The sequence below is a fragment of the Halobacteriovorax vibrionivorans genome (genome assembly GCF_003346865.1).
Lineage (GTDB): Bacteria > Bdellovibrionota > Bacteriovoracia > Bacteriovoracales > Bacteriovoracaceae > Halobacteriovorax_A > Halobacteriovorax_A vibrionivorans.
Genome location: NZ_QDKL01000002.1, coordinates 1 through 57,671 on the forward strand (window position 1 = coordinate 1; position 57,671 = coordinate 57,671).

Here is a 57,671-nt window from a genome sequence, read left to right on the forward strand (position 1 = left end):
AAACTCAAATTTACAAAGTTTAAATGGCATCTGACTGATTGAAGTAACTTCAATGATTCAGTTACGTCAGATCTTTCAAAAACCGTTTAAAACTTTTTTTGGATTTCTTCTCATCTTGAATTGCTACCGAAGCAGCAAATCTTTATTACTTTATTTGAATGTTAAAGAGCTGTCCGAGACTACATGTTCATGTTCAACATGTAAAGCCTTTTTTTAACAATGTGAAAAAAAGTTATCAGCGTTGTTTTCCAACGTTTGTTTTTTTTCGTTTGTTGTTTGGAACGAGATGCATATTATGAAACCGTACCTGGTCCGTCAATACTTTTTTTAAGTTTTTTTCATTTTTTTTTATCTTAATTTCAATAACAATATTAATTACTTACGATTATTAGAGTGTACTTAATTTAGATAGTAGCTCAACCTACTGACAAACCTGTAACATACTGAAAATTCGAAAAGTCGAGATATGTAAAAAATGCATAAAAAAAGGCCACTCAGTGAGTGGCCTTTTATAATCGGTAGAAATCTAAAATCTTTAACTATTTTTTTAGTGGAAAACCATTTTTTTCGAGAGTTTCAACGATCTTATTACTTGCTTCAGTAATAAATTCTCCAGATAAAGTGCTATTTGGATCCAAGAACTCACTTCTTAATGTTACTGACTTCATATTATCGTGCTTATAAATGTCTGCAATAGTTGTAGAAGTTAATTCTTTAATCTTAAGTTTAGATAAACTCTTTAAGATATCACCTACAGCGACTTCTTCACTTACTTCAACTGTACAGTCAAAAGTAGAACCAGGGAATTTTGCTAGCGGTTGATACTTTACTTTATCTTTTTGTGGACGCGATTCAAAAGCACTCATATTAACAAGAGCAATAGAAACATTACCTTTAATCTTAAATTGTTTTAGCACTAGAGGATGTACAGAGAAGATTACACCATCCATCTTTCCTTGAATTCTTAAGTTATAAAATTCGTAAGGATGAATACCATTCCAATCTTCATCAACGGCATTACTTTTAAACTTAGGGTTACGATCATTTAATTGATAATTAATATTAACACTATCAAGTAAGCGAGTTGTATCGTTTAAGAGATCCATGAACGGTGTTGATTCTTTATCAAAATAAAGTGCCCCATACACACTCTCTTCTTTAACAAAGTCTTTATCATTTGCATGATACGTACGACCAATCTCAAAGAATTTGAATGCACTAGAGTTCTTAGCATTGGCCGCAGCTGCTTCTAAGAAACTTGGGACTAATGACTCTCGCATAAGTGCAGCGTCTTTAGAAAGGGCATTAATAAGCTCTAAACCACCTTTGTGATCATACATTGCTTTCTTTAAAAGTTTTGGACCAATCATAGGATATGTCATGACTTCAAAAGCACTTGCATGATTAACCATAAAGTTCTTCATGCTACGGTGAAGTTTCTGTGCTGGTGAGAGTTTTACTGGAGAGATATCAAGTTTTGGAGAAGTCGGAGCAATATTATCAAAGCCGATAACACGTCCAATTTCTTCCACAAGACATGATCCTGTTTCAATATCTTTCGTAGCTCGATAACTTGGAATATGTGCAATAAACTTGTCAGCACTTCCCTCAATTTGAATATCTAAGCTTGTAAAGATTCTCTTCATTTCATCAAAAGAAACTTCTTTACCAAGTGCCTTATTAATTTTTGTAGCACTTGATTCAATTGATACTGGTTTAATCTCTGAAAGATTAGGGCCATCATATTGAATATCACCAATAACTTTAGCTTCAGGGTTTTCTTTTAGAATATATTCTAGAGTTCTTAGTAGTGTTCTCTCTAGCATTAAAGAATCAAGAGTTTTTTCATAACGAGATGAAGAGTCTGTACGAAGACCTAAACGTGTTGATGTTTTTCTAACTTCAGCAGCTTTCCAATTAGCGACTTCAATGAAAATTTTAGAAGTGTTTTCATCAACTCCACTATTAAGCCCGCCCATAATACCTGCAAGAACAAGAGGCTTATCACTATCACCAATTACAGTATCTCCTGCAACAAGCTTGCGTTTTTCTTCATCAAGAGTTGTAAATTCAGTTTCATCTTTTAGAGAAGTGATTACAACAGTATCACCACTAATCTTTTCACGATCAAAGATATGTAGAGGAATCCCTAGCTCAAGCATAACGTAATTAGAGATATCAACGATATTATTAATAGGACGAAGGCCAACAGCTTGAAGGCGTTTCTTCATCCAAAGAGGAGACTCTCCTACTTTTACATTATCGACACTAAGGCCAAAGTAACCAAGGCAACTTGTTCCTTCTTCAACTTTAATTTTCATTGGAGCTGAATCACTAGAGAATTTAGACTTTAAATCCTTTGACCAAGATTCATTAAATGGGTTTTGTAACTCATTTTCAAAAATCGTTGCAAATTCACGAGCAATACCAAAATGTCCCCAAAGATCTGGTCTGTGAGTTAAAGACTTATTATCTACATCTAAAAGAACATCTTTCTTTTCATTATAAAGCTCAAGCATATTCTTACCAAGCTCTGGGTTATCAAAAACCTTATCAAGCTCAATGATCCCTGCAGAGTCTTCAGCGAAACCAAGCTCTTCTTCAGAACAAAGCATTCCTTCAGATAAAACGCCACGAATCTTCTTTGGCTCAAGAGTTAATCCATTTGGTAATGTAATACCCAATGGAGCATATGCAGTACGCATGCCAACGCGAACGTTTGCAGCACCACAAACAACTTGAAACTTATCCTTTCCATTTGTGAATGTAACAAGATTAAGCTTATCAGCTTCAGGGTGCTTTTCTTTTTCTAATACTTCAACAACAGTAATAGCTTCTAAGTGATCTCCTACAGAGAGAACATCTTCTACTTCTGCTGTAGCCAGAGTAAATTTTGATCCAATTTCATTTGCATCTAAGTCTGGAACTTTTACGAAGTCTTTAATCCAATCGATACTAATTAACATATATATTCCTTAAACCTTTCTAATATTCTTTAAATTGTGAATTAAATCTTAGATCACCTGATTGTAGGTGGCGGATATCATCAATCCCATACTTCATCATTACAAGTCGATCTAAACCAAGACCAAATGCAAATCCATTATATTCTTCAGGATCTATGCCACCTGCTCTTAGAACATTTGGATGAACCATCCCACATGGAAGTAGCTCGACCCAACCAACTTGTTTACAAACAGAGCATCCCTTACCGCTACAGACTTGGCATTTAATATCAAGCTCAAATCCAGGCTCAACAAACGGGAAGTATCCAGGGCGAAGTCTAACTTCGACGTCTTTTTTGAAGATCTCCGTTAGGATTTCTTTCATGAAGTAGATTAGGTTTGAAACAGAAATATCTTTTCCAACCATCATTCCTTCTAATTGTTGGAAGACCATCTCATGAGAAGCATCTGTTCTTTCACAACGAAATACAGTTCCTGGAGCAATAAAGCGGAATGGAGGCTTGCGAGACTGCATCCCTCTGACCTGAATTGTTGACGTGTGAGTTCTAAGAAGGTGCTTATTACCTTCAGGAGATTTCTCATCTTTAAACCAGAAAGTATCTTGCATATCTCGTGCAGGGTGATCTCCTGGGATATTGAGTGCCTCAAAGTTATAGAATTCAGTTTCAATATGTGGGCCATCAAGGACCTCAAAGCCCATTGATAAGAAAATATCTTCTACTTCTTGCTGAACTAGAGTTCTTGGGTGAAATCCACCATGATTATTATTTTTGGCCTTTACAGCATCTGTAAAAGTAATATCGATCTTATTTTTACTAAGTTTTTCATTTATTTGAGCTAATTCAATATCTGAAAGCTTCTTAGCAACTAATTTCTCAATTTCTTGTTTAATTTCATTTGCTTTTGGTCCAATCTCTTTTCTCTCTTCTGGAGTTGCATCCTTTAGTGATTTAAGGATCTCAGAAACGGCACCTTTTTTCCCAAGGTAACTCGACTTAAGAGATAAAACATCTGCTTGTGCACTAAGAGTTTCAATTTCAGCTTGAAACTTTTCATAAGCCTCATTTAGCTTATCAATCATAATTCCCACCTATTCGACTATTTATAAACATTCAATAATAACCTTGGGAGTTTTTCATGCGGTGTGCGAAAAGGCAAGACGTGGGGTGTTTAAAGTGCCAATAAAAATGAGCGAAACCAGTTAAATTGCTGGATGATTTCGGGATGCTGGTAATCAGGATATGTCCACTCTAATTGATGGTAGCTATTTGCTTTAAACTGATAAGTTAGTTCTGCGTAAACGCCGTCTTTTAGATAGATTCGATGAGAGTATGGTTTACCACTACTTAATAGAACTTGATCAAGAGTTATAAGACCAGGATCAAGATTGAACGATCGGCCACTTGTTTGCTGATGACCTTTTTCAAGCTCATCACAATATACCTTAATGCTAACAAGCTCTTCACGAGAAATAGGCTTAGGATAGAAAATAAAAGAGCGTGATAGCTCCTCACCCATCTCCTTACTATAATACTCTTTCATTGGAAAAAAATCGTGCTTAAAAATAATAGGTCGTTCATAACCACTTCCCAAAGTGGCAATGATATCTTCTAAATTACACTTCTTATGATTATAGAGAACGCTAATAAATAGCAATGCATCTGTAGCTGGCCTTAAATCACTCAAGAAATACCTATTTCATCTTTTCTTTAAGAACTTCGTAGTAATTTCTTAGCTCATCTTGAGAAACAGTTGCCGTTCCTACTTTTCCAACAACAACACCAGCACCACAATTGGCAACCCATGCTGCTTCCTCAAGACTGCCCCCTGCTTCTAAACAGGCAACAAGAAGTGAGATCGTCGTATCTCCTGCACCAGAAACATCATAAACTTCGTTTGCAACAGTTGGAATCATATGTAGCTTACCATCACCTTTAGTATCAAGCATTGCCATGCCACGTGCTCCTAGAGTGATGATGATTTTTTCTAGCTGCAACTTATCGACTAGAATATCGGCAATTTCTTCAACCTGCATATCCTGCGAGTAGCCTAATTGATTTACCATTAACTTGGCCTCAACATGATTTGGTTTAAGAAGAGAAACCCCTTTGTAAAATAATGGAGGTGTAGTGCGACTTGGGTCAACAGCGATTAAACTCTTTGATTCTTTAAATTCATTAACAAGTCTTGAAATAAGACTTTCAGTGAGAACCCCTTTAGAGTAATCCTCTAAGATAAGGGCACCATGGTTTTCTTTTAACTCGTTAATTCGCCCAATTAGTCTCTTTTCAACATCTTCACTAATTGGCTTCTTTGATTCGTAATCGATACGACATATTTGTTGGTGATCAGTGACAATTCTTTCTTTAAAAACAGTTGGCCTTTCTTCGCAACGAACAACTCCCCATGTAGAAAGCCCTGCTTCCTCTAGAAGATCCTCAAGAACATTAGCGTTAAGATCATCACCCATTACTCCACAAAGAGTAGACTCTACTCCCAAGGTCTTTAAGTTTTCTGATACGTTTGCTGAAAGACCAAGCTTTTGCCATTCCTTTTGTACTTCAACTAAAGGAACAGGTGCCTCTGGGGAAATTCGATTAACGACTCCAGATGTATACTTATCGATCCCGACATCTCCAACCACTAAGATCGGTTTGATATTACTAAGGTTAGATACAATTGCATCAAAGCGTTGAGGTGAAATTAATTTTGTCATAGTTATTCCATTATTTATTTAAAACTGATTTTGCTATTTCAATTACTCTATCTTCTTCTAATTTTGCCATACAATCATAATAAGGACACTCTATTCCTAGGCATGTATCAGGCTCACCACATACAACATTTGGCGTAATATTTTTAATAAAGCCCTTACCTTTTGCTCCCCAGCGTAAAGAAGATTGACTCTTGATGGGAGAAAAAATTGCAATTAACGCCACTTCAAGAGCTGCGGCCATCTGAATTGCTCCAGAGCTTGGCCCGATAAATAGTTTAGCGTGTTTTAAGATATTTAGAAAGTTAACAATTCCACCTTTCTTTCCATCAAAGTAAAATATGTTTTTTTCTTCATGATCCACCAGCTCATTCTTTATTGGTGCCACATACTTCATATCTGAAGGTATATGAGAAATAATGAAATTAAATCGGTTAGGATAGATGTTGTTAATTCTTTTGATAAAAGTTGCAAAATTCTTCGCAGGCCAACTTAAAATCCCCTCAGATGCACCCGGATGTATGAAGATAAGCTCTTTAGTAGAATCAAGTCCTTGTGCCTCTAATTCTTTATTAAAGTCACTTATATCTGAATCACTTTCTTTAAAATTAAAAAATGGCAGATATTCTTTATCTTGAATTTTTGAATAATTTTCAAGCTCACCAAGTAAGGCCAGGTTATAGAAAACTTCATGTCCTTCAACCTCAGAGCGTACTTGTCTAATCGCTCGATTTAAAGTGAAGTTTGATTGCCATCTCTTTAAATGACCTCCGCGAAAAGGTATCTTTTTGAGCCAGGCAACAAAGTTTGGCGTTTGAGAGCCTCCTGTATACAGATAGACATCTGGCTTATATTCATTAAATATTTGCAGAGACTTTTTTACTTTCTTTGGATAGGAGCTTGCTCGATCTAAAATAAAAACCTTATCAACATAAGGATGGTTCTTAAAAAGCACAGCAGAAGTTTTTGACGTTATAAAGGCAACAGTCGCATTTGGGTCCATTTCTTTTATGGCCTGTGCCATTGGCATTGTAAGTATATTTGATCCAATGGCGTCAGTACGACTGATGAGATATTTCACAGATCTATTCCAACCTCTTTTGCACGAGCATGAACGTCTTGTTTTAGAGTTGAGATAACTTTTGAGATATCCATCTCGCTAGTATCAACAAGTGTTGCATCGTCTGCTTTAACAAGAGGAGCAACTTCTCGACCCATATCTTTTTCATCTCGTTTTTTTACATCTTTTATAAGTTGTTCTAGATCGATATCACTTTGACCTTTCTCTATTAGTTGGTCGTATCTTCTTTGTGCTCTAATATCTATTGAAGCTGTAACAAAGAACTTAATAAAAGCATCTGGAAACACAATTGTACCGATATCTCGGCCTTCCATGACACACACTTTTTCCTTAGCTATTGATCTTTGGAAATCAAGAAGCATAGTTCTTACGACAGGAATTTGTGAAATAATAGAGGCAAGCTTTGATACGTGGTGCTCACGTATTCTTTGACTTAAGTCCTTACCATCGACTTTTACAAGAGCATCAGCTTGTCCGTACTCGAGTTTGATTTCTTTTAAGAATTTTTCTACTGCTTGGTGATCATGAAGATCAACATCGGCATCATGGGCAGCTAAGCCTAACGCTCTAAACATCGCTCCAGTGTCGATATAGAGAATCCCCAATTCCTTGGCCAATAGTTTTGCAACAGTTGATTTACCACTTCCACTTGGGCCATCAATGGCAATAACTGATGAATATGTCATACAACTTCCTTATCCTGTGAATTATAAGGAATGAATATAACAATTTTTGAAAACTATTTGAAGTTGAAAAGATGACTCGATGCAGTCGTTAGTTTTTCGCAAGGCGTGAGTTTTTCATATCTTTACTAGCTAGCTTTAGTTCTTCCTTAGTTGGAACAATATCAAGACCTAAATAGTAATTAATGTCAAAAGTATGATTTTTTACGTGAATTATACTCTCGTGACCGTATTCACGTGATTTTTCTCTTAGCGAGTCAACAGCTGCTAGCAATTTCTTGTAATTCTTCTTTACCTTGTCGTAATAGACATTCTTGATTCCTACTGGACGATTATAACGAAGACTACGACGAACAAAGCCTGGTCCCATGTTATATGCAACAGTTGCATAACGATAAAGACCAAATCTCTTATAAAGACGACTTAAATAATATACGCCTAGCTCCATATTCACATGAGGAACACGTAAGATTTGAATAATATCTTCTTTATTTAGTGATCTTTTAAGAAGCTTATGAAGAAATACTCCTGTCTTTGGCATAATCTGCATTAAACCTTGTGCCTTTACATAACTTTGGGCCTTCGGATTAAAATGACTTTCTGTCCATGCAATTGAAATTACCCAAAGAGGATCAAGTTGTCTTTGTTCAGCAAAGTGTAGAAGCGAAGAAATATATTTCTTAGCTCTTTTATCTATTGGATGTTCCATATGATCGATAAGAGCGTCTTCAAGAGTCTTTTTATCGATTGAAGAAAGGTATCCTAAATGAAGTCTTTTAAAGAATGGGTTTGTATCCTTAAAATTATAAGTATTATAAGGAGTGAAGGCTTTCCCCTCAGAAGAGATTCCTGCAAGTAGACCTAGATCACGAAAATTTTTCGTTGCTGGCGTCCAAAAGAAGTCAAAAGAAATCACGGCCGTCACTGCACACAGACCTAAAATAAACAAAGATCTTACGTTCATGCAGTAAGCACTAAAATGTTCAAGATGTGAGTTATATCGCTCACTCGAAGCTTTCATAACGGGCTTTTTACCCCCGTTGAACGCTCTCGTCTAGTTAAAATAAACTTATAACGCACTACTATAGTAGTATTTACAAAAAATATTCATTTAATTACAGGATATTAAGAGGTTATCCTTTAAATTTCATATATTTCACGCATAATAGATATATAAATTTTTAGGAGTTGAAATGACAGATATTGGATTTAATCGATTAAAGGATGAAGAATCAACATATTTAAAACAGCATAAGGACAACCCTGTCCACTGGTATGCTTGGGGACCAGAGGCCCTAACAAAAGCAAAGGAAGATAATAAACCAATCTTTCTATCAATTGGTTATAGCTCATGTCATTGGTGTCATGTCATGGCAGAAGAGTCATTTTGTGATGAGGAAACAGCAAAGTATCTAAATGAGCATTTCATCAATATTAAAGTTGATCGTGAAGAGCATCCAGATATCGACAATTATTATCAACAAGCATGTCAATTGTTTACAAACGGTGGTGGCTGGCCATTAAGCGCGTTTCTTATGCCTAACTTAAGGCCATATTTTGTTGGAACGTACTTTCCTAAAGAAGCAAAAGGAAAATCAACTGCATTTAAAGATGTTCTAAAAGAACTTGTTAGGGCCTATAACGAAGAGGTTGAAACAGTTACTGAGAATTCGAATAAAGCTTTTGAGGCAATTGAAAAAGGCTTTATCTCACCAGAGAAGGTAGACTTCCAGGGGCACTTCCCTCACCCAAATTCAGTAATGGATGTTCTTGAGCAATTTAAAGATAATGAAAACGGCGGTTTTGGAGAGGCTCCAAAGTTTCCACAACTAGCATTCTATGAATGGGCCATCGAGCAAATGCTTGAGGGTGTCGTTAAGAAAGAACATGGTGAGCATATAATAAAATCCATTGAAAGAATGCTTATGGGTGGTATCTACGACCAAGTTCGAGGTGGAATGCATCGCTATAGTACAGATAATAACTGGACTGTACCTCACTTTGAAAAGATGCTCTATGACCAAGCTGGTCTTTTAAAGCTTCTTGCAAAAACAAGTATGCTCTACCCATCACCTTTAATCTTTGATGGTATCTTTAATACGCTTGAGTACTTAAAAGCAGAAATGCTTAATGAAGAAGAAAACTTTTTCTTCTCTGCCCAAGATGCTGACAGTGAAGGAGTCGAAGGACTATATTTCACATATACTCAACAAGAGTTTGAAGATGCACTAGGACGATTCGATACAGAAGATGAAGCCCTTACTAAGAATATGGAAAAATTAAAAGAATGGTTTGGCGTAACAGAAAAAGGAAACTTTGATTCTGGCTTAAATGTTTTAACTATTAATAACCAAAAGGCCCAAGAAATTTTCACACCTGAGTCTTGGGACTTAATTAGAAATGCTAAAAAAGCATTATTAAATGAAAGAAAACTACGTATTCCTCCTATGACAGATAATAAAGGGATCGCAAGTTGGAACTTTCATATGATCTCTGCACTTTCAGATGTAATGCAATTTACTCAAATTCCAGCAATAAGAAGTGCAGCAAGTACTCTATTTAATCGTATCGTAGAAGGAACATATAAGAAGTTCCTTGAAACAACACCAAAAGGAATGCGACTAAGACATACAACAACACGTCCAGTTGGAGTTTCACTACTAGAAGACTACGTATTCTTTGCTGAAGCACAATTAAGAATTTATGAGCTTAGTGGGAATACTGTATTTAAAGAAAACCTAAAAGATACTTTAGGTTTTATTATAAAAGACTTCTTAGTAGATGGACGTCTAAAGTCACGAGCAATAAGAGATCAAGATGCGGAACTTTATCCAAATCAAGACTTCACAAGTTTTGATCAATCATTCCGCTCACCTGTTAGCACACTTATTCAACTTGTAAGAAGATCAAGTGTACTATTTGGTGAAGTCGATATGCTTGAAGATATCAAAGAGCTTATGGAAAATGTAACTCACGATGTACTAAAAAACCCAGCGGGATCAGGAGAAGGTCTAAGAGCGCTTTCATATCCAGCAAATGCTTATAAGGTAATTAAATGTCCAAAAGCATGGCTCACAAATCAAGAGTTTGCAGGTTTTATCTGCTACTTCCTTCCACGTTTTGTTTTCGACTTCCACGAAGACAAAGGTGAAAGATGGGAAATTTGCGGAACAAATGAATGTGAGATGACTGGTGAAGGACTAGATCACTTCATTGAAACTTTAAAGCCAAACCAACCACAGGCAACAAATGAGTAGTACACACGAAAGGCCATTGGCCGGAAAAACGATTATAGACTTTTCACATCGCCTACCAGGGCCACTTGCAGGGAAATTACTTGCAGGCCTTGGAGCTGATGTAATCAAGATAGAAGATGCAAAGTTTAAGGACCCATTTATCTATGGCCTATTTGCAGAAATGGATAATTCTTTTCCTAAGTGGTACGAAGAATTGAATGCAAATAAAACGATTCTAAGACTAGACTTCAATAATGAGGCTGCACAAGAACAGATTAGAGAAACAATCTTTAAGGCCGATGCCATAATTATGGGTATTCCAAAAAAGATTCAACAAAAGCTTGGTATCACAATTGAAGACATACAAAAGAATGTAAAACAAAGCTTTGCAGCAGTGATTCCACTTGCCTCAAAAGAGGCCATGAGCCACATGCATGACCTTAATGCACTGGCCATGACAGGTCTACTTAGTCTTCATCTGCGAAATATTAATTCTGTTGAAGATGTGGCCCCGCCGTTCTTACCTCTTGCAGGTATTAACTTTGGACAAAAAATGGCATTTGATCTTCTTGGAGCAATGTATAAGTCTAAAGAATCAAATAAAGTTGAAACAATAAACTCATATCTTTATGAATCAACTCAAGAAGTATTTGATGCATTTTGGCCGAAAGATATTAGAGATACAGATCACAAGTTTCTCCATAATGGACTCTACCCTTGTTACAATATCTACCAAACAAAAGATTCACACTTTGTCGTTATGGCATGTGTAGAAGAGAAATTTTGGCAATCATTTAGAGAAGCATTTTCATTTGAAGCAAGTGATGAAGATCGTTTTAAGACTGATGGCTCAATTCATAAAAGGCTTAAAGACCTTTTCGGTGAGATGACTTCCCAACAAGTCAAAGAAAAGCTGGGAAGCCTTGATATCTGTATTAACCTAATAAAGTAATACTTATAGCAAATAATGCCACGATAATGACGCCGGTACCAAACATTCGATAGATTGTTGAGCCGGCCGACTTTCTAAGTCCAATAAAATGTGAAATTCTCGATAATACCAGACCACCTAAAAGAAAGTGAATCGCCATCAGATTAATTGCATTCTTTTGAATAGCAAAATAAGTAAGCATAAGAATAAATGGAACATATTCATTATAATTTCCATGAATTCGAACTGCTTTAGTCATATGCTCATTCTTACCATGGCCAAGACCTACACGATGCTTCCATCTCATTCGAATGACGTAGAAAGTTAGTAATAAGTAAATAAGACCGAGTACACCGCAGTAACGGTAAAAAATTTGTAATTCCATATCAACTCCCTCTAATAAATATATGACGACTAAGACGATGTAGAAGAAATCAGTGAGTCTTCCAAACTCTCATCTCTTAAGCCTTGATAAAAGCGTTTTGTAATATCGGTCGTGAAATCTTTTTCATATTTTGTTTCTAAAACATAGGCCTTAACAGTAATTTTTAAGCCTACTATTTCTTCAAATTTTTCACTCGATGTAATAATCTTAACAGGCTTATTTAGATAAGCAAAACGACTAGTTCTCGTTACTTCATCTAAAATTGGTAAAACCTGATTCAAATCAACATTGTTTTTAAAGTAATAATCACTACAGACCATCATATCTCTTTCACCAGAGTTTGCAGATGAAACATTATCACTTAAGAACAGGTTATTTGGAATTGTAACGACAGAGTCTTCTAGTGTTCGAATTCTCACAGATCTGAGACCAATTCTAATAATATCACCATAATTACCTCGGAAGCTAATACGATCCCCTACCTGAAAAGGACGATCAAAAATGAGAATGATTCCTGCAATAATTGAAGAGACTAAGTCTTTCAAAGAGAAACCTATCGCAACAGCCCCAGAACCCATAATGGCATAAACCATTTCTTTAGAAGGGTTAATAGCAACATAGAGAATCCATAAGCTTCCTACGATATAAGTGATATGAGTCGCAATTGTATTAAATTGAAGAATCGATAAGCGATAAGAAGGTATCTTTATAGCTAAGTATTCAAGTGCCCAGTTTAAGGTCTTTGCAAATAAATAAAGAAATAAAAACCCAAAGAAAATACTCAATATCACTTCAGAACTAATCGAACTAAATAAGCTTGCTACCTTCTCACTAGATTGAATTGTATCCTTAAGCGCTTTATTCATAGATAAAGTTCCTTTTCTTTAAAATCTTCTTTAAATCGTATAACCAATCCTTCCTAATAAGATAGCTATTATCCTCTTTATCCTTATCAATAATGCCTTTATTAAGACCATTTTTTAGAACAAAGTTAACAACCTTTTCACTAAGATCAGTTGTTGCTGATATCTGATCGATATTTAGTCTTTCATGCGAAAGTATTGTAGAGAGAACAAAGAGAGACTCGTCTGTTAAACTCTCTATCTCATGTATTGGCTTCTTACTTGGAAGGTGTAATTCGATACTCTTATCATCGATACTCATTATAGATTTCAACCACGTATTAATCGCGGCCTGAGGATTACCACCAGTTTGTTTTCCTAAAATTCTAAAGTATATATCAAGTGCATTTTCAATGCTTCGATCAGCACCGAAATGGCACATAACTTCAAATAATTCAGGCTGAAAACGTATCTCTAATTCACTTTTTTCATGACGTTTAATAATGAGATTTTTAAGCTCTTCTTTATCCCATGGTCTAATGAAAACGGAGTCTGCAGAAAGTTCATATTTATTATAAATATGCTTGATAAGATTTAAAGAATTAGCATTCCAAATCGTAAGCCAGAATACATTCTTTGAACTACTATTTATAATATTAAAAAGCGCATCAAAGGCCTTAAACCCATTAAGCTTTGACAAGAAGAGATTATGAGCGGAGTTAACAATAACAAATTTCTTCTCATCCTCATCCCCATTACCTACAAATTGTTCGAGTCTTTTATGTAGAATACTCCCTTCAGTAATCTTTTCATGAATATTTATTTTAAAAGAATTTACTGAAGAGTAACGTTTTAGAATCTTATTTAAGATATGATTCTTACCACTTCCCGCACCTCCAGAGAAGGCCAGGTGGTAAGAAGGATTAACACCATTTAACCATTCATCAATGCGATCATAGGCCATTGCGGCAGGATCGGGTTTACGAACGATTTGAACATCTTCTTCATTTTCAAAACAAGCTTTATAATCTTCAGGAATATCAATTTCATTAAAGCTATCTTGTCTAAAGTTTTCAAGGTGCTGCTCAAGAAGTCCTGATAATATATTACGACTCCAATCTCTTGTATTATTCGCAAGTAAAATAACGAGGTAAAGAGAATATAAAAGCGTATAAATATAAAAGACTAGAGGCAGTACATAATGAATTACAAACTTCGGAATATGCTTTGCTCCGATTGAAATGGAAGATGGGATAATCTTTGCAAGTATGATGTCTGCATACTTTTCATAATCCAGTAAAATTTTTGTATAAATAATAAAGAAAATTATACTAATAATATTATGCCCAAGAAAAGTTGAGAATAAATTATACATTACGATATATATTAGTGTTGTTAGTGTGATTATATATCTTAACTTCTTACTATCTTTTACAAAGTCTTTATTACTTCTTTTAAAATAGACTCTAAAGTTTAAATTTAGAAAACTATGTAGGTAGCCAATATTTATATAGAGAATGTAGACGAGTAGAAAGTTTCCAAAAATATGCATGGCCAAAAGATAATCAGCACGATTGAATTTCTCTAAATAGCCATTGAAGATATCAAGACATAAAAAGATAATGATGTAATACGAATTGAAATCAATAAATCGATATAAGCTAGAACGTGCTCGATCCAATTCGTCTAATTCTCTAAGTCGATACTTTCGATATCCTAAAGTGATAATCCTAAGACCAATTATTCCACATACGAAGATAATAAAGGCCTTTAAGGGCGTTGATATAATAAAATGATCAACACGACTGATTATTAATTGCGACTCCTCCTTAAACATAAGAAAGAGTTTCTCTAAAAATTGTTGAACTTGTTTAATGCTAAATGACATGTGTTTATTATAACCAAGCACCTAATTCCTTAATATATGGGTATAATTGCCTATAATATGTAAAATACCGACTATCATAACAACTTAACTTGTTCTTAATTAGGTCTTTATTGTGACATAACCTCAAATATCTGTTATAAAGACAGACTATGATAGTAAAAAGAATCCATTTAAAAGATACTTACGGGATTAGGAAGAAGGTTCTTGGAATTGAGAACGTTGAATCTAGTTATCTATTTGAAGGTGATACTGAGTCGGGAACTTTCCACTTAGGAGCTTTTATAGAAAATAACCTCGTATCTGTAGCCTCTTTTTACTTTAATAGAAACAGTAAGTTTAATATCGATAATCAATATCAACTTCAGGGAATGGCAACTCTTGAAGACTTCAGAAAACAAGGCCTCTCACGAGAGCTTTTAAATGTCGCGTTTCCAATAATAAAACAGAACTTTTGTAATCTTGTATGGTGTAATGCAAGAGTTGAAGCAGCTCCTTTCTACCAGAAGCTTGGTTTTGAAATAAGTGGAGACGAATTTGATGTTGAGAATATAGGAAAACATATTCTCATGTATCGTGAGATCAATTAATCCACAGAGTCACAAAAATTATCAATTCTTGATTTTAACATAACTTCATATTGCTCACTAAAACATTGTTTTTGGTTTTGAAACTTCTTGATTATAAGACAACTCATTTGAGGTCTTTGAGCACAATTTCTAATAGTGTCATTATTAACACATGCGAAATGGCGACGAGAACACAAGTAAATGAGATGAGGGCCTTTATTTAGCCCATTACCAATTGAAGACTCTGTTTGAAAACGACGAAATTCATCCGCTTCGCGCTGTTCTTTGAGTTTTTGACGAGTATAGTCCTCAAGCGGAGTCAGTGTCTCCTGTGCTTTAACATCACTAGAAATAGTAAAGAGCATAGTCATTATGATCGAAAAAATAAGGAAAATAGGCTTTATTTTGTTATCCATTGATTTATTATCCGCTTCTACTTAAAGCTTTTAAGGCCAACTTTTAAAAAATTTACTATAATAATATAATACGATAATATCATAAATATAAAAAATAGCGATAAAGTACGATTGGTGAAATGCAAATGGAAACGAATACAATTTTAACAAAACTTACAGATATTCTTGAATCTTCAATTAAATTAGCCTACCCAGATGCGCAATTTAATAGAAAAGATATTTACGATTCAATAGGCCAAGCTCCAAATATTGAGATGGCCCATTACGCATTCCCAACATTTCGTTTTGCAAAGGCCCTTAAACAAGGACCACCACAAATAGCAGGTGCAATCTTAGATAAAATCCAAGAACAAGAGACATCAAAGCTTATAAAAGATGTTAAAGCACAAGGCCCATACCTAAACTTCACTCTTAGTGCAGATGCATATTTTGAAAACTTAATTAGTGAAGTTAGAAGTGGTAACTTTTTCACAAAGAAGCTTACGTCTAATGAGCCTAAGACTATGATTGAGTACTCTCAGCCAAATACTCATAAAGAGCTCCATGTGGGACATATGAGAAACCTATGTTTAGGTAATGCCTTGGTTAGAATTAAAGAATACTGTGATGTGGATGTTCACCCTGTGACTTATCCAGGAGACTCTGGAACTCACGTTGCAAAATGTCTATGGTACTTAAAATACCACAATCAAGACACGATCCCAGAAACTAATAAGGGAGAATGGCTAGGAAGAATCTATACACTTGCAAATACAAAGCTAGAAGACGAGCTTGGAAGTGATAAAGAAGATGATAATAGAGCTAAGCTTACAGAGATCTTAAAGCAGCTTCATAGTGAAAGCGGTGAATTCTATGATCTTTGGCAAGAAACACGACAGTGGTCTATTGATCTAATGAAAAAAACTTATGAATGGGCAGACGTTGAGTTTGAACGTTGGTTTTTTGAATCAGAAATGGATGCTCCATCACTTAAGATTTGTGAAGACTATTACAAAGATGGAACATTTATTAAAGATGATGGCGCTATTGGAATGGATCTAAGTGATGATAAATTAGGATTTTGCATTCTTATTAAATCAGATGGAACAGGCCTTTATTCTACAAAAGACGTGGCCCTAGCTATTAAGAAGTTTGAAGAATTTGGTGTGGAAAAAAATATCTACATTGTCGACTCACGTCAGGCATTCCACTTTAAACAAGTATTTAAAGTTTTAGAAAAGATTGGTTTTGAGCAAGCTAAAGATTGCTATCACCTACCATATGAGATGGTTGAACTTACAGATGGAGCAATGAGCTCACGTAAGGGTAATATCGTTCCTCTAACTGATCTTATTAATAAAATGGAAGCTAAGATCAAAGAGGACTACTTAAATAAATATCAAGGCGAATGGGATCAAGCAGAGATTGATGAGACAGCAACTAAAATTGCAAATGGTGCCATCAAGTACGGGATGATCAAAATTGATAATAATCGTAAGATTGTTTTTGATATGAATGAATGGCTCAAACTTGATGGAGATACAGGTCCATACCTTCAGTATGTTTATGCTCGTATCAACTCATTACTTGTAAAACAAGGCTTTGATAAATCTAAAGAATTTAACCTTTCCAATGCTGCAAGCCTAGAAAATATTAAAGAATATGAGCTAATGCAAAAGATTTCATTATTTAATGATGTTGCAATTAAGGCCCATGAGCAAAACAAAACAAGTCTTTTAACAACTTACCTATTTGAGCTTGGAAAGTTATTTAATAGCTTCTATGCAGCCTGTCCTATCGCTTCAAGTGAAGAGAGTCTTAAACAAGCAAGACTTGAACTTGCTTATGCAACAAGTGAAATCATTAAGCATGGACTTGCTATCTTAGGAATCAAAGTACCTGACCGAATGTAATTACATTACTTAGAAAAAATCAATAATTGATTATTTGCAGGCATCTTAATATCTTCTTTTAGAAAGACTCCTTTCTTTAAGAAGTTATTACAGATGTCTTCGAAGTTTCTTATTCCACTTTGTGGGTCTCGCTCTTTGAGATGCTTATCAAATTGCTCATTAGACTCCGAAGTGAACTTTCCATGATACTTAAATGGGCCATAAATAAATAGGACAGAATCCTCATCCATGGCGGCCGCTAGATCCTTAATGAAGGTCTTAGCTTCCTTCCAAGACATAATATGCATTGTATTTGCCGTATAATATGCACCATATCCTTTAGGAATTTTATTAAAGCCAGCCTCGTAGACCTCTGGGCCATTTAAGTTCTTAAAGCTTTGCTTATAATAACTTAGGCACTTCTTAAGTGTTTCTTGATTGGCCCTAATTTCAGAAGTTATAAAGTCTACATCACTAAACTTTTCTGCAAAGTAAGCACTGTGCTGACAAGTCAGAGAGCCAACTTCAAAGAACTTAGGCTTTTTGATGCGTTGATTACTGCCCTTTTCCAAATAAGGGGCAATAATATTAAAAATTGGTTCTTTATTTCTTTCACATGCTTCAGAAATTGGTAAATCAGTCATGTTAAACATGATACAATAGATTTCGTGAAAAAAAGACTTAAAATTCGATTATCTGAAAATGATATTATATTTGAAGATGATAACTATATAGCCTTAAATAAAAAGGCCGGCTGGCCTGTACACAAAACTCTCGATCCAATGCGAGATAATTGTACAGACGCCCTTAAAAGCTATCTCAAATTCAGAGAGGATGGAAAGTCACCTTACCTCGTCTTAGTACATAGGCTTGATGTTGAAACAGCAGGTATTCTTCTCTTTGCGAAGTCAAAAGAAGCAAATAAGTATTTACAAGACCTATTTAGCTCTCACCAAGCAGATAAGATTGATAAGAGATATCTTGCAATTTGCAGTGGAAGGCCAAAAACTGATGAAGGCACAATAGAGAATTTTATCAAAGGCCAAAGAGAAGGTCGTAAAGAGAAGATGGTGGTTGTTTCCTCTGGAGGAAAGAAGGCCATTACAAATTATTGGGTAAAGGACTTTAAAAACGACTACTCACTTATTGAGTTTCAGATTCTAACAGGAAGAAAGCATCAAATAAGACTTCATGCAAAGTCTATTGGTCATCCTATCTTTGGTGATCCAATTTATTCAAATTCAAAAGAACAAGATGGACAAAGGCTATGTGCTTATAAGTTGAGCTTCTTTGATAAGTTCTCAAATCAGAAGATTGATTTAGAAATTAGGCCCGTGTTTGATCTTGATAATTTTAGAACAAAAATTAGTGATGAATTTAAGTATATTATTTTTAATAAGCCTTATAACGTCCTTTGCCAATTTGGAAAGGATCATAAAGATCAACTAAGCCTTATTGATTACAATCTTCCAAAAGAGCTCTACCCTGTTGGACGACTTGATAAAGATAGCGAAGGACTTTTAATTTTGACTAATGATGGAAAGTATAAAGACCGTATGGCAAATGCTAAGAGCAAAGTTGAAAAAACATATTTGGTACAAGTTGATGGTGATATCACCAATGAGGCAATTGAAGAGCTAAAAAAAGGCGTTGTGATTAAAGATAATTACAAGACAAAGCCAGCAAAAGTTAAAAAAATTGAATCAAACCTTGTGAAAGTAGAACAAAGAGATCCACCTGTGCGCTTTCGAAAAAATATTCCAACAAGCTGGATTGAAGTGAGAATTTCAGAAGGAAAGAATCGTCAAGTACGCCGAATGTGTGCGGCAGTTGGCTTTCCGACACTTAGGCTTATTCGTACAGCAATTGGAAATATCAAACTAGGCGAACTTAAGCTTGGTCAGTTTGAGTTTTTTGACGGTCAATAAGAGCAAAAATAATTCCTAAAATAGCACCACTTACTAATCCACCACCATGGGCCCAATTGGCCATCTTAAAATTAAAGACATCAAAAAAGCCGAGAAAGAGCCATCCAGTCATCAAAACGATATCTGTCGTTGGCAGCTTAAATTTGAAATTGGGATTTAATCGCGAATAAGGCCAAAGAAACCCAAGTAAACCGTATACAACTCCAGAGAGGCCTCCAAAGAATCCAGGGCTCATTGCAGCTTGGAGAAAATTAGAAATAATCCCTGTAAATAAAAGAAGGAGAATAAGAAAGAAGCTTCCTTTTGTGAATTCAATTAACTTTCCTAATTCCTTCCACCATAAAAGATTAAAGAATACGTGCATGAATCCAAAATGAATAAAGGCCGGAGTAATGATTCGCCAATACTCCCCTGCATTTAAATTATGATACGGGTCTAGCTTAGAAGTTGAAAATGCGAAGAGATAATAGAGATTTTCATTCTTTAGAATCCAACCAAATATGAAGACAATTGCACACAAGGCGAGAATTATAATAGTAGCTGGTCCCATTCTTAGGCTTTGTACATATTGCCAGTCTTTATTAACTTCGATGGGCTTTGCTCCCCCAATATAGACACGATAAACTTCACGTGCTTGAGAGAGATCTTTTAACTCAACGACAAAGAGATGAAAGAAGTCGTTTTCGAACTCTTTTCTTATATGAATACCTTCATTTAATAATTGTTTCTCTATTACACTTACAATTTGTTCATCTCTTAGAGAGCCAATATAGTGAAGTCTTTTTAGGTCGTTATCTTGGTTTGCGTCATTATCTTGATTTGTCATGAACATATTCTGCTACAGGCCTCTATAAAAGTCGAGCAACCAACAAAATATATCGAATAAGAGATAGGTTTAACCATAGAATTTTGATAAGATAGACCTAAATAAGTTGTTTTTTGACTTATTTTACGTTAAGTATGAATCATAACGTAAATTATTAAAAAATGGGAATACCTAAGGGGTATTTAACTACGAGTATGTATAAAGTAAGTAAGAAAACACAATACGCACTTACAGCTCTTAAGCATATGCAAGAGTATGGACACACGTGCGAAGAAAATCTTACTTCGGCCAGAGAAATTTGTGACAAATACGATATGCCATTTGATCCAGTCTCTAAGGTCATGCAGAAGTTAAATAACTCGGGAATTCTCTCTTCCATTAAAGGTATCAAAGGTGGCTACTTTCTAAGTCGTCCCCTAAGTAATCTTAATCTTTTTGAAGTAAGTAATATTATCGAAGGAAAGGTTAAAGAGACAGCATGTGATGCTCTTAAAGGAAAATGTGACAAATACTTAGCTTGCGAATTAATTTCACCAATAGAAAAAATTAACTCTCATGTGAATCACCATTTGATTTCGGTTTCACTTGAGGAGTTACTAATGAATAAAACAGGGGTCACACATGAGTGATACACAGTTAACAAAGTCAGAATATAAATATGGCTTTTTTACAGACATTGAAACACAAGAATTTCCAAAGGGATTAAACGAAGACATCGTTCGTATGATCTCGGCAAAAAAGAAAGAGCCAGAATGGTTACTAGAATACCGTCTTAAAGCATTTCGTCTATGGAAGAAAATGCCAATGCCAAATTGGGCAAAGCTAGAAATTCCAGAGATCGACTTTGAAGACTTATATTACTATGCAGCTCCAAAGTCGACAGAGAGTGCTCCAAAAAGCTTAGATGATCTTGATCCTGAGCTTTTAGCAACTTTTGAAAAGTTAGGGATTCCCCTATCTGAACAAAAGAGGATTTCAGGTGTAGCTGTTGATGCTGTCTTTGACTCAGTTTCAGTTGGAACAACTTACAAAGAAGAGCTTGAAAAAGTTGGTGTTATCTTCTGCTCTATTTCAGAAGCTGTACAAGACTATCCAGAGCTTGTGAAAAAATACTTAGGAACAGTAGTTCCTCCAGCAGATAATTTCTATGCAGCACTTAATGCAGCAGTATTCTCTGATGGTTCATTCGTCTACATCCCAGAGGGTGTAACTTGTCCAATGGATTTATCGACATACTTTAGAATAAACGCTAAGGAGACAGGTCAGTTTGAGAGAACACTTGTTGTTGCTGATAAAGGAAGTTACGTAAACTACCTTGAAGGTTGTACAGCACCTCAACGAGATGAAAATCAATTACACGCGGCCATTGTTGAACTTATTGCACTAGATGATGCTGAGATTAAGTACTCAACTGTTCAAAACTGGTATGCAGGAGATGAGCAAGGAAAAGGTGGAATTTACAACTTCGTTACAAAGCGTGGTAACTGCCTAGGAAAGAACTCTAAGATTTCTTGGACACAAGTAGAAGCAGGTTCTGCAATTACTTGGAAGTACCCTTCTTGTAATCTTATCGGTGATAATTCACAAGGCGCCTTCTACTCTGTAGCTCTGACAAATAACAAAATGCAGGCCGATACTGGAACAAAGATGATCCACATTGGTAAGAATACAAAATCGACTATTATCTCAAAAGGTATCTCTGCTGAGCAATCAGAAAATAACTACCGTGGACTCGTAAAGGTTATGCCTTCTGCTGTCGGTGCAAAGAATTACTCACAATGTGATTCGATGCTAGTTGGTGATAAATGTTCAGCTAATACATTTCCATATATTGATGTAAAAAATAACAGCGCAACAGTAGAGCACGAAGCTTCAACTTCTAAGATCTCAGAAGACCAACTCTTCTACCTACAACAACGTGGGATGGATATGGAGAAATGTATCTCAATGGTTGTAAACGGTTTCTGTAGTGAAGTTTTCAAAGAGCTTCCACTTGAGTTCTCTGTTGAGGCAGTAAAGTTAATTGAGATGAAATTAGAAAATTCAATCGGATAATTTTAAATTATATAAAGGATAAATATGAGCTTACTTACAGTTAAAGATGTTCACGCAAGAGTTGAAGAAAAAGAAATCCTAAAAGGAATTTCTATTGAGGTTAAACCAGGTGAAGTACACGCTATTATGGGGCCAAATGGTTCAGGTAAAAGTACTCTATCAAAGGTAATTGCTGGTCACCCATCATTTGAAGTAACTGATGGAACAATTGATTACAATATCAATGGTAAACAAACAAACCTTCTTGAATTAGAGCCAGATGAAAGAGCAAAGAATGGTATCTTTCTTGGTTTTCAATACCCTATTGAAGTACCTGGAGTTTCAAATATTGATTTCTTACTAGAGTCATTTAATGAAGTTTCAAAAGCACAAGGTGCTGCTGAAATGAAAAAAGAAGAATTTAGAGAATTTCTAAGACCAAAGCTAGAACTACTAGAGATGAGAGAAGAATTTCTCGATCGCCCAGTAAACACTGGTTTTTCTGGTGGAGAGAAAAAGAAGAACGAAATTCTTCAAATGGCCGTACTTAATCCAAAACTTGCACTACTAGATGAAACAGATTCTGGCCTAGATATCGATGCACTTAAGATTGTTGCAAAAGGTGTTAATGCTATTAAATCAAAATATAATGGAATTGTTCTTGTAACTCACTACCAAAGACTTCTTGATTATATTGTTCCTGACTATGTTCATGTACTTAGTGGTGGAAAAATTATTAAGTCAGGTGGAAAAGAACTTGCACTAGAGCTAGAAGAAAAAGGTTACGACTGGCTAGTTAAGTAATACTAATAAGAAAGCGAAAGGTATCGTTATGAATATCCAAGAACTGACAGATCAATATATAAGTGACTTAGGAAATTATACTAAATCACAATCAAATAAAGAGGCCTTTGATAATTTCAAGGCCCGTGGTCTTCCACATACGAAAATGGAAGATTGGCTTTACACAAAGCTTACTGATGTTCTCCCTGAAAACTTCAAAGTGACAACACAAGAAGCGATGTTAAAGAACGTAAAAGTAGCTGGTAAGTACCAAGCAGTATTTCTAAATGGTAAATACTCAAAAGCAGACTCATTTCTACCTGAAGAAATCACTTTAGAAGAAGTCGACCTTGTAGCAGAAGATGCAAATTGTGACGAACAAGATATCTTTGCAATGCTAAACGCTTCAGCAGTTGAAAAAGTTATCAATATCACAGTTCCAAAAAACTATGTTGCTGATGATATTATTTCAATTGTTCACCTATCTGATTTTGAAGGAGAATTTTCACTTCCAAGAATTCATGTAAATGCGGATAAATTCTCAAAAGCTGAATTTGTAGAGATCTTCACTGGAAGTGAAACTAAAGCATATAATATTAGCTCTGTTACAAATTTCAAAATTGCAGATAGTGCGAATATCTCTCATATCAAGGTACAAAGAGAAGGCCTAAACGCCTTTCACGCTGGAAGTGTAAACGCAGACATTGCAAGAGATGCAAACTTCAATTCATTTACTTTTACAACAGGTGCAAAGAAGTCGCGTAATGAGATTCGTGTTCGTATGAATGATGTTGGAGCTACTTGTAGTGTTGATGGACTCTATGCCATCAATGGTGAGCAGCACACTGATAACTTCTCGTTGATTTCACATATAAAAGAAAAAACTGAAAGTTCACAATTATTTAAGGGTGTACTTGATGACAAGGCCCGCGGTGTATTCACAGGAAAAGTACTTGTTTGTCGAGATGCTCAATTAGTTAACTCTGAACAACTTAATAAAAATCTTCTTCTATCGAAGAAGGCCCACGTTGATACACGCCCACAACTTGAAGTTTACGCTGATGATGTTAAATGTGCCCACGGTGCAACTGTTGGTCAAATGAGTGATGAGGAAGCTTTCTATCTACAGTCACGTGGACTTTCAAAAGAGCGCGTTCAAAAGCTTCTTATTCATGCATTTTGCTCAGATGCAATAATGAAAATTGAAAACCAAAAGCTACAGGACTTCTTAAGTGAAATCCTATTTGATTCGTTTGAGAAAGAGGCATTTGATCACCTAGATCAAAGCGAGGCTAAATAATGGCATTAGAAATTGATAATATTAGAAACCAATTTCCACAACTTGAAAGAAAAGTTCATGATAGGCCTCTAATCTACTTAGATAACGCAGCCTCTACTTTAAAGCACATAAGTGTTATTGAAGCTTTAAATAATCATTACACTAATGATGTTGCGAATATCCACAGAGGTGTCCACTACCTTAGTGAGCATGGGACGATTCAATATGAACAAACTCGTGACTCTATTCAAGATCTTTTAAATGCTGAGTCTCGTTGTGAAATCATTTTTACAAAAGGTACAACAGATAGCTTAAACCTAGTGGCTGCTTCCTTTGTTCCACATTATGTGAAAAAAGATGATGTTATTTTAATCTCAACAATGGAGCATCATTCAAATATTGTTCCATGGCAGATTCAAGCAGAAAAGATTGAAGCAAAGGTAAAAGAGATCCCTATTACAGATGACGGGGATATTGATGAAGAAGCCTATATCGAGCTTTTAAAAGAAGGTAATGTTAAACTTGTTTCAATGGCACATATTTCAAATAGCCTTGGAACAATTAATGACATTAAGAAATATATTTCTTTGGCCCATGATCATGGTGCCTATTTCTGTGTTGATGCTGCTCAGTCAATTGCTCACGAGAAAGTCGATGTTCAAGACTTAAATTGTGATTTTCTAGCATTTTCTTCTCATAAGATGTTTGGGCCAACAGGCTTTGGCGTACTATATGGAAAAGAGAAACTACTAGAAAGCATGCCTCCTTATCAAGGTGGTGGCGATATGATTGATGTCGTAACTATTGAAAAAACAACATATAACGAATTACCACACAAGTTTGAAGCTGGTACACCACATATTGCTGGTGGTATTGGCCTTAAGCCTGCTATTGATTTCTTAATAGATACAGACTTGAATGTGATTAAGAGATACGAGAAAGAACTACTTGATTATGCGACTCAAAAAATAAATGAGATTGAAAAGGTTCAAGTAATTGGGACTGCAAAACAAAAGGCATCAGTACTTTCATTTGTTGTGGATGGAGCTCACCCACATGATCTGGGGACTCTCCTTGACCGCCAAGGTGTTGCAATTAGAACTGGCCATCACTGCACACAGCCTTTAATGAAAAGGTTCAACGTAAGTGCTACTGCACGCGCCTCATTCTCGTTGTATAATACAAAAGAAGAAATTGATATTTTTATCAAAGCATTAAATAAGGCATTAAACTTTCTTTAAAGAAGTAATACACAGGATAATTATATGAGTGAAGTAAATATTGATATTCAACCAACTCCAAACCCAAATGCATTGAAGTTCATTTTAAATATGGACGTGAAAAAGAATGGATCTTCTACTTTTAGAACTCCTATGGAGTGTGGAGAGGTAAACTTAGGTATTAACCTCTTTACAATTAGAGGTATTGATCAAATCCATTTTTTTGAAAATGTGATTACGATTACAAAGTTTAATTATGAAGACTGGGAAGATATCGAAGAAAAAGTAGTAGAAACAATCAAGCATGATCTTCCAAATCACAATCCAGAGTTTGAAGAGTTTGACCCAGAAAAAGAAAGGCGTGAGAACCTTCCTAAAGAACTTAAAGATATCGAAGAAGTTCTTGATAGAACTGTACGTCAATACCTTCAGGCAGATGGTGGAGATATCCAAACTGTATCATATGAAGATAATATTCTACTTGTGAGATACCAAGGTGCTTGTGGAACATGTCCATCTTCAACAACGGGAACGCTTGAAGCAATTAAATCAACTCTGAGAGCAGAATATAATCCAGAGATTGATGTTTATATTGCTCCTGATTGGTAAGCGCACGCGGCATTGATTGGCCAAAGCCAATCAATAGGACGCGGTGCTAGGCCCCCATGCAAAAGAAATTAAGCTAATTCAACAAGCCGGGTTCAAGCCCGGCTTTGTTGTTCCTGGGCCAAAGAGAAAGGTCACGCAAAGGAAAAGCGATATTTTAGCGCAGCTAAAATAAGCACCCCCTTAGCACATGAGAAATAAAAAGAGCATGTCACCAATAAAAGCGACATTTTAGCGCAGCTAAAATAAGCCCCCCCTAGCACATGCGAAACAAAAAGAGCATGGCACCAATAAAAAAAGGACACCCACATGGGTGCCCTAAATAAAACAAACAAGAAGATTTTATGAATTGATATTGCTATCACTCATTTTCTATCTCTATATTATTAAATTCACAGAATATATAAATCTACAAATCCTGACATTCTGACTTTTTCAATGTCAGATTAACCAACAATAGAATAAATGATGATGAAGTGTAGAACTGCTGCCACACAGACAAAGAGGTGAAAGATCTCATGATAACCAAACCATTTAGCATTTCGGCCAGGCATTTTTAATCCATAGAATAACGCTCCAATTGTATAGAGCACACCACCAGTAATTAAGAGGACAATATTTGAAACGCCAAGCTTTGGCATAAGCTCTGAGACATAAGGCAATACCATATAACCTGGAATGAGATAAATAAGAGCACTTACCTTTTCAGGTAAATTTGGAAAGAAGATTGATTTTAAAATACCAATTGCAGCAACGGTCCAAATACTTATTAGAAGGGTTGATCCAGATTCACCGTTTAATACAAGCAATGTAATCGGTGTACACGTTCCAGCGATCATAACGTAGATAGCACTATGATCAAGTCGACCTAAAAGGTCTCTTTTACGAGGCTCCCAATGAATGCGGTGATAAAAAGCACTCACCCCAAGCATCATTAGTAGTCCAATTGAATAAACAATCGTCGATATATATTGAGTTGTATTTGCACTCTTTGCGATAAGTAGAGAGCAGGCACCAAGGGAAACAAAGAACATTACCTGGTGTGACCAACCTCTTAATATGGGTTTTTGCTTTTCCATATAGAAAGCATACGCGGATACAATGTTCAATTAAAGCGATTAGCAAAGCTTTTACATTTATATTACAAACATTGAACAAGTGATTAGAACGGTTTCTATTTAACTAAATTTTGCTTGAATCAGTTTCTTTTTTACAACACCAAGAAGCTCACGGCACTCACCTTCTTCAAGCCCATAAAGTTTATGCGAAGGTTGAAGCTCTTTTGGTTCTTTATATTCATTTGAGAAACTTTGTAGTCGATTATTTAAATTATTTCTCAATGTTCTCATTTGTTTTGGTGAGAAGTTCTCAAGATCAGCTAGTAGCTCTTGTAGTTTTTTTGACATTGGTACCTCGTGATTAAGCTATACTTACGTAAAAGTCAGCTGGAACCATACATGGAAGTATTTAAAATTACTAGTTAAATACAAAAAAATGAAAAGAGTTAAGTTTTTTCCTCTAGACGCCGATTGTTTGATATGCCAAACTTATATTTAAGAGATCTAACAAGGGGCCAAGGATATGATGATTAACAATTGCTACCGCCTACTATGCGAAATTACAAAGCTTGAGCAAAAAATTGAAGAAGTTCAATCATTGGCCAAAACACATGGCCTTGAGATTGATACAGATAAATTACTTCAAGAATTAATCAATAAACAAGCAAGCTAACTAGGCCCAGTCTTTAGGAAAGTAATACTCCATCATTTTCTTATGCTCCGGCTTTTTGGGCTCATAGCGATAAGTAAACTTCACTCTTTTTGGTAGTGAAATTAGGATTGAGTCTGTTCTTCCATTAGATTTTAAACCAAAGTGGGTTCCTCGATCATGAAGTAAGTTAAATTCAACATATCGTCCACGACGGTGTAATTGGAAGTCTACATCTTCATCATCAAATTCCTCATCCATTCTTTTTTCTACGATTGGAAAGTATGACTTAATGAAATTTGAGGAAATCTCTTTAAACATCGCAAGATCTTTTTGAGGATCGCCAGAAAAGAAGTGATCGTAAAAGAAGCCACCAATTCCGCGCATCTCATCGGCACGATGCTTATTAACGAAGTAATTATCACACTTTTCTTTCCATTCATCCCAATGGCCATATGGTTCACAAGCATCTTTCCAAACCTTGTGAAAGTACTCAAAGTCATCTTCATGAGGATAAAATGGAGTTAGATCAGCTCCACCGCCAAACCAGACCTTTGATCCCGCTTGAATCATACGGAAGTTTGCATGAGTTGTTGGAACTCTTGGGTTTGTTGGATGAATGATAAGAGAAATACCTGTTGCCCACATTTGATTATTATCACCGCCAATATTAGCAGCAAATTTTGGGTCAACTTCTCCAAAAACAAGGGATGTATTAACTCCTGCATTTTCAAATATTTCACCTTCAAAAGCACGAGTGATCCCGCCACCTCCAGGGTTCCCAGCGAAGTCCTTGCGTTCCCATATATCTTCATTCAAGTTAATTTTTGTATCGATTCTCTTAAGTTCCTCACTAATTTGATTTTGTAAATCTTGAACGTGAGCGGCAAATTCGTTTTTTATATTTTCAATATCGAAAGACATAGCTAAAATCCTATATAGGTTATTTAAATTACTGAATTTAACATACCAAAATTTTATAAAAATGATAATTAATCAGGAGTTGAATTAATGCTTTATTACCACAACCCACGTTGTTCTAAAAGTCGTAAAGGACTTGAGTATCTTGAGTCAAAAGGAATCCAAGAAGGAGTTGGCTTTCGCGTGAAAGAATACTTAAAAGACGGTGTCGAGGAAAAAGAATTCCTTGATCTAATCAAGTACACAGGACTTGCACCACTTGATGGACTAATCAGAACAAAAGAGGCCCTATTTAAGGACCTAGGTCTAGCTGGTAAAGAATTAAGTGATATGGAATGGGCAAAACTAGTTCATGAAAATCCAAAACTTTTAGAGCGCCCTATTCTTGTCAATGATGATAAGAAAGCGGCCATTGGTAGGCCGGATGCCCATAGTTTTGATCCAATTATATAAATAGCTGAAAACTCATACTGTGGTGGATCTCACCGCCACAGTTTCTTGTCATATCAAATATATAAGAATTCCCTAAGTCCCTTTATTTCTCAATATTTACGTATATTTAAGCTTAAGAAATAACTTTGAATTACGATAAGTATAAATGAGTTTAATTTGTTGGGGACGACGTCATGAAGCTATTAAAACAATTCATCATTTTTCAAATTGCACTAGTATTGAACTTTTCGATACTCAATGCGGCCGGTGACAAAGGTGTTGCTAAGGTTATGAAAAAAAGAGGAAAAGTTTTTATTACTCAGACAAAGAAAAAGCTTAAGAAGGGAGACTGGGTTCCAGAAGGGGCCAGTATTACAACAAAGAGTCGAAGCTTTGTTAAATTACTCTTCATTGATAAATCCAACCTTACACTTGGGGCCAACTCACAAATGGAAATTAAGCAATTTCCTAAGAAGAAGGCCGGAATTATTAATCTCGTAAACGGACAACTAAGATCAAAGGTTTCTAAGAATTATCTGCAAATAGATAAGAAGAAATCAAAGCTCTTTATTAAAACGAAAACAGCTGCCATGGGTGTTAGAGGAACTGACTTTCAAGTTAACTACAACTCGAAAAACCAGAATACAACACTTATTACATTTGAAGGTGCTGTTGCAATGGGATCTCTTTCAAAGTTTAAAGTATCTGACTTTAGACAAGATCGCCTAGAAAAAGTTGTTTCTTCACCTACTTCCGTAATGGTTAAAAGAGGTCAGTTATCAGGAGTTATGCCTGCAATCGACTCAAAACCAATTGCTCCAGTTAAAATTAATAAAAAACAACTTAAGGCCCTTGAAAATAACGATGGCTCAAAAATGACAAATGCTAAGGATAAGAAGAATAAGAAAGCAAAGCCAATGGCAAGAAATATTATTCCTCCAGGTGTTGATAGCAAGAGCTTTAGTGCTTCAACTAATACAGAAGTAGCTGATCAGATGGCAAAAGTTGACAGCAGCATTAGAGGCCCTGCTAGTGAAGCAAAGAAAAAGAAGAAAGTTCAAATTTCACAAGATACTCCTAAAGGTTCCTTAAAAGATGGTGGATATGTTGATACAGAGAATGCACTTTATATTCCACCGCCAAAGAATGCAGCGATGGACCCAATGACAAATGAAGTAATAGTTCCTGTTCAAATGGGGAGTTTTGATAAAGAAACAGGTATGTACACAAATGACTACTATGAAGTTGATGAAAGCGGTAACTTTATCGAAAAAGAAGATGATTCATTAACGAGACTACCGGCTTCAACATCTACTATGGATACAACAAATTCAGACATGAAAGAAGTAACCAATGTATACGATGTCATGGACGAGCAAATGGACGATACAATGAAGATGGACGATACAACAATATCTCTTACTGATCCAAATAGGACAACAGCTTCAACAGAAGAAGATAAAATGATGGAAGATACGATGAGTGATCGTGACGATATGATTGAATCGACAAAGGACCCACTATCTTCAACAAATCGAGCTGTTATCCGAGTTATCTTAGAAAAGCAGCCATAAACCAACTAAAAAATTCAACTATAGGTCGCATTAAGTCTAATGCGACCAAATTCCCTCTGTTCAACTGCCCTAATTATCAGTAAAATTAATTGGCAAGCACCTAAAATTATAATTAAAGTTAAAGGAATGACTTTGAAGAAATTATTACTTCTATCACTATTGAGCTGCTCTCTATTTGCTCAAGGCCTACAATCTATATATCAAGAGTTTGAAAATGCTAATTACGAAGATGTAATAGAAAAGCTTAATGAAGAGCAATATAAGAAAAGACAAGATCAGAAATACTTAGGAGTAAGAAGTTATCTTTTAGGAGTCTCTCACGCTAGACTTCAAGACTTTGAATTGGCCATAAAATACTTTAAGGATGCATTAAAGAATAAGAATGACGCTAAAGAAATCTATTATGAATTAGGGCAGGCCCAATACGCAATTAATCAACTTGATGATTCCATTAATAACTTTAAAATCTCGATAAAAATAAAGTACAAAGTTGAACAATCAACCTATTACATTGCATATATCAATCAGCTTAAAGAGGATCTTCCACAAGCAAAGAAATACTACAAATTACTTTTAAAGAATAAAGATACTTCAATAGAGATGAAGCAAATTGCTTATTATCAAGTTGCCCTTATAAACTTAGATATTGCAAGAGGTACCAATAGAGCATCTGAAATTGTTGAAAAATACATCCTTCCAGATCTTTATCGTGCTATTAATATACTCCCAAATAGCTCCACTGCTGATGATATTGATAAGAGAATTTTGGATATAAGAAAAGAGTTCTATTTAGAAGAAGATAAACTTGTTAACGGTGCTCCCCTACCAAGTCAAAGACTAAACCTAGGTGTAAGTGAAAAGATTGCTTATGATAATAACGTGACGAGATCTGATGACCTTCCATCTTCAACTGGTACAAATAAAGATTCATTCTATTCTCAAACACGCTTTAATATTAGTAAGGCCTATAATTTTAAAAGAAGATATACGCTAACGCCTCGATTTGAACTTACAAGTACGACTTACTCAGACCGAAATGATACTGCTATTTTTTCAAATGATAGTTATAATATCACTCCAGAAGTCGACTTTTCTTTTGCCTATAAATATAAGAAGAAACCTGCTCGTTTTTTTCTAAACTACACATATGATTATCAGGCCAGAGATATTAATAGTGAAAAAGATAGACAATATACTTATCGATCAAATCAATTCAGCTTAGGTACAGAACTACCACATTTTGAAATTGGCAATACATCAATCTCTATTAAGTCTCAAAGTTTTACTTACTACAACGACAGCTTAAACCGTTCATCAACAATTTTCTCAATCGATCAAATTATTAAAAAGAATTATGGTATCTTTATTCTTCTCTACCAATACGATATGAGTGATTACGAAAATAATGAGACACTTAGTACAAACTCACACTTATTTAGACTTGATTATCTCTATCCTGGAATATTTCCTAATACGACTTTAAATATTGGCCTTGCAGATATGCTTATAAGTTATGATGACGTGACACAAGATGCGGCAAGAGGTCTTGAGAGTAATATTAGTTTCAATACAAAGTTCATTCGAGTCATTAATAGAAATCTATCTTTTAATGTTGAATACCTCTACACAAATAATATATCAGATGAAGATGCCAGTAATTATACGGCCCATCAAACATCATTTGAATTAAATTACGATTACTAAAATAGGTTTTTATGAAGAACATTGTTAAGAATATTGGGCTTTTTATAATTATTATCTTTTCATGTGTCAGTGTGTTCTTCTCACTTTACAGTAAAGACTATGAAGCAAAATGGAGTGATCTAACTTCATATGCATCATTTTTTGAAAACCGTTTCTATGATTTTAGAATGCTTCAAACAATGCATAAGAGAAAGCCACACCCAAAAATCATCCTAGCAGATATCGATGATGACTCAATTAAAAAATTAAACTCATGGCCAATCCCTCGAACAAAATGGGCAGAAATGCTTAAGAAGTTACGTGGTTATGGAGCAAAAATTGTTGCATTTGATGTTTTCTTCTCGGAAGACTCAATGACATGTAATGGGCAAAACCCTGATGATGATCTCGTTGCAGCTATCGAGTATTTTCAAGAAGTACCAAATAATAGAGTTATTCTTCCATACAATCTACAAGTCGGAGGAACAGAACATTACACATCAATTCCAGATGATCTTTATATTTTTGCTCTAACGACAAAAGTTGGAGGGGCAAATTATGAGATGTATCCAACATTTATCTCAGACTCAGTCTATCCTCTACAAAAGCTTATTGATGCAGAAACCTCACTTGGTTTTATTGAAGCAACAGCAGATACAGATGGTGTTATTAGACATTATAAAGCACTCGCCTTCCCTTACGGTGAAGTTCACGTTCCTTCATATGGACTAACTGCCTATATGCACTGGATTGGGGAATTTGACGAATACGATGATCCATCAAAAATGGATAAAGTCTTTAAAACCCAACTTGATCTCAGTACCGCCGGTGGGAAGCCCATTTTAAAAACAAAGAAAGGCGATATTGAATTAAATCTCAAAGGTGAAACAAAGGTACGTTGGACAGGTGGAGAAGAAACCTACAAGCGTATTCCAATTTATGACATTATCACAAAGGATCCAAATGATGAGGAGCTAAAAGACTTATTTGAAGATGCTCTTGTCTTTGTGGGTGCAACTGCTTATGGTGCACACGATTTAAGAAATACGCCAGTTCACCCAATGCTTCCAGGAGTAATGGTTCATATGAACTTTGCTCAGATGCTTATTGATGGTTATTATTTTAAACCATTTAAAGAGTCGGCTAAACTATCTTGGCTGCTACTTATTATTTCAGTTATTATTCTTCTATTAGTTCAATTAAAAGAAAATCCAATTTATGACTTGGCCATCTTAGTTGTACTCGTAACGGTATTATTTTATGCAGATACTTATTACTTTGTTGAACAAGGATATGAAACAAAATTATTTTGGTGCTTCTTTGCGCTAACAATGTGCTATGGATGGAATACCATAGTAAATTTCTACATGGCCAATCAAGACAAGGCCTTTCTAAAGAATGCATTTGGGAACTATATTTCTCCAGAGTTAATCGATGAAATGTATGAATCAGGTCACGCACCGACTCTTGGTGGTACATCTGGAATTAGAACCGCCTACTTCACAGATATTCAGGGCTTCTCAAGCTTTTCAGAAAAGTTAAGTGCAACTCAATTGGTTGAATTACTAAATGAATACTTAACAGCAATGACTGATATTCTCTTAGAAGAAAAGGGAACTCTCGATAAGTATGAAGGAGATGCTATTATCGCTTTCTTTGGTGCTCCAATGGAATTACCTGATCATGCCCAAAGATCATGTATGGTGGCCCATCGTATGCAAGAGAAGCTACTAGAGCTTCGAAAGAAATGGGTCTCTGAAGGAGATAAATGGCCAAAGATTGTTCATGATATGCGCATGAGAATTGGTATTAACTCTGGTGATATTGTGACAGGAAATATGGGATCCGCTTCACGTATGAATTACACAATGATGGGAGACTCTGTAAACCTTGCAGCGAGATTGGAAGAGTCAGCAAAGCAGTATGGTATCTTTACTCAAGTTGCCAAAGAAACAGTTGAGATGGCCGGTGATAAATTCCTCTGGAGAGAACTTGATACAATTAAGGTTGTAGGAAAATCAATTCCTGTAACGACATATGATCTCCTTGGGCTTAAAGAGACTGCTCCTGACTACCTTAAAGAACTATCAGAGAAATTCTCAGCTGCAATTTTATTATATAAAGCACAAAAGTGGGATGAGGCCATTGAATTATTCAAGGTAACTCTTGAATTAGAGTATATGCGTTTTCCTGATCTAAAAGGCGTAAAAACAAATCCTAGTGAGATTTATATTAAGCGTTGTGAGGATTATAAGAAACTTCCACCTCCACCAGAATGGGATGGGGTTTTCACATTAACTAGTAAATAAAAAAGGCCCATTTTATGGGCCTTTCTTTATACTAATTCTTTTTCATATAATCATAGTCAATTTTAATACTAACTTCTTTTAAATCTATTTGTGTCTTAGGATACGATTTATTGATAAACTTAACTTTATACTCTCCTAAAAGTGAAGGTCTTGCATAGAATTGAGATGCCTCATTTTCAGATAAATCTTCACCAATTAATCTTTCAAGAAAAGAATAATTTAACTTTGATGGTTCAAGGACACTGTGATGTCCTGAAATAGTATCAACACTAACACCCCATTCATAAGTTCTTTCTTGTCCGAGCTTATAGGTAATTCCATTTTTTTCTATAATATGGTCATTGCCATGTTCTATAGTTAAGAGAAACTTAGAAATTGATTGATCGCTATAAGAATCATTGAAGTCTGTATCAATTGTTACATCACGAATCTTTAGATTTTCTTGCCCTGAGAAATGGTCTTTTATTGAATACAGATTAAGAAAGATCTCATTACCTTTGTTTAATTCTCTAATCTGAGCATCATTGAGATGGATAGTAGTTGAGTCATTAATTAACTCTTCGCTTCGTAATGAATTAATTGATTTGAAAAATATTTTTGAGAGATTATCCTGATTTAACCTATAGTAGGTCATTAAATCAGAACTCTCATTGCCATCATTCATCAATATATCATTTTCCATTTTTTCAATAATAGAACTCAGAGACTCGTAAAAGCCAACTTCTTCATTATTGAATAAACGATATTGATACGAACTATACAGATTGTAGTTATAAAAAAGGATTCGATATTTAGCATCATCAATAATACTTTCAAAGTCCTGACCGAGTAAAAAAGTATTTCGCTCCAATAAGAGAAACTTTTCATTGGAAATGTTAGCAATTTTATTAAAGCCTTCATTAATATCTGACATTATTTTAGATACTCTAGAATTTATTTGGCGTACTTTTTGAGCTGCACTTTTTCTATTTTCGAGAATATTATTTAATAATAGAGTTAACTCATTAAACATCGGATCAGTTTGCTGAAGACGTAAGATTTCCTTTTCTACTTCATCTTTTGGATAAGAGATTTTTCGATATGAATTAATTTCTGCAAGAGTATTTTCAACGATAGGATAAGCGAACTTAGTAATATCTTTCATATATGTTTTTAATATCTTATTTCTTTCCTCTCTCTTATTTTCTTCATCTAATTTATCACGAAGTACGCTATATCTAATTTTATGAAATCCATTGTTCCAATCTTCTTTAGACTTAGCAATTGTTGGTTCGATCTTTTTTACAGCTTTGTAAAGGCCACTTACATTTTTAATAGTATCGCTGAGACTATTAGAATCAATCCCTTTATCAATAAAACTCGTCAACGCCTCTACTGAGGCTCCCAATGCTGGTTTTCCAACAGGGATAACTGAAGCTACGGTTGCAATTGATTTTAAAACTTTAGACAACTTTGCTTTTCTTCTTCTATCTATTATATTATCTCTCGCTCTTTGTTCAATAATATCTTGAACTCTCAGCAGTTCAGCAGTAAAGATTTTTTCGTCTCTTCTTAACTCATCAATCAGCGTATTAACATCTGGTATTTGCCACAGAAGTTTTGGAATTTGATTATTACTCTTTTCAAGTTCCTTATATATTGAATCCTGTAAGTTTGATAAGATTCGTACCTTATCTTTGGTGTCAAGTTTCTTACTCTTACTTAAAGTCGCAAAATAAATAACCTCTAAAGCATTTAATAACTCATTTTTATAGATAGAGGTTGATGTCTCTAGGCTAATTAGAGGTACATTATTTAAAGAATTACCAAAATAGTTATTACCAAGATTGAGGTTTTGAAGATTTGATAAAATCGAAAGACAATGATTAGCTCGTACCACGTCCTCTGATGAAATATCAGTGCAAAACTGTGATAGTTTTAAGAAGTAAGAGTGTGCTTCAACAACATGATTTCCAAGAAATAAATCCTTACCATACTTTATTGCATTAGCAAGATATCCATTTGTTAGCCAGTAATCATCTAAGGTGGTTTCTAATAATTTATAACGGCCATCATTTCCAAACTCTTTTTTGGCTTTTGGTGAATCAATATCTTTTCCTGGCCTAAACTCTTTAATCTGACGCTGTCTAAGTTTACCACTCACCCAGTATTCATGAATTGCAGGATTAGGAAGTCCAGCAGCTCCTCCTTTATAGTCAGGAGCACGCTTACCTGATTTTCCACCAACACTTGTAAAATACTTTGATTCAATTGAGATACGGCTTAATAGATTCCCTCCATCTCCACCGATACCAGGTCTTCCACCTGATACAGCATCTCCACCATCTTGTGGCCATTGCTTTTTACCAATTTCTTTATCCACTCTTACACTTACAGGTATCGTAAAAAATCGATTTGGATTTCGAGGATTAATATCTTCAACGATCTGTGTCGCGTATTGCTTATAAACAACACCATCTCCTAAATCGTTAAGACCAGGGATTGATCCATTTCTCCCATCTTTACCAGGGCCAGCATCTTGGCCTTTTCCACCAATTAAATTAAAGATAACTCTTTCATGTCCCCTAATATCGAGCTTAGAAATATTTAACTTGATATCACCTGCTTTTAATCCCTTTCTACCATCTTCAAAGCTGTTAGCATTATCTGGGAGAAATGTTGGTGTTGTTGAAAGAGAACCAAGAGGGCCTATGATAAGTTTTTTTGCATTAATTGTAACATTTGTCGAAGGAAGCCAAATTTTAGAATTAATGACAACTTCTTCAGCATTAATTTCAAGAATTTTAATATCAAGATTATTGGCCAAATAAGTATAAAGTCTATTACCTTCATTAATGACAAGTTTTATACCATTAAGCTTTGCGTATCTTGGACCCTCTTTAAATTCAATATTATTAAATTGACTTGTATCAGAGACTCTTTGATAACTAAAATCGACGTATTTCAAGTCTGAAGTATTTTTAATACTAAATCTCTTACCAATAAAAGGTATTGCAGAAGGAGCTAAGACTGACGTACTAAGCTGGACATCATCTTGAGATGTACGATTATTATCTTCACTACTTTGTGTGTTCTCATTATCATTTGAGATAGTCGAAACTTCATTAACTTGATAAGTATTCTTATCTCCGCAAGAAATTAATAACAAAATAGCAATGATAGATATAATCTTCAAAGTAGCCTCAAAAATATTTGTATATATGAAAATGTACATTAATGAGGAACCCGTATCCAATAAATTCTATATAATTGAAAGTTTTACATCAAATTGTACAAAAATCTTACGTGATATCTGATACTTACCTATAAAAAAGGCCTACATAATGTAGGCCTTTGCAATATCTAAATTTTGCGAATGCTTAGTAATTTAATACTTTTATGGCCGTTTCTACAACACGATCAGTGTTTGGAAGGATTGCTTTTTCAAGGATTCTATTGAAACCAACTGGAGTGAAAGTCGAACCAACACGTTGAACTGGAGCATCAAGAAGCTCAAATCCTTTATCGTTAATCATGGCCGCAACTTCACCACCAAATCCACCAAAGACCTTATCTTCGTGAACAACAAGTGCTCTATTTGTTTTCTTAATTGAAGCAAGAATTCCCTCTTCATCTAGTGGAGCAATTGATCTAAGGTCTACAACTTCTACGCTGTAACCTTGTTCAGATAATTTCTCAGCTGCTTCAAGACAGTGATGAACAGTATTTCCATATGTAATTAGTGAAAGATCTGTCCCCTCACGTCTTACACGACACTTACCAAAAGGAACTTCAAAGTCCTCTGGTACAACAGTCATAGCTTGTTTTGCGTTATATAGAGCTTTTGGCTCTAGATATAGCGTTGGACCTTCACTTCTCATTGCAGTTCTTAAAAGACCAGCAGCATCGTCAGCAAATGCTGGGCATACGATACGTACACCAGGGATACCTGCAAGGTTACCTTCTAAGTTTTGAGAGTGGTAAAGACCACCACCGATATATCCACCCGAAGCTAATCTGATTAGAATATTTGGAGCAAAGGCACCGTTTGATCTCCAGTAGTCATGAGAACACTCTACGTATTGCTCCATTGCTGGCCAGAAATAATCAGCGAATTCTGCACCTTCAACAACAACGCGGATATCTTTATTATAGCGAGAAAAACCGTTTGCTGTTCCTAGGATATAATCTTCAGCGATTGGGCCATTAAATACACGCTCTTTACCGAATTCTTGTTGCATTCCTTTAGAAACATTGAAGATACCACCCTTGTCTTTGTTGGCCATATCTTGTCCCCAAATATAAGTGTCAGGGTTGTTTCTAAATTCTTTCTTTAGTTGTCCATTAATTGCATCAATGAACTTCATCTCTTCACCTGACTCGTTATGAGTTCCATCAACATACTTCGTTGGAACGTGTGGTTCAGGAAGTACGAAATCATAAATTGACTCTGGAGTTGGATTTGGAGCTTTCATTGCTTTCTTGTGTGCTTCAAGAAGTTCAGCTTTTGCAACTGCATCCATTTCATCAAGCTCTGCTTCAGTAAAGATCTTCTTTGCAATAAGCTCTTTTCTAAATGCAACTAGCGGATCTTGTGCTGCTGCTTCTGCTCTTTCTTCTTCTGAACGATATAGCTCGTGCTTATCAGAGTTAGAGTGAGAGTGAATACGAACACAACGAGCGTGAACAATTACAGGCTCTTGTTGAGTAGCTGCAATTTCTCTAGCCGTTGCCATTGCATTCATTGAATCAAAAATATCTTTCCCATCACAATGGATGATTGAAAGGTTTAGGAAACCTGTGAAGTTATCTGCAACGTACTCGTTAGCTGTTTGATCACATTTTGGAACTGAAATACCGTATCCATTATCTTGGAATACGAATACGACAGGAAGCTTCTCGCGAGATGCACCGTTGATCGCTTCATAACAATAACCTTCAGAAACTGAAGACTCACCTTGTGAAGAATAAACAACACCATCGTGCTTATAACGATTAAATGCTCTTGCAGTACCTACAGCGTGAAGTGTGTGGTTACCTGTACATGAAGAAACATTATGAATATTCCACTCAGGCTTTGCAAAGTGGTTAGACATGTGACGTCCACCAGAAGCAAGGTCAGTTGCTTTTGAAATACCATTTAAAAGAATTTCTTCAGTAGTTAGACCAGCTGAAAATGCTGTCATCATATCACGATAGTATGGGTATAAATGATCCTTACCAAGCTCAAATGTTTGACCGATAGCTAGTTGAATTCCATCATGTCCAGCATATGGTGCGTGGTAAGACCAACCAATTGCTTGTTTAAGATAGTTTGGTGCACGGTTATCTAACATGCGTCCAAGTGTCAGTAGTTCATACCACTGCTTTAGTGTGGCCTTATCTGTATTTTTCCAAGTGTACTTCTTCTTAGGCTTAAGAACATTTGCCATTTCAAACCTCGTATTTTCATTTAGTTATAAATCTTGAGTGAGACGGAATTTAACCATAATTTACTAAATTTGGGAAGCAAATATGGGACAGGTATAACAAGGTAAAACGCAGCGCATAAAGCGTGAATAAAGAGCTACTTACAGAACTTTTTATGACCTGCCGCACAGGCATATTCGAGATACTTTTTAGCAAATTCTGGTGAGGTGTCTTCAATGAGTGGAGCAAGCTTTCCACATGCCAGCATAATCCCTCCAGCACCATTTCGACAGGCCTTTTCTAAGAGTACTTGATAATCAGCGCTTGTTATTTTTGAAAAATTTTTGCTCGCATACTCATAACACGATCGAGGGTCATCAAGGTCACACAAACGTTTTAGATATGTTTGATGAAGCTCATTGTCATTGTCTTTTTGAGCATAGAAACTTCCATCACGACAAGCTTGTAATTGACGTCCTTGGGGAAAATCGTCACGAAAACATATAATTTTTGCATCAGAGCGAAGCTTATTTGCCTCAACTTGAACTACCCGCTTTTCTAAAAGGGCCATGATAGGATCAAGAAATATGACGGTAATACCAACAATAATAGTTAGGAATAACCAACCAGGAATATAATCTAATAACTTTTTAATCTTCACATTTAAGATCGATGAACTCAAACTTCGTTACATCAACTAATCCCATATCTGTTATTTTTAAAGTTGGAATTACAGGTAGTGCAAGGAAGGCCATTTGAATAAATGGTTCATTTACTGCTACTTCAATTTCCTTACAGGCTTCTTTTAATTGGATAATTCCTTCATTAATTGTTTCAGCTGACTCTAAACTAAGAAGTCCAGCAATAGGTAGAGATAGAGATGCTGTTACTCTCCCCTTATCAACGACACAGAAACCACCGGCATTTTCGATAATTTCGTTTGCCGCAGTTGCAATATCCTGTGGAGTCTTTCCGATGACGACAATATTGTGAGAATCATGAGCAACACTTGAAGCGATGGCCCCTCTCGTAAGCCCCATCCCCTTTACTAAACCAAGGCTTGGTTTTCTTTTTTGACCGTATCTCTCAATCACAGTGATATATGAAATATCATCTTCAGCAAATTCTTCACCATCATACTTAACTTTTAAGTGATTAGTGATGATTTCATCTTTTACAATTTCCATCACATTATAAGTTCCAGCACTTAAATCATAATTAAAATCTGTAGGTGCTAAGAAGCTTCGTTTGATTGTATTCTCTTTTGGAGGCTCAGACTTATTAAGTTTATCCATAACTTTAGATGGAAGATCTAACTCACTTACAAGCTCACCTTTTTTGAAAACTTCTTTCACATCGACATCTTCAAGTTTTCCAACAAGAACAATATCTGCTTGCTTGCCAGGAGCAATTAAGCCTAGCTTCTTTAACCCAAAATGTTTTGCTGCTGAAAAGCTTGATAGCCTATAAGCAATATGAGCAGGTGTACCAAGCTCATTAATCATCTTCTTAATCATATAATTGATATGACCTTCATTGAATATTTCATATGGATTGCGATCATCAGTACAAAGAAGGCACTGACAAGAGTTGAACTCATTTACAACAGGAGCAAGAGTTTTTAAATTCTTTGCAACAGAGCCTTCACGAATGATTAGTCCCATCCCCTTTTGAAGCTTCTCTTTTGCTTCATCTGCAAAAATAGTCTCGTGACAATTCTGAATCCCTGCTGCGATATAAGCATTAAGCTGTTTTCCACGAAGCATTGGTGAGTGCCCATCAAGATTTAGCTCTGCAAATTCTTCGACTTTTTCAAGCACACCTTCTACACCATTAATGACCCCAGGAAAATTCATCATTTCAGCAAGGCCAAGAACTCGAGGATGCTCCTTGTACTTTTTCATATCAATAATATCAAATTGCCCACCATTTGTTTCAAAACCAGGAAGAGCAGGAATACAAGAACTAACTTGAACAAATAGATTTTGATCCATAAGTTCACTACATCTAAGAAACCAAGAAAACCCACGATCTCCCATTACATTTGTAATTTCATGGGGGTCACAAATGGCCGTTGTTGTTCCCAAAGGCAGAGTCAATCTTTCAAACTCAAATGGATGCATCATTGAAGATTCAACATGAAGATGGCCGTCAATAAAGCCAGGAACAGCTGTCGCTCCCTGGGCATCATAAATACGTTTTGCTGGTTGATCGTCGTATTCCTTACCAATTCCTGCAATCGTTTTACCAGAGATAGCAATTGAGCTCTCAACCACTTCACCGTTAACGAGATCAAGGATTTTTACATTTTTAATAAGTAAATCAATTTCACCATCGCCGCGAGCAGTCTTTAAGACCTCTCTTAACTCTTTAGGTGATAATTTTTGTGTTTCCTTATTTGCAAGTGACATCTTTGACCTCTATAATGTTTTTGAACTCACTTACTATAACTAAAAGGAGCACTGGATGCCAATAGCTACTTACGAACAATATTGCGACATGTTAGATAGCGCAAAAAAAGGCGGATACGCATATCCGGCCATTAACGTCACTTCAACGTCAACTGCAAATGCAGCAATCAAGGCCTTTGCCGATATGAAATCAGATGGAATCATTCAAGTCTCAACTGGTGGAGGAAAGTTTGCATCTGGACAAGGTCTAAATGATGAAGTCCTTGGCGCCATCTCTCTTGCGCAACACGTTCACCTTGTTGCAGCTAAATACGATGTGCTTATTGCTCTTCACACTGACCACTGTCATCCAGAAAAAGTTGATAGCTTCCTAATTCCACTAATTGAAGAAACAGAAAAGAGAAGAGCTCAAGGCCAGCCTAACCTATTCCATTCTCATATGTTTGATGGATCAGTCCTACCAACAAATGAAAATATCGAAATGAGTAAGAAGCTTTTAGAGAGATGTGCTAAGAGTGAAATCATTCTTGAGATTGAAACAGGTGTTGTAGGTGGTGAAGAAGATGGTGTTAATAACGAAGATGCACCAGCTGATAAATTATACACAACTCCAGAAGAGATGGTTGAGGTAACAAAAGCACTTCGCCCTCTTGGTAAATTTATGTATGCTGCCACTTTTGGAAACGTACACGGAGTTTATAAGCCAGGAAATGTTAAGCTTCGTCCAGAAGTATTAAAAGAAGGACAAGCAGCAGTTGCAAAAGAATTAGGTGCAGATGCTGAAAACTGGCTTGTTTTCCACGGTGGTTCAGGAAGTGAACTTTCTGAGATTCACGAGACACTTGGATATGGAGTTATTAAAATGAATATCGATACCGATACTCAATATGCCTACTCTCGTCCAGTTGTGGATCACATGTTCAAGAATTACGATGAAATGCTTAAGATCGAAGGTGAAGTTGGAAACAAGAAGAAGTACGATCCTCGCGCTTGGATGAAGAAAGCAGAAAATGCAATGACTGAACGTATTTCACAAGCTTGTCGTGACCTTAAGTCCGATGGAAAATCAATCATTCTATAATTAAAATGTTCATAAATGAGTAGGTACAATTAAATCCTAGTGCCTACTCATAGTTTCTCGACAAAATTATCACATTCTCTTTCTATACTGACGCCATGAAAGTATTAATAACAGGTGGTACAGGCTTTATTGGCTCATTTCTAACAAACTCATTCTTAGAGCATGGTTATGATGAGGTACGTATTTTAACTCGCAACCTAGAAGGAAGAACAAGCACTCCTAAAGTGAAATACTTTGAGTGGGATGTTGAAAAAGGTCAAATGGATATGGCCGCACTCATGGGTGTTAATGCAATTATTAATTTGGCCGGTGAAAATATTGCAGATGGTAGGTGGACGACAGAGAAGAAGGATCGCATTTATAATTCAAGAATTAATGCGACAAACCTTCTTTATGAAAAATTAAAGCAGCTGCAATCCAGAGGTCTTCCTCTTCCCAATAAACTCATTAGTACTTCGGCCATTGGAATATATGGTGACCGAGCAGATGAGGAACTTAAAACAGATAGTGATGCAAGTGATGACTTCTTGGGACAAGTTTGTCGTGACTGGGAAGCGGCCGCAAAAAAAGTTTCAAAGCTTGGTATTAGTGTGAAAATTATTCGAGTTGGTGTCGTCCTCTCTAGTGAAGGAGGTGCTCTAGCAAAGATGCTTCCTGCTTTTAAGATGGGAGTTGCTGGAAGAATCGGTGATGGCCATCAGTATATGAGCTGGATTCATATTAGGGATCTCGCAGACCTATATCGATTCTTGGTTGAACATGAAACGGAAAAAGATATTATTCACGGTGTTGCACCAAATCCAATAGAGAATATTGACTTCACGGAAACTCTTGGACGTGTTCTTCATCGGCCAACTTTCATTCCATTACCGGAGATTGCTGCGAAAACAATATTTGGTGAAATGTCACATGTCTTACTAGATAGCCAAAAGGTTTCATGTGAAGAAACAAAGGACTGTGGCTTTGAATACTCATTTAATTTTCTTGAGGCGGCATTAAGAGATACTCTTCGCAATCGTATCTAAAATAAGGCATAATGCCTTAATGGAAGATATCTCTCTAATTCAAGGAATTGGAATATTTATATTTATACTCTTTGCAGGCTTCATTGATTCCATGGCCGGAGGTGGTGGGCTTATAACAATACCGACATACCTTGCAGCAGGAGTTCCCGCACCTTTTATTCTTGGAACTAATAAATGTGTTTCATGTTGTTCAAAGTCCTTATCAATTTTTCGCTATATAAAGAATAAGAAAATCGACTTTAAGTTTATTCTTCCCCCTACGATAGCAGCATTCATTGCTTCCTTAATAGGTGCACGACTAAGTTCTATTCTAGATTCAAAGCATATGGTCTACATATTAATCCTCGTTATACCTTTTATTTTCATCATGAAGTATTTGAAAGGGAGACGTGGACTTGTGGACCCAAGTAAACTTGAAAAAACTCAAGTAATCATCAGATCATCGATAATCGGCTTAATGATTGGTGGCTACGATGGCTTCTTTGGCCCTGGAACAGGAACGTTTCTCATTATCTCCATGATGTTCTTTCTTCATTTTGATATTTTAAAAGCTTCACCACATGCTGCGTTTATTAATTACACAAGTAATGTTGCGGCCTTTATAACCTTTCTTATAAAAGGAGTAATCATGTGGAAAGTTGTGGCCATTGCACTTCCGGCCGGTTTAATTGGAAACTACCTTGGATCAAACCAGGTACTTAAAGAAAATAGGACAACGGTAACAACAGCATTTAATGTCGTCCTCGTTGGCCTATTAGTAAAATCCATTTATGACATTAGTATGATGTAGGACAAGTAACTTTCTTTAAAATAAAAGAGAATCCGCGGTCAATATTTCTGATATGAGAAATCAACTCAACGCTCCCCTCGTAGAAATCACCTCTTTTTTCTATAAAAAAGCTCATACGATGATCCACTTTCTTATAGGCATAAGTTCTTGAATCTCTCATATAGATATCTTCATCAATTTCATAAGAAAGACTGGCCTCACCTGACTCATACTTTCCTAAGTTCTTAAAAAATACCATTGGTGAGTAGGAATAATAGACTTCATCTCTAACACCTTGAAAGAAAGTGAAAACATTAATCTGCTCTGCACGATTAGACTGAATATTACGGTAAGTATAAGAAGTCCCAAAGTCCTCGAAGGTTGATAAATTACGTTCGTAATCTGGCCCATACGAGATAGATGAATCATTAATTTTAATTGTTTCAAAACACCCCATTAGATCATTTGGAGTTAATGCAAAAATATTAATAGAAATTAATAAGCATAATAAGTACTTCATAAGAAAATCCTTTTTCTATAATTGAATTACTATTTTAATAAAGATCTGTGTAAGAAACAAACAACCAATTCTTACATTAGTGCTTCTTAATGAACTCTTCCTTAGGGAATCGAAATTGTGGCCCATATACCCCATTTTCAGATCTCTTCCCAACGCCCAAGATCATCGTAATATGATCATGACATCCTAGACCTAGTAACTTCTTTGCTCTCTTAGCATCAAAGCCTTCCATCGGAAGAGTGTCATATCCCTGAGCTCTTACAGAGAGCATAATATTTTCACAAGCTAATGCTGTTGTTTTATGGGCCCAAGTTTTAAGTTCGGATGGAAACATTGGCTCGCGAAAGATCACTTGAAAAAGACCAATTGTATTGAAGAAGAGCCATTTAAAAGGAGATAAGATTCCAAAAGGTCCCATATAACCATAGGCCATCGGAGTGACCTTACTATAGTAGGCCTTTACTGCCTTTGGCACTTCCAACCCTTTCTTTTTATTTACCTCTTCTAACGAAGAAATCATTCGTTTTGAATTCTTTCTCCAAGTATCAGTCTTTGCCACACAGACAATTAAGTGTTTGGCCGTCTTAGCTCCATTTTGTCCAAAACAAAACTTTGCTAAACGACTTCTCGTATCGTCACTTTTAACCCAATGGAATTCCCATGGTTGTAAGTTTGATGAGTTTGGTGCCAGCAGTCCATGTTCGATTGCCTTTTGAACAACTTCATCAGGAACTTCTTCATCACCAAAAACACGGACACTTCGACGTGAAGTGATAACCTTTTCAAATTCCTCAAAGTTGATCTCAGGAGCAACCTCTGTGTAATTCAACTCAAGTTTCTCTGTAAAAATGTCATCACTCACGTCTAATATCCTTTATGAATTTAATGTTTTAGATAATTTTTCGTAAACATTCTTAGATGTTTTATCACTTTCAACAATAGCAGTAAGTTCGGCCTTTGCTATCTCTTTAAGATCAGCAGGCATCTTACGGTAATCATTAAATGCACCAGCAAGTCTTGAAGCAGATTGTGGGTTAATTGCATCAACCTTTCTAATCATTTCAGCAATAAATTTCATCCCTCGTCCACTTTCATGGTTAAATTGAACTTTATTACGTGCAAATGAACCGATTAGAGCTGAAACAAGATTTGGAACATTCATATCAAAGACTTCGTCTTTCATTAGCTCTTGAACTTTATCAAAAGTTGTATCATCACAAGATGAAGCTTGCACACTGAGCCACTTTTGCATAACAAGAGTTTGGTCTTTGAACTTATCATAGAACTCTTTTAATGATTCCTGACAACCAGGTAAGTTTTCATTAACCATAACACTTAATGAGTTCATCATATCTGTCATATTCGTTGCATACTTGAAGCATTCACGAGCAAGTTCTTTATGCTCTTCAACTGTTGAAAGACACGCTAGAACAAAGCCTCTTAGCTTTCTCTCTCCCATCGCCTTAGCATCGACTTTAAATGGTCTCTCTGTACTAAGATCATTATAAATTGAAGCTAATTCTAACTTATAAGTATTAGCAAGAAGCTTAAATAGCTTATCTTTTGCTTCATGGATTGCGCGGTAATTTGGAATATCGATTGTTGCAGCAACATCAATCATCGATGGAAGAGAAAGACAAACTGCCTTAAATTCTTCATCAATATTATTATCATTTAGAATCGATCCCCATGCTTTAATGAATAGTTCATCAACTTGATGATTTTCATCTTTTAGCATGGCGTGAATATTCTTTAAGGCAAGAGCTTGTCCAGCTTCATAACGGTTAAAGTCATCATTATCATTTGCCATTAAGAAAACGAAGTCTTCATCAGTTAAGTCAGAGCGAAGAACAACTGGCGCACTGAAATTTCTATTTAGTGAAGCAACTGGTCTTTCATTAACATTGGCAAATACAAATGTTTCAGTATCCGCTTTTATATGAAGGAGTCCACGATCGAGATCATTTTGATCATCACGATTCTTTAAAGCTAATGTCATATCATTTCCAGCACTATCAAGAAGTCCTAGTAAGAAAGGCATATGAAAAGGCTCTTTCGTTGGCTGCCCAGGAGTTGCAGGAGTCGATTGATTAACTGTTAAAGTAAATTCTTTAGCTGCTTCATCATATTTAGTTGTTATATCTAAAACAGGTGTTCCCGCTTGATCATACCATCTTCTAAATTGTGAGAAGTCATAATTATCATTGGCAACACTCATAGCATGAGTGAAGTCTGCCGTTGTTACGGCCTGTCCATCATAAAGCTCAAAGTACTTATCCATCCCTCTTTGGAAGCCTTCTTCACCTAGAAGTGTATGGTACATACGAATTACTTCAGCACCTTTTTCATAAATCGTCATTGTATAGAAGTTATTCATTTCTATATATGACTTTGGCTGAATTGGGTGTGATTGAGGTCCTGCATCTTCAGGAAATTGAGCGGCCTTTAGGTTTCTCACATCATTAATACGACATACTGATCTTGAATTTAGATCGGCAGAGAATTCTTGATCTCTAAATACTGTTAGACCTTCTTTAAGTGTTAGCTGGAACCAGTCACGACAAGTTACACGGTTTCCTGTCCAATTGTGAAAATACTCATGACCAACAACTGACTCAATACCAAAGAAGTTTCTATCTTCAGCAGTTTCTTTTGAAGCAAGTACATAAGCTGAATTAAAAATATTAAGGCCTTTATTTTCCATCGCCCCCATATTGAATGAATCAACAGCGACGATCATATAAATATCAAGGTCGTATTCGAGTCTAAATCTTTTTTCATCCCACTTCATCGACTTCTTAAGTGATTCCATTGCATGATGTGATTTTTCTTCATTACCTTTATCAACGAAAACCTGAAGCTTAACGTCACGTCCAGACTTCGTTTTGAATGTATCTTCAATAACAGCAAGATCACCTGCCACAAGAGCATATAGATAAGCAGGCTTTGCAAATGGATCATTCCATACAGCAAAATGCTTTCCATCTTCAAGATCTCCACTTTCAATTAAGTTTCCATTTGAAAGAAGAAATGGATAGTCTTTCTTATCTGCAATGATCTTTGTCGTAAAAACACTTAAGTTATCTGGACGATCGATAAAGTAAGTTATTCTTCTAAAGCCTTCTGGTTCATTTTGTGAACAAAACATCCCACCTGACTTATAAAGGCCATCAAGAGCAGTGTTTGCTTTAGGGTTAATTTCATTATGAATCTCTAAAGTGAAAGCTTCGCTAGGAAGACCAGTAAGAGTTAGAATCTCGTTTTCTTCCTTATAATTTGAAAACTCTTCTCCATTAACTTTTACGCTTTTAAGCTTTAACTCTTCACCATTTAATTCAAGAGTATTTCCATTAACTGGTGTGATTTTCATTTTTGAAAAAACTTGAGTTTGTGTATCATCGAGATGAAATTCAAGGTCCACTGTTTCAATTTTATGAGTTGGGGCCTTGTAGTCGGCCAAATACTTGACTACTGGAGTTTCTGTTTTCATACGTACGTCCTTTTTAACTATCTATAAGTATCTAAAATAACGATTTTGCTCATTATAAGGCATTTATTTCTAGAATTTGCCACAATTTGAACTGAATGAAAACTTTGATTAAAATATATTTAATATTAAATAGTTAACGCAATAATTCAATAATTTAAAGTGAGCTAGTAAGATGGATGCTAATAAGAAATTTTATTTCTCTGAAATCCCCAAGGATGAGAGGTTAAGTTTTTTAAGAAGGGCCGTAAGTGACGGACTTAGCGTAGAGGTTTGGCAAAAAGGTCAAGACAAAGACAAAGTCGAAAAATTTAAAATAAAATCTCTCGATGAAGACAACCTTGAACTTTCAGTAGATTTTGACGCAAGCATCATTGCGAAACTTGCTGGTTCAAAGAATAAAGAAAGTGAAGTTCTAATTAAAATCACTTTTAAGTCTGTATACCTATTCTCTAGCTCGTTTCTAAGTTTCAATTCAGCAAGTGAATTATATAGTCTTAAAGCTGATCGACCTTTCTATAAAAGTCAGCAACGTACTAACTATCGACTACACGCAAACTCATATATCCCTATTCAAATTAAAATTGAAGAAGATGTATTTGACTGCAATGATATTTCTGCTGGTGGAATAAGCTTTAATTGCTCTTCTGAATTCAAAGAGAAGTTTGCAAAAGAGACCATCTTTGCCAAGGCCACTGTAAGACTTGCTTCTAAGCGCTTTGAGATTCCTCAACTTAAGATTGCAGCAACTTGGCCAAATGATTCGGACTCAGAAAAGCCTTTAGGTATTGGTGCCGCTTTTCAAAATATGGATAAAGATGTTGAGGAAGACCTCGTTCTTTCAATTAACTCTGAAGCCCGTGGAGAAGAGCTTAGAAAGCAGGCGGCGATGAAGAAAGGCACTTAGACTCCTTATTGCTCTTAAGCTTTAAAGACGAAAAATACTTATCAAGTTCTTCTTGATTAAGAGTCTCTTCTAATACCTTCTTATTTTTATGATTTATCAAATCTTTAAAAGACAATATCGTTGATATTTGAGGACAACCAATAGGCATAGAATTAATAAAGGCGTTTATTGCAACTTTATTATCACTAGCTAGAAATTTCTTATAATAAATATCATGCCATCCATTTTGATAACGAGCTAAGTAAACAGCGACACCATCAAGATTCTCATCTATTTTAAAAAACCTCTTAGCAATAAAGGTTTTCAGTCCCTGATGATTTGGGATTGCACTTATAAGTGGCCCTAGTTCTTCATATTTTAAGACTTTAGCATCTATTAACTCTAAGTATTTCTTTAAATAGTCGGCCTTATCATACCAAGGAAGCGGTAACTTAACTGCCATAAGATAATATGACTTAATTGAGAGCTGTGAATCAAAGGAGTTGGCCAATTTTAAAAGCTGGGACTTATTTTGTTGAAAGTAGTCATGACATAGACGGTGATGGCAACTTGCAAGACCTTTCATATACAATTCAAAAGATACTTTAGAGGCCTTATCAATTTGTATTTCACGACATCCTCCGACACTAATTAAGCTTGCGCAGACATAGAATAAGTCGTTTCCATACGTATCAAAGAATTGATTAAAGTTATTATCAATCTTCTCTTTTAGAGTTTTTCTAAATTCAATTGGGCCATTAAGTGAGCTAATAAGTTGTTTTTTCGTACACAAAGTACTTAAATCACAAGGTATTTTCCAGTCTTGTACTTCAGAACTTACAGTCTGAGAGAGCTCTTTATCTCCCCCAATACACGATGCACAAATCGTTAAGATGATGAAGTGAATCATGGCACTTAAAAAAGAAGAAAAGTTGAATAATTTAAACATGATAAGTACTACCTTAACGCATATATCTAAGTTGACTTGTCAACAATATATGGATAAATTCACTGCTACCTCTATTTATTAATACAATTCTAATGAGATGTGAAATATGTCGTTGAAATTTTCAAGTGCAGCTGACCGTTTAATGGACAAAGCAAATATGCTTAAGTCTAAAGATCTTTATCCATTCTTTCGTCAAATTGGTGACTCAGAAGGAACGGTTGTAAAAATTGATGGCCGTGATCAAATCATGATCGGCTCAAATAACTACCTTGGTCTAACTCACCACCCACATGTGAAAGAAGCGGCCATAAAGGCCATTGAAAAATACGGTACAGGTTGTACAGGTTCAAGATTTCTTAATGGAAATTTAACGATACACGAAGAACTTGAAGAAAAGCTAGCTACATACCTTGGGCATGAAAAGGCCCTTATCTTTTCAACAGGTATGCAAACGAACCTTGGTGCTCTATCTGCTATTTGTGGACCAAGAGATTGTATGCTCTTTGATTCTGAAAATCATGCTTCAATCATTGATGCTTCACGTTTAGCAATGGGAACAACTTTTAAATATCGTCACAACGATATGGAGTCTCTTGAAGAGCAACTTGAAGCTAATATCGATCGCTTCCAAAAAGTTATCATCGTAGCTGACGGTGTTTTCTCAATGACTGGTGATATTGCAAACCTTCCAGAAATGGTAAGACTTGCAGAAAAATATGGTGCCTATATCTACGTTGACGATGCTCATGGTATCGGTGTTATGGGAGAAAAAGGTGCAGGAACGATGAACCACTTTGGTGTAACTGATAAAGTACACTTAAATATGGGAACGTTTTCTAAATCATTTGCTTCTATTGGTGGTGTACTTTCAGGTGATGCTGAAACTATCAACTACGTAAAACACTTAGCGAGATCATTTATGTTCTCTGCTTCAATGGCCCCTTCAGCAGTTGCGACAGTATCTGCATGTATCGACGTTATCAATGAAGACGACACTCTTCATGAGAAACTATGGGATAACGTACAATTTATGAGAAATGGATTCCAAGAAATTGGGTTCTATACATATAATTCGCAAACACCAATTATTCCAATCTTCATCGGTGACGATGTGAAATCGATGCTTGTAACAAAATTCCTAAGTGATCACGGAGTTTTTGCAACTCCAGTTGTTCCACCAGCAGTACCTAAGGGAGAGGCCCTTATTAGAACAAGTTATATGGCAACTCATAGTAAGAGTGAGCTAACAAAAGTTCTTGAGGTATTTGCAAAGGCCAAGAAGGAATTTGATCTTCCTTCAACAATGGGACACTAGAAAGAAAGGAGCTTAGATGGCCATCTATATTGAGAAAGTAGACGTTTTAAACGATAAAAAGGCCCGTAAACGATTCATTGATATTCAATTTGAAATATATAAAGATGATAAGTTTTGGGTTCCTCAATTAAGAATGGAGCTAAATAAGTTATTCAAGTCAGGCCACCCTTTCTACAATACGGCCCAATGTGCTTTCTATATCGCCATTAAAGATGGAAAAGATGTTGGAAGAATCATGGCCATCAATAATCATAACTATAACAAATTTCATAATTCAAAAGAAGGACATTGGGGATTCCTCGATGCCATCGACGATATAAAAGTTTTTGAAAGCTTATTTAATGCAGCGGCAGAATGGTGTTCATCACTAGGCATGGAAAAGTTTATTGGCCCATTTAATCCTTCGACAAATTATGAATGTGGAACACTAATCAAAGGATATGGAGAGATTCCTGTTCTTATGATGATGTATAATTACGAATACTATCAGCAACATATTGAGTCTCTTGGCTTCACAAAAGCAATGGATCTACTTGCTTATCATATGAAAACTGAAACTCAGATGCCTGAAGTTATTAAAAAGATTGCAGAGCGTGCAGAAAAGAAAGAGTCCATTACTTATCGTTGTGTTTCTAAAAAGAGATGGCAAGAAGAAATAAAACTCATGTATGAGATTTACAATGATGCTTGGGAAGAGAATTGGGGATTTGTCCCAATGACCAAGGATGAGTTCTTTGCCATGGCCGCAGACCTAAAAACAGTAGCAGATGAAAAGCTTATTTTATTCGCTCTTGTAAACGGTGTTGAAGCTGGCTTTATTGTATGCCTACCCGACTTTAATCAAGTTCTACATAAAATCCCAAATGGAAAGCTATTACCAACAGGTATATTTCAAGTCCTAAGGGCACCTAAATTAATCGACGGTGTTCGAGTTATTACAATGGGTGTGAAGAAGAAATACAGGCTTTATGGACTAGAATCAATTCTCTATTTCCGAGCTCACGAAAATATTGCAAGCTATAAGAAGTATAAGAATATTGAAATGAGTTGGATTTTAGAAGACAACTTAAATATGAATAAACCACTTCTAAAAATGAATGCGGTACCATATAGGAAGTATCGTATTTTTCAAAAAGAGCTCGTATGAAAGTTTTAATTACTGGAGCGACTGGCTTTGTTGGCTCCCACCTATGTGATAAATTATCAGAACAAGGACATGAAGTTTACGCTTTAGTAAGAAATGAACAAAAAGCACTAAACTTAGAGCTGCCTGGAAAATATATTACAGGAAACCTCGATGAAGAATCAATTTCATCATGGGTAAAGAAACTTCCCTCAGATCTCGACTGTGTTATTCACACAGCTGGTGTTGTCTCTGCTAAGCATTCATTAACATTTGCAAAAACAAATCAGCTAGCAACACAAGATTTAATAAATGAATTAAGTAAGCGTTATGAGAAATTACATTTTCTTTTAATCTCATCACAAGCAGCTGCTGGACCATCTCAATCACCTATTGATGAGGCCCATGAATGTAATCCAGTGTCAGCATATGGTCATTCAAAACTAGCAGCTGAGCAGGCGCTAAAAGAGCTAGCTCCTGAAAGTTGGAATAGTACAATCATTAGGCCTCCAATGGTAATTGGACCAAGAGATAGTGCCGTACTTGATGTCTTTAAGATGGTAAAATCGAGATTTGTCACTGGCCCTGGCCTTGGATTTAGATCAAAGCGCTACAGTGTTGTAAATGTCTTTGATCTTGTTGATGCAATTATCTTATGTGCAAAACAACAAAGTCCAAAGAATGAAGTTTACTATGTCACATCTGTTGATGAAGTAACTTTTGAGGAATTAATCAATACAATCTCAAGTACTCTTGGTGTGAAGAAAGTATTCTTTATGTCTATCCCAATTTGGATACTAAGAATTGTAGCAGGTGCACTTTATACGCTGCCTATTCACCTTCCATTAACGAGAGATAAGATTAATGAGCTTGAGGCACATGCGTGGCTTTGTAAAAGTGAAAAGATCAAGGCCTTAGGACATATACCTCAACACGATCTAAGATCGACTATTGAGATGACAGCAAAAGATTATCAAGGGCGCAACTGGCTCTAATAACCTTCTTCTTTTTCTCCAGTAACCGTACGAAATACATAGTCCCAAAGTGGTGAACTTACACCATACTTTGCCTTTTCATGACGAAAGTGATGTTGAAGATGAAACTTCTTTAAGTAGCGCCCTACTCGGCCAGTCATTTTAAAGTGGTGAGTTGCATAGTGTATATAGTCGTAACAAAGATAGCCTACTGTAAAGAATGCCATAAAACCCGAAAGATAATACGCTGGAATAAATAGTGAAAAGAATCCCCATATCAATGCCATAATTAAAATGGCCGGAACAGGTGGCATAACAAGTCTTGTTGGATCATTTGGATCATCGTGATGGAGTCCGTGAAATAGGAATACAAATCGTTTTGTCAGTGGCCCTATAGGTTTTAAATGAAAAACAAAGCGGTGAAGTAAGTACTCTGTCAGAGTCCAAATAAGAAGTCCGCTAATGGCACAAATAATCATTTCAAAATGTGTATAACCTAAAGCAAAGTAAGAGCGATAGATAAGAAAAATGACAAAGGGCGTCCAAAGTAGTAATGGTATTATTGGGTGTACGTGAGTCATAGACTCAAGAACAGGGTTCTTAAATATTCTAATTGATTCGTATTTTTTCACTTTTTATATCCTATAAGTAGAAAAACCTATAAACACTAGTATTCATAACAAATAAGAAAAGAATAGTCAGCTTTTAGCTACTTTTAAACTAATTTAAACCTATTTTTTATTGATGTCAGAAATCAAGAAAACATATTTTATAGAGCATGTAAATGCCTATACAGTAACGTATTAGAATAATGGACTAAGTTAATTTCTCATGCGAGTTACTGTAAGAAAAAATCCCTTGTTCTTTCTGTAAAATCGAATAAACTTATTAATAAGCAGAGACGAAATAAAGACACTTCGGCGTTTCGGGAAAGGACTTTTTAGGAACGTCGTCTTTTATTTCATTCAAAAAAATAATCCCAAATCATTTAAATTTTAACTAGTTCGAAGCTCTTCGATATATGGCTTCCATTGTCCCATCCATTGATTCATCGATGCATTTATTAGAGAAGAACTCTCCTGATGAACATTAACGCTACAATAAGTTAGGCTAAGAGTATCCTGATGTTTTCCAGCATCAATTGAAGGGATATTATTCCAAGTTCCAGTATTGAAATAGTATCGTCCTTCCGGAAAACGACGCCACTCCTGAAGATGAGTATGCCCCATAACAACAGTATGAATGGACGAATTGCGATCAAGAATCCTTCTGGCCATCCTTTCGTACTTTGGATAGATGGTAATCTGTTGAAGAATTTTTATCGTCGTTTTAAAGTTTGTATTTTGACGTGTGTAATAATTTGAATAAGTCTTAATAACGTAATTTACGCAAGTAAACATGAGTCGCCAAAAGAAGCGTGTATCATTGAATAGACACCATTTCACATAAGACGACATAGGCCTAACCTTATCAATATAAGGGCGCTCCTTCTTTAAACGAGGAAGAACATTGATACAAAATAAAGATCCCCAAGGAAAGTTTAGAATCTCTTTGCCAGCTGGACCTTTAATAAATTGCTTTGTTTTTGGAACTGTATTAATTGCTTCAAAACGATGTCCATGTTCAACATGTAACCCATTTTCTATAAATGTTTCAGTAAAGATAATTTCATTGCCACAGATTTCTTTGAATCTTTGTTGAGCTCCTTCAAAGAGCATTCCTGCATCGTGATTGCCAACAACATAAACAACACGCTTATGTGGTGCGCGCAAAAACTTCTTAAGGCCAGCAAAGAAGCGCGGATGTCCTTTTGCAATATCGTCAATCTGTCTTACAGTCATGTGCTCATCGACAACATGAGTAAAAACCCCATCAGTATCAATTTGAATAAGATTTAGTATGTCACCATTTAAGACAATGGTTACAGGCTTTGAATAATACTCATTTGTGGAAAAATAATCGCAAAATTCATAGAAGCGATCATCCTCGAAGAAATCTTCAAGAATATTGAATTCTCCGTTTTGCAGATAGCTGCCTTTTCCAATGTGAAGATCAGATAAAATTAGGTACTTCATATTTATGAGTCTGCAACACAGACTTTACCACGTCCAGACTTTTTTGCTTCATACATCATTTTATCGGCCATACCGATAATTTCATTTCGACTCGAAGCATTTACAGGGTAATTAGCGACACCAATAGAAACACTTAACTGTACGTCCTCATCCTCTTTAGAATTGATTTCAAGGTCAGCTTCAATCTTATATATTGTCGACTTTACTCTCTTTAGAATTCGCTCTCCAATATGCTTGGCATCTTCCAATGTTGAATATGGGGCCAAGACAACAAATTCATCTCCACCATAGCGATAACATAAGTCATCTTCTCTTACAGTTGAGCGAATTGTTTCAGCTACTTGTTTTAATAAACTTGTCCCAATTAAATGGCCATGACCATCATTGATACTTTTAAAGTAATCGATATCGATAAAAATAAGTGAAAATGATCTCTCTAGAGTTTCATATTCTCTAATTGATGCTTCAATATCACTTTTAAACTTTCTTTGATTATACAGTCCAGTTACATCATCAACATGAGCAAGAGATTGTAGTCGCTTAAGCTCTTTTATATGTAACAGACTTCTAAATTTAGATTGAATATAATTTTCCAACTGTGAAAATACTTGCGTAGAGAATTCACCATTAACAACGATAAAAAGATTTTGGCTTCCATTAAAGCCGACATCAATAAATCGGTACTTATCCCCTTCAATATCCACATGTAGGTGCTGAGTTTTAAGCGCCCCCATTAATTCCTGATAAACCTTATCTGGGTACTCCCCAGATATTTTATTATTATAGAA

Annotated in this window: 50 protein-coding genes (1 of these 50 running past the window's edge); 23 read left to right on the top strand and 27 right to left on the bottom strand. The window is 35.7% G+C overall.

What is annotated here, in order from left to right:
• Positions 1–539: 539 nt before the first annotated feature.
• From pheT to DAY19_RS05845, 7 genes are all read right to left on the bottom strand, one after another.
• On the bottom strand, positions 540–2,966 hold the full coding sequence (pheT, locus tag DAY19_RS05815) for a phenylalanine--tRNA ligase subunit beta (protein ID WP_114706255.1): 2,427 nt from the start codon (positions 2,964–2,966) through the stop codon (positions 540–542).
• A gap of 19 nt (positions 2,967–2,985) precedes the next feature.
• Entirely contained in the window at positions 2,986–4,047 is a 1,062-nt protein-coding gene (gene pheS, locus DAY19_RS05820) for a phenylalanine--tRNA ligase subunit alpha (protein ID WP_114706256.1), read from the bottom strand.
• An 89-nt stretch (positions 4,048–4,136) separates the two neighbouring features.
• Positions 4,137–4,652, bottom strand: coding sequence for a DUF4416 family protein (locus DAY19_RS05825; RefSeq protein ID WP_114706257.1), 516 nt, complete (start codon positions 4,650–4,652; stop codon positions 4,137–4,139).
• Between the two features lie 7 nt (positions 4,653–4,659).
• A complete protein-coding gene (locus tag DAY19_RS05830; RefSeq protein ID WP_114706258.1) occupies positions 4,660–5,682 on the bottom strand; it encodes a bifunctional heptose 7-phosphate kinase/heptose 1-phosphate adenyltransferase in 1,023 nt (340 codons plus the stop codon).
• Between the two features lie 10 nt (positions 5,683–5,692).
• Positions 5,693–6,760: a glycosyltransferase family 9 protein gene (locus DAY19_RS05835; RefSeq protein ID WP_114706259.1), complete on the bottom strand. Its 1,068-nt coding sequence runs from the start codon at positions 6,758–6,760 to the stop codon at positions 5,693–5,695.
• Positions 6,757–7,446, bottom strand: coding sequence for a (d)CMP kinase (cmk, locus tag DAY19_RS05840; protein WP_114706260.1), 690 nt, complete (start codon positions 7,444–7,446; stop codon positions 6,757–6,759). The genes DAY19_RS05835 and cmk overlap by 4 nt, the downstream gene beginning before the upstream one ends.
• Positions 7,447–7,534: 88 nt before the next feature.
• The gene (locus DAY19_RS05845; protein ID WP_114706261.1) at positions 7,535–8,464 is read right to left on the bottom strand and encodes a lytic transglycosylase domain-containing protein; all 930 of its coding nucleotides are present in this window, start codon (positions 8,462–8,464) and stop codon (positions 7,535–7,537) included.
• A gap of 172 nt (positions 8,465–8,636) precedes the next feature.
• Between DAY19_RS05845 and DAY19_RS05850 the strand changes: the two genes are divergently transcribed.
• Positions 8,637–10,700: a thioredoxin domain-containing protein gene (locus DAY19_RS05850; RefSeq protein WP_114706262.1), complete on the top strand. Its 2,064-nt coding sequence runs from the start codon at positions 8,637–8,639 to the stop codon at positions 10,698–10,700.
• The gene (locus DAY19_RS05855) at positions 10,693–11,631 is read left to right on the top strand and encodes a CoA transferase (RefSeq protein ID WP_114706263.1); all 939 of its coding nucleotides are present in this window, start codon (positions 10,693–10,695) and stop codon (positions 11,629–11,631) included. Before DAY19_RS05850 ends, DAY19_RS05855 begins: the two co-directional genes overlap by 8 nt.
• Here DAY19_RS05855 and DAY19_RS05860 read toward each other — a convergent pair.
• Genes DAY19_RS05860 through DAY19_RS05870 form a run of 3 tightly spaced genes read right to left on the bottom strand, consistent with a single transcriptional unit; the run spans position 11,615 to position 14,725 of the window.
• Positions 11,615–11,995, bottom strand: a complete 381-nt coding sequence (locus DAY19_RS05860; RefSeq protein ID WP_114706264.1) for an MAPEG family protein — start codon at positions 11,993–11,995, stop codon at positions 11,615–11,617. The genes DAY19_RS05855 and DAY19_RS05860 overlap by 17 nt on opposite strands.
• A gap of 29 nt (positions 11,996–12,024) precedes the next feature.
• Complete coding sequence (locus tag DAY19_RS05865; RefSeq protein WP_114706265.1) at positions 12,025–12,861, bottom strand: mechanosensitive ion channel family protein; 837 nt, start codon at positions 12,859–12,861, stop codon at positions 12,025–12,027.
• A complete protein-coding gene (locus tag DAY19_RS05870; RefSeq protein ID WP_114706266.1) occupies positions 12,854–14,725 on the bottom strand; it encodes a hypothetical protein in 1,872 nt (623 codons plus the stop codon). Before DAY19_RS05870 ends, DAY19_RS05865 begins: the two co-directional genes overlap by 8 nt.
• A 149-nt stretch (positions 14,726–14,874) precedes the next feature.
• Here DAY19_RS05870 and DAY19_RS05875 point away from each other — a divergent pair, with 149 nt between their 5' ends.
• On the top strand, positions 14,875–15,312 hold the full coding sequence (locus DAY19_RS05875) for a GNAT family N-acetyltransferase (RefSeq protein WP_114706267.1): 438 nt from the start codon (positions 14,875–14,877) through the stop codon (positions 15,310–15,312).
• On the opposite strand, the gene DAY19_RS05880 is transcribed toward DAY19_RS05875, so the two are convergent.
• Positions 15,309–15,707, bottom strand: coding sequence for a hypothetical protein (locus DAY19_RS05880; RefSeq protein WP_114706268.1), 399 nt, complete (start codon positions 15,705–15,707; stop codon positions 15,309–15,311). The genes DAY19_RS05875 and DAY19_RS05880 overlap by 4 nt on opposite strands.
• A gap of 125 nt (positions 15,708–15,832) precedes the next feature.
• On the opposite strand from DAY19_RS05880, the gene argS reads away from it, so the two are divergent.
• Positions 15,833–17,599, top strand: a complete 1,767-nt coding sequence (argS, locus tag DAY19_RS05885) for an arginine--tRNA ligase (protein ID WP_233500246.1) — start codon at positions 15,833–15,835, stop codon at positions 17,597–17,599.
• A 5-nt stretch (positions 17,600–17,604) separates the two neighbouring features.
• Here the strand turns inward: argS and DAY19_RS05890 are convergent, their stop codons facing one another.
• Positions 17,605–18,222 carry a DUF938 domain-containing protein gene (locus DAY19_RS05890; RefSeq protein WP_158536810.1) on the bottom strand — a complete coding sequence of 206 codons (618 nt, stop codon included), beginning with the start codon at positions 18,220–18,222 and terminating at the stop codon, positions 17,605–17,607.
• A gap of 24 nt (positions 18,223–18,246) precedes the next feature.
• On the opposite strand from DAY19_RS05890, the gene DAY19_RS05895 reads away from it, so the two are divergent.
• Positions 18,247–19,506, top strand: a complete 1,260-nt coding sequence (locus tag DAY19_RS05895; protein ID WP_114706271.1) for a pseudouridine synthase — start codon at positions 18,247–18,249, stop codon at positions 19,504–19,506.
• On the opposite strand, the gene DAY19_RS05900 is transcribed toward DAY19_RS05895, so the two are convergent.
• Positions 19,469–20,332 carry a rhomboid family intramembrane serine protease gene (locus tag DAY19_RS05900; RefSeq protein ID WP_158536811.1) on the bottom strand — a complete coding sequence of 288 codons (864 nt, stop codon included), beginning with the start codon at positions 20,330–20,332 and terminating at the stop codon, positions 19,469–19,471. The genes DAY19_RS05895 and DAY19_RS05900 overlap by 38 nt on opposite strands.
• 194 nt (positions 20,333–20,526) lie before the next feature.
• Between DAY19_RS05900 and DAY19_RS05905 the strand changes: the two genes are divergently transcribed.
• Genes DAY19_RS05905 through DAY19_RS05930 form a run of 6 tightly spaced genes read left to right on the top strand, consistent with a single transcriptional unit; the run spans position 20,527 to position 26,257 of the window.
• Positions 20,527–20,961: an RrF2 family transcriptional regulator gene (locus DAY19_RS05905; RefSeq protein ID WP_158536812.1), complete on the top strand. Its 435-nt coding sequence runs from the start codon at positions 20,527–20,529 to the stop codon at positions 20,959–20,961.
• Positions 20,954–22,387 (top strand): Fe-S cluster assembly protein SufB, encoded by a 1,434-nt coding sequence (gene sufB / locus DAY19_RS05910; protein WP_114706274.1) that lies wholly within the window; start codon positions 20,954–20,956, stop codon positions 22,385–22,387. The genes DAY19_RS05905 and sufB overlap by 8 nt, the downstream gene beginning before the upstream one ends.
• Positions 22,388–22,411: 24 nt before the next feature.
• Positions 22,412–23,170 carry a Fe-S cluster assembly ATPase SufC gene (gene sufC, locus DAY19_RS05915; protein WP_114706275.1) on the top strand — a complete coding sequence of 253 codons (759 nt, stop codon included), beginning with the start codon at positions 22,412–22,414 and terminating at the stop codon, positions 23,168–23,170.
• A 28-nt stretch (positions 23,171–23,198) separates the two neighbouring features.
• Positions 23,199–24,449, top strand: a complete 1,251-nt coding sequence (gene sufD, locus DAY19_RS05920) for a Fe-S cluster assembly protein SufD (protein ID WP_114706276.1) — start codon at positions 23,199–23,201, stop codon at positions 24,447–24,449.
• On the top strand, positions 24,449–25,669 hold the full coding sequence (locus DAY19_RS05925) for an aminotransferase class V-fold PLP-dependent enzyme (protein ID WP_114706277.1): 1,221 nt from the start codon (positions 24,449–24,451) through the stop codon (positions 25,667–25,669). Before sufD ends, DAY19_RS05925 begins: the two co-directional genes overlap by 1 nt.
• A 24-nt stretch (positions 25,670–25,693) precedes the next feature.
• The gene (locus DAY19_RS05930; protein ID WP_114706278.1) at positions 25,694–26,257 is read left to right on the top strand and encodes a NifU family protein; all 564 of its coding nucleotides are present in this window, start codon (positions 25,694–25,696) and stop codon (positions 26,255–26,257) included.
• A gap of 443 nt (positions 26,258–26,700) precedes the next feature.
• Here DAY19_RS05930 and trhA read toward each other — a convergent pair whose 3' ends face one another.
• Both trhA and DAY19_RS05940 read right to left on the bottom strand, forming a co-directional pair.
• On the bottom strand, positions 26,701–27,333 hold the full coding sequence (gene trhA, locus DAY19_RS05935; RefSeq protein ID WP_114706279.1) for a PAQR family membrane homeostasis protein TrhA: 633 nt from the start codon (positions 27,331–27,333) through the stop codon (positions 26,701–26,703).
• A gap of 99 nt (positions 27,334–27,432) precedes the next feature.
• The gene (locus tag DAY19_RS05940) at positions 27,433–27,660 is read right to left on the bottom strand and encodes a hypothetical protein (protein WP_114706280.1); all 228 of its coding nucleotides are present in this window, start codon (positions 27,658–27,660) and stop codon (positions 27,433–27,435) included.
• Between the two features lie 175 nt (positions 27,661–27,835).
• Between DAY19_RS05940 and DAY19_RS15225 the strand changes: the two genes are divergently transcribed.
• Complete coding sequence (locus tag DAY19_RS15225; RefSeq protein ID WP_158536813.1) at positions 27,836–27,985, top strand: hypothetical protein; 150 nt, start codon at positions 27,836–27,838, stop codon at positions 27,983–27,985.
• Here DAY19_RS15225 and hemF read toward each other — a convergent pair whose 3' ends face one another.
• On the bottom strand, positions 27,986–28,885 hold the full coding sequence (hemF, locus tag DAY19_RS05945) for an oxygen-dependent coproporphyrinogen oxidase (RefSeq protein ID WP_114706281.1): 900 nt from the start codon (positions 28,883–28,885) through the stop codon (positions 27,986–27,988).
• Positions 28,886–28,972: 87 nt separating this feature from the next.
• On the opposite strand from hemF, the gene DAY19_RS05950 reads away from it, so the two are divergent.
• The 4 genes from DAY19_RS05950 (at position 28,973) to DAY19_RS05965 (ending at position 34,880) form a co-directional block, all read left to right on the top strand.
• On the top strand, positions 28,973–29,335 hold the full coding sequence (locus DAY19_RS05950; protein WP_114706282.1) for an ArsC/Spx/MgsR family protein: 363 nt from the start codon (positions 28,973–28,975) through the stop codon (positions 29,333–29,335).
• Positions 29,336–29,508: 173 nt separating this feature from the next.
• Positions 29,509–30,888 (top strand): FecR family protein, encoded by a 1,380-nt coding sequence (locus tag DAY19_RS05955; protein WP_114706283.1) that lies wholly within the window; start codon positions 29,509–29,511, stop codon positions 30,886–30,888.
• A gap of 132 nt (positions 30,889–31,020) precedes the next feature.
• Positions 31,021–32,592, top strand: coding sequence for a tetratricopeptide repeat protein (locus DAY19_RS05960; RefSeq protein WP_133296897.1), 1,572 nt, complete (start codon positions 31,021–31,023; stop codon positions 32,590–32,592).
• A gap of 11 nt (positions 32,593–32,603) precedes the next feature.
• On the top strand, positions 32,604–34,880 hold the full coding sequence (locus DAY19_RS05965) for an adenylate/guanylate cyclase domain-containing protein (protein ID WP_114706285.1): 2,277 nt from the start codon (positions 32,604–32,606) through the stop codon (positions 34,878–34,880).
• Between the two features lie 31 nt (positions 34,881–34,911).
• On the opposite strand, the gene DAY19_RS05970 is transcribed toward DAY19_RS05965, so the two are convergent.
• The 4 genes from DAY19_RS05970 to adeD all read right to left on the bottom strand — a co-directional run bounded on the left by DAY19_RS05970 (position 34,912) and on the right by adeD (position 42,679).
• Positions 34,912–38,055 carry a hypothetical protein gene (locus DAY19_RS05970; RefSeq protein ID WP_114706286.1) on the bottom strand — a complete coding sequence of 1,048 codons (3,144 nt, stop codon included), beginning with the start codon at positions 38,053–38,055 and terminating at the stop codon, positions 34,912–34,914.
• 184 nt (positions 38,056–38,239) lie between these two features.
• The gene (locus tag DAY19_RS05975) at positions 38,240–40,291 is read right to left on the bottom strand and encodes an alpha-ketoacid dehydrogenase subunit alpha/beta (protein WP_114706287.1); all 2,052 of its coding nucleotides are present in this window, start codon (positions 40,289–40,291) and stop codon (positions 38,240–38,242) included.
• Between the two features lie 134 nt (positions 40,292–40,425).
• Positions 40,426–40,929 carry a hypothetical protein gene (locus DAY19_RS05980; protein ID WP_114706288.1) on the bottom strand — a complete coding sequence of 168 codons (504 nt, stop codon included), beginning with the start codon at positions 40,927–40,929 and terminating at the stop codon, positions 40,426–40,428.
• A complete protein-coding gene (adeD, locus tag DAY19_RS05985) occupies positions 40,919–42,679 on the bottom strand; it encodes an adenine deaminase (protein WP_114706289.1) in 1,761 nt (586 codons plus the stop codon). The genes DAY19_RS05980 and adeD overlap by 11 nt, the downstream gene beginning before the upstream one ends.
• A gap of 55 nt (positions 42,680–42,734) precedes the next feature.
• On the opposite strand from adeD, the gene fbaA reads away from it, so the two are divergent.
• The 3 genes from fbaA (at position 42,735) to DAY19_RS06000 (ending at position 45,575) form a co-directional block, all read left to right on the top strand.
• A complete protein-coding gene (gene fbaA / locus DAY19_RS05990) occupies positions 42,735–43,760 on the top strand; it encodes a class II fructose-bisphosphate aldolase (protein WP_114706290.1) in 1,026 nt (341 codons plus the stop codon).
• 95 nt (positions 43,761–43,855) lie between these two features.
• Positions 43,856–44,785, top strand: a complete 930-nt coding sequence (locus DAY19_RS05995) for a TIGR01777 family oxidoreductase (RefSeq protein ID WP_114706291.1) — start codon at positions 43,856–43,858, stop codon at positions 44,783–44,785.
• A gap of 19 nt (positions 44,786–44,804) precedes the next feature.
• A complete protein-coding gene (locus DAY19_RS06000) occupies positions 44,805–45,575 on the top strand; it encodes a sulfite exporter TauE/SafE family protein (RefSeq protein WP_114706292.1) in 771 nt (256 codons plus the stop codon).
• Here the strand turns inward: DAY19_RS06000 and DAY19_RS06005 are convergent.
• The 3 genes from DAY19_RS06005 to pepN form a co-directional block, all read right to left on the bottom strand.
• Positions 45,562–46,074, bottom strand: a complete 513-nt coding sequence (locus DAY19_RS06005) for a hypothetical protein (protein WP_114706293.1) — start codon at positions 46,072–46,074, stop codon at positions 45,562–45,564. The genes DAY19_RS06000 and DAY19_RS06005 overlap by 14 nt on opposite strands.
• A 76-nt stretch (positions 46,075–46,150) precedes the next feature.
• On the bottom strand, positions 46,151–46,936 hold the full coding sequence (locus DAY19_RS06010) for a nitroreductase family protein (RefSeq protein ID WP_114706294.1): 786 nt from the start codon (positions 46,934–46,936) through the stop codon (positions 46,151–46,153).
• Positions 46,937–46,948: 12 nt separating this feature from the next.
• The gene (gene pepN, locus DAY19_RS06015; RefSeq protein WP_114706295.1) at positions 46,949–49,564 is read right to left on the bottom strand and encodes an aminopeptidase N; all 2,616 of its coding nucleotides are present in this window, start codon (positions 49,562–49,564) and stop codon (positions 46,949–46,951) included.
• 172 nt (positions 49,565–49,736) lie between these two features.
• Here pepN and DAY19_RS06020 point away from each other — a divergent pair, with 172 nt between their 5' ends.
• Positions 49,737–50,468: a PilZ domain-containing protein gene (locus DAY19_RS06020; protein ID WP_114706296.1), complete on the top strand. Its 732-nt coding sequence runs from the start codon at positions 49,737–49,739 to the stop codon at positions 50,466–50,468.
• Here the strand turns inward: DAY19_RS06020 and DAY19_RS06025 are convergent.
• Positions 50,434–51,396, bottom strand: a complete 963-nt coding sequence (locus DAY19_RS06025; RefSeq protein WP_114706297.1) for a hypothetical protein — start codon at positions 51,394–51,396, stop codon at positions 50,434–50,436. The genes DAY19_RS06020 and DAY19_RS06025 overlap by 35 nt on opposite strands.
• Positions 51,397–51,502: 106 nt before the next feature.
• On the opposite strand from DAY19_RS06025, the gene spt reads away from it, so the two are divergent.
• From spt to DAY19_RS06040, 3 genes are read left to right on the top strand one after another with little or no spacing between them, the layout of a single operon-like run.
• Complete coding sequence (spt, locus tag DAY19_RS06030) at positions 51,503–52,711, top strand: serine palmitoyltransferase (protein ID WP_114706298.1); 1,209 nt, start codon at positions 51,503–51,505, stop codon at positions 52,709–52,711.
• A gap of 16 nt (positions 52,712–52,727) precedes the next feature.
• Positions 52,728–53,858, top strand: a complete 1,131-nt coding sequence (locus tag DAY19_RS06035) for an N-acetyltransferase (RefSeq protein ID WP_114706299.1) — start codon at positions 52,728–52,730, stop codon at positions 53,856–53,858.
• Positions 53,855–54,829 carry an NAD-dependent epimerase/dehydratase family protein gene (locus DAY19_RS06040; RefSeq protein WP_114706300.1) on the top strand — a complete coding sequence of 325 codons (975 nt, stop codon included), beginning with the start codon at positions 53,855–53,857 and terminating at the stop codon, positions 54,827–54,829. Before DAY19_RS06035 ends, DAY19_RS06040 begins: the two co-directional genes overlap by 4 nt.
• Here DAY19_RS06040 and DAY19_RS06045 read toward each other — a convergent pair.
• The 3 genes from DAY19_RS06045 to DAY19_RS06055 form a co-directional block, all read right to left on the bottom strand.
• Positions 54,826–55,440, bottom strand: a complete 615-nt coding sequence (locus DAY19_RS06045; RefSeq protein ID WP_114706301.1) for a sterol desaturase family protein — start codon at positions 55,438–55,440, stop codon at positions 54,826–54,828. The two genes, DAY19_RS06040 and DAY19_RS06045, sit on opposite strands and share 4 nt — an antisense overlap.
• 363 nt (positions 55,441–55,803) lie before the next feature.
• Entirely contained in the window at positions 55,804–56,883 is a 1,080-nt protein-coding gene (locus DAY19_RS06050; RefSeq protein ID WP_114706302.1) for a metallophosphoesterase, read from the bottom strand.
• Positions 56,884–56,885: 2 nt separating this feature from the next.
• On the bottom strand, positions 56,886–57,671 hold the 3' portion of the coding sequence (locus DAY19_RS06055) for a GGDEF domain-containing protein (protein WP_114706303.1). It continues 177 nt past the right edge of the window; 786 of the gene's 963 nt are visible here — the last part of the coding sequence; its start codon lies beyond the right edge, outside the window; it ends in the stop codon at positions 56,886–56,888.

Coding starts and splice junctions, on each gene's coding strand:
- DAY19_RS05860 (WP_114706264.1), bottom strand. CDS start 11,995: ATGGAATTACAAATTTTTTACCGTTACTGCGGTGTACTCGGTCTTATT.
- DAY19_RS05950 (WP_114706282.1), top strand. CDS start 28,973: ATGCTTTATTACCACAACCCACGTTGTTCTAAAAGTCGTAAAGGACTT.
- DAY19_RS05940 (WP_114706280.1), bottom strand. CDS start 27,660: ATGTCAAAAAAACTACAAGAGCTACTAGCTGATCTTGAGAACTTCTCA.
- pheS (WP_114706256.1), bottom strand. CDS start 4,047: ATGATTGATAAGCTAAATGAGGCTTATGAAAAGTTTCAAGCTGAAATT.
- DAY19_RS05925 (WP_114706277.1), top strand. CDS start 24,449: ATGGCATTAGAAATTGATAATATTAGAAACCAATTTCCACAACTTGAA.
- spt (WP_114706298.1), top strand. CDS start 51,503: ATGTCGTTGAAATTTTCAAGTGCAGCTGACCGTTTAATGGACAAAGCA.
- DAY19_RS06035 (WP_114706299.1), top strand. CDS start 52,728: ATGGCCATCTATATTGAGAAAGTAGACGTTTTAAACGATAAAAAGGCC.
- DAY19_RS15225 (WP_158536813.1), top strand. CDS start 27,836: ATGATGATTAACAATTGCTACCGCCTACTATGCGAAATTACAAAGCTT.
- DAY19_RS05850 (WP_114706262.1), top strand. CDS start 8,637: ATGACAGATATTGGATTTAATCGATTAAAGGATGAAGAATCAACATAT.
- fbaA (WP_114706290.1), top strand. CDS start 42,735: ATGCCAATAGCTACTTACGAACAATATTGCGACATGTTAGATAGCGCA.
- DAY19_RS06020 (WP_114706296.1), top strand. CDS start 49,737: ATGGATGCTAATAAGAAATTTTATTTCTCTGAAATCCCCAAGGATGAG.
- DAY19_RS06025 (WP_114706297.1), bottom strand. CDS start 51,396: ATGTTTAAATTATTCAACTTTTCTTCTTTTTTAAGTGCCATGATTCAC.
- DAY19_RS05830 (WP_114706258.1), bottom strand. CDS start 5,682: ATGACAAAATTAATTTCACCTCAACGCTTTGATGCAATTGTATCTAAC.
- DAY19_RS06000 (WP_114706292.1), top strand. CDS start 44,805: ATGGAAGATATCTCTCTAATTCAAGGAATTGGAATATTTATATTTATA.
- DAY19_RS05965 (WP_114706285.1), top strand. CDS start 32,604: ATGAAGAACATTGTTAAGAATATTGGGCTTTTTATAATTATTATCTTT.
- trhA (WP_114706279.1), bottom strand. CDS start 27,333: ATGGAAAAGCAAAAACCCATATTAAGAGGTTGGTCACACCAGGTAATG.
- cmk (WP_114706260.1), bottom strand. CDS start 7,446: ATGACATATTCATCAGTTATTGCCATTGATGGCCCAAGTGGAAGTGGT.
- DAY19_RS05880 (WP_114706268.1), bottom strand. CDS start 15,707: ATGGATAACAAAATAAAGCCTATTTTCCTTATTTTTTCGATCATAATG.
- DAY19_RS05905 (WP_158536812.1), top strand. CDS start 20,527: ATGTATAAAGTAAGTAAGAAAACACAATACGCACTTACAGCTCTTAAG.
- sufD (WP_114706276.1), top strand. CDS start 23,199: ATGAATATCCAAGAACTGACAGATCAATATATAAGTGACTTAGGAAAT.
- pepN (WP_114706295.1), bottom strand. CDS start 49,564: ATGAAAACAGAAACTCCAGTAGTCAAGTATTTGGCCGACTACAAGGCC.
- DAY19_RS06040 (WP_114706300.1), top strand. CDS start 53,855: ATGAAAGTTTTAATTACTGGAGCGACTGGCTTTGTTGGCTCCCACCTA.
- sufB (WP_114706274.1), top strand. CDS start 20,954: ATGAGTGATACACAGTTAACAAAGTCAGAATATAAATATGGCTTTTTT.
- argS (WP_233500246.1), top strand. CDS start 15,833: ATGGAAACGAATACAATTTTAACAAAACTTACAGATATTCTTGAATCT.
- DAY19_RS05875 (WP_114706267.1), top strand. CDS start 14,875: ATGATAGTAAAAAGAATCCATTTAAAAGATACTTACGGGATTAGGAAG.
- DAY19_RS05845 (WP_114706261.1), bottom strand. CDS start 8,464: ATGAAAGCTTCGAGTGAGCGATATAACTCACATCTTGAACATTTTAGT.
- DAY19_RS05975 (WP_114706287.1), bottom strand. CDS start 40,291: ATGGCAAATGTTCTTAAGCCTAAGAAGAAGTACACTTGGAAAAATACA.
- DAY19_RS05955 (WP_114706283.1), top strand. CDS start 29,509: ATGAAGCTATTAAAACAATTCATCATTTTTCAAATTGCACTAGTATTG.
- DAY19_RS05900 (WP_158536811.1), bottom strand. CDS start 20,332: ATGACAAATCAAGATAATGACGCAAACCAAGATAACGACCTAAAAAGA.
- sufC (WP_114706275.1), top strand. CDS start 22,412: ATGAGCTTACTTACAGTTAAAGATGTTCACGCAAGAGTTGAAGAAAAA.
- DAY19_RS06005 (WP_114706293.1), bottom strand. CDS start 46,074: ATGAAGTACTTATTATGCTTATTAATTTCTATTAATATTTTTGCATTA.
- hemF (WP_114706281.1), bottom strand. CDS start 28,885: ATGTCTTTCGATATTGAAAATATAAAAAACGAATTTGCCGCTCACGTT.
- adeD (WP_114706289.1), bottom strand. CDS start 42,679: ATGTCACTTGCAAATAAGGAAACACAAAAATTATCACCTAAAGAGTTA.
- DAY19_RS05870 (WP_114706266.1), bottom strand. CDS start 14,725: ATGTCATTTAGCATTAAACAAGTTCAACAATTTTTAGAGAAACTCTTT.
- pheT (WP_114706255.1), bottom strand. CDS start 2,966: ATGTTAATTAGTATCGATTGGATTAAAGACTTCGTAAAAGTTCCAGAC.
- DAY19_RS05995 (WP_114706291.1), top strand. CDS start 43,856: ATGAAAGTATTAATAACAGGTGGTACAGGCTTTATTGGCTCATTTCTA.
- DAY19_RS05855 (WP_114706263.1), top strand. CDS start 10,693: ATGAGTAGTACACACGAAAGGCCATTGGCCGGAAAAACGATTATAGAC.
- DAY19_RS05865 (WP_114706265.1), bottom strand. CDS start 12,861: ATGAATAAAGCGCTTAAGGATACAATTCAATCTAGTGAGAAGGTAGCA.
- DAY19_RS05930 (WP_114706278.1), top strand. CDS start 25,694: ATGAGTGAAGTAAATATTGATATTCAACCAACTCCAAACCCAAATGCA.
- DAY19_RS05890 (WP_158536810.1), bottom strand. CDS start 18,222: ATGACTGATTTACCAATTTCTGAAGCATGTGAAAGAAATAAAGAACCA.
- DAY19_RS06050 (WP_114706302.1), bottom strand. CDS start 56,883: ATGAAGTACCTAATTTTATCTGATCTTCACATTGGAAAAGGCAGCTAT.